53 protein-coding genes are annotated in these 57,671 nt (G+C 35.8%); 51 read left to right on the top strand and 2 right to left on the bottom strand.

Annotation, left to right across the window (positions count from 1 at the left end; all coding sequences use genetic code 11):
* Positions 1–110 precede the first annotated feature (110 nt).
* The 4 genes from pyrG to J2Z80_RS05575 all read left to right on the top strand — a co-directional run bounded on the left by pyrG (position 111) and on the right by J2Z80_RS05575 (position 3,708).
* Positions 111–1,709, top strand: a complete 1,599-nt coding sequence (gene pyrG / locus J2Z80_RS05590) for a CTP synthase (RefSeq protein WP_209453510.1) — start codon at positions 111–113, stop codon at positions 1,707–1,709.
* An 81-nt stretch (positions 1,710–1,790) separates the two neighbouring features.
* Entirely contained in the window at positions 1,791–2,213 is a 423-nt protein-coding gene (gene mntA / locus J2Z80_RS05585; RefSeq protein WP_209453509.1) for a type VII toxin-antitoxin system MntA family adenylyltransferase antitoxin, read from the top strand.
* Positions 2,203–2,634: a type VII toxin-antitoxin system HepT family RNase toxin gene (hepT, locus tag J2Z80_RS05580; protein WP_209453508.1), complete on the top strand. Its 432-nt coding sequence runs from the start codon at positions 2,203–2,205 to the stop codon at positions 2,632–2,634. Before mntA ends, hepT begins: the two co-directional genes overlap by 11 nt.
* A gap of 33 nt (positions 2,635–2,667) precedes the next feature.
* Positions 2,668–3,708, top strand: coding sequence for an acyltransferase (locus tag J2Z80_RS05575; RefSeq protein ID WP_209453507.1), 1,041 nt, complete (start codon positions 2,668–2,670; stop codon positions 3,706–3,708).
* 7 nt (positions 3,709–3,715) lie between these two features.
* Here the strand turns inward: J2Z80_RS05575 and J2Z80_RS05570 are convergent, their stop codons facing one another.
* Positions 3,716–4,576 carry a polysaccharide deacetylase family protein gene (locus J2Z80_RS05570; protein ID WP_209453506.1) on the bottom strand — a complete coding sequence of 287 codons (861 nt, stop codon included), beginning with the start codon at positions 4,574–4,576 and terminating at the stop codon, positions 3,716–3,718.
* 211 nt (positions 4,577–4,787) lie between these two features.
* On the opposite strand from J2Z80_RS05570, the gene J2Z80_RS05565 reads away from it, so the two are divergent.
* The 10 genes from J2Z80_RS05565 (at position 4,788) to J2Z80_RS05520 (ending at position 18,708) form a co-directional block, all read left to right on the top strand.
* Entirely contained in the window at positions 4,788–6,326 is a 1,539-nt protein-coding gene (locus J2Z80_RS05565) for a DUF4127 family protein (RefSeq protein ID WP_209453505.1), read from the top strand.
* Between the two features lie 341 nt (positions 6,327–6,667).
* Positions 6,668–9,073: an S-layer homology domain-containing protein gene (locus tag J2Z80_RS05560; RefSeq protein WP_209453504.1), complete on the top strand. Its 2,406-nt coding sequence runs from the start codon at positions 6,668–6,670 to the stop codon at positions 9,071–9,073.
* Between the two features lie 266 nt (positions 9,074–9,339).
* A complete protein-coding gene (locus J2Z80_RS05555) occupies positions 9,340–10,017 on the top strand; it encodes a response regulator transcription factor (protein WP_209453503.1) in 678 nt (225 codons plus the stop codon).
* A complete protein-coding gene (locus J2Z80_RS05550) occupies positions 10,014–11,387 on the top strand; it encodes a HAMP domain-containing sensor histidine kinase (protein WP_245301167.1) in 1,374 nt (457 codons plus the stop codon). Before J2Z80_RS05555 ends, J2Z80_RS05550 begins: the two co-directional genes overlap by 4 nt.
* An 85-nt stretch (positions 11,388–11,472) precedes the next feature.
* On the top strand, positions 11,473–12,372 hold the full coding sequence (locus J2Z80_RS05545) for an Rpn family recombination-promoting nuclease/putative transposase (RefSeq protein WP_209453502.1): 900 nt from the start codon (positions 11,473–11,475) through the stop codon (positions 12,370–12,372).
* Between the two features lie 141 nt (positions 12,373–12,513).
* Positions 12,514–13,089, top strand: coding sequence for a Uma2 family endonuclease (locus tag J2Z80_RS05540; protein ID WP_209453501.1), 576 nt, complete (start codon positions 12,514–12,516; stop codon positions 13,087–13,089).
* A gap of 152 nt (positions 13,090–13,241) precedes the next feature.
* A complete protein-coding gene (locus J2Z80_RS05535; RefSeq protein WP_209453500.1) occupies positions 13,242–14,849 on the top strand; it encodes a glycosyltransferase family 39 protein in 1,608 nt (535 codons plus the stop codon).
* A 268-nt stretch (positions 14,850–15,117) separates the two neighbouring features.
* The gene (locus tag J2Z80_RS05530; protein WP_209453499.1) at positions 15,118–17,310 is read left to right on the top strand and encodes a glycosyltransferase family 39 protein; all 2,193 of its coding nucleotides are present in this window, start codon (positions 15,118–15,120) and stop codon (positions 17,308–17,310) included.
* A 44-nt stretch (positions 17,311–17,354) separates the two neighbouring features.
* Positions 17,355–18,320: a glycosyltransferase family 2 protein gene (locus J2Z80_RS05525; protein WP_209453498.1), complete on the top strand. Its 966-nt coding sequence runs from the start codon at positions 17,355–17,357 to the stop codon at positions 18,318–18,320.
* Positions 18,298–18,708, top strand: coding sequence for a GtrA family protein (locus J2Z80_RS05520; RefSeq protein WP_245301166.1), 411 nt, complete (start codon positions 18,298–18,300; stop codon positions 18,706–18,708). The genes J2Z80_RS05525 and J2Z80_RS05520 overlap by 23 nt, the downstream gene beginning before the upstream one ends.
* Here J2Z80_RS05520 and J2Z80_RS05515 read toward each other — a convergent pair.
* A complete protein-coding gene (locus J2Z80_RS05515; RefSeq protein ID WP_209453496.1) occupies positions 18,695–19,630 on the bottom strand; it encodes a hypothetical protein in 936 nt (311 codons plus the stop codon). The genes J2Z80_RS05520 and J2Z80_RS05515 overlap by 14 nt on opposite strands.
* A gap of 380 nt (positions 19,631–20,010) precedes the next feature.
* Between J2Z80_RS05515 and J2Z80_RS05510 the strand changes: the two genes are divergently transcribed.
* The 37 genes from J2Z80_RS05510 to J2Z80_RS05330 all read left to right on the top strand — a co-directional run bounded on the left by J2Z80_RS05510 (position 20,011) and on the right by J2Z80_RS05330 (position 57,549).
* Positions 20,011–20,835 (top strand): DeoR/GlpR family DNA-binding transcription regulator, encoded by an 825-nt coding sequence (locus tag J2Z80_RS05510; RefSeq protein ID WP_209453495.1) that lies wholly within the window; start codon positions 20,011–20,013, stop codon positions 20,833–20,835.
* Entirely contained in the window at positions 20,783–21,715 is a 933-nt protein-coding gene (pfkB, locus tag J2Z80_RS05505) for a 1-phosphofructokinase (RefSeq protein WP_209453494.1), read from the top strand. The genes J2Z80_RS05510 and pfkB overlap by 53 nt, the downstream gene beginning before the upstream one ends.
* 6 nt (positions 21,716–21,721) lie before the next feature.
* Complete coding sequence (locus J2Z80_RS05500) at positions 21,722–22,171, top strand: PTS sugar transporter subunit IIA (RefSeq protein ID WP_209453493.1); 450 nt, start codon at positions 21,722–21,724, stop codon at positions 22,169–22,171.
* 12 nt (positions 22,172–22,183) lie between these two features.
* Positions 22,184–23,542 carry a PTS fructose transporter subunit IIC gene (locus tag J2Z80_RS05495; RefSeq protein ID WP_209453492.1) on the top strand — a complete coding sequence of 453 codons (1,359 nt, stop codon included), beginning with the start codon at positions 22,184–22,186 and terminating at the stop codon, positions 23,540–23,542.
* A 468-nt stretch (positions 23,543–24,010) separates the two neighbouring features.
* Positions 24,011–27,445 (top strand): S-layer homology domain-containing protein, encoded by a 3,435-nt coding sequence (locus tag J2Z80_RS05490; RefSeq protein WP_209453491.1) that lies wholly within the window; start codon positions 24,011–24,013, stop codon positions 27,443–27,445.
* Positions 27,446–27,562: 117 nt separating this feature from the next.
* On the top strand, positions 27,563–27,886 hold the full coding sequence (locus J2Z80_RS05485; RefSeq protein ID WP_209453490.1) for a DUF4258 domain-containing protein: 324 nt from the start codon (positions 27,563–27,565) through the stop codon (positions 27,884–27,886).
* The gene (locus J2Z80_RS05480; RefSeq protein WP_209453489.1) at positions 27,879–28,112 is read left to right on the top strand and encodes a YgiT-type zinc finger protein; all 234 of its coding nucleotides are present in this window, start codon (positions 27,879–27,881) and stop codon (positions 28,110–28,112) included. The genes J2Z80_RS05485 and J2Z80_RS05480 overlap by 8 nt, the downstream gene beginning before the upstream one ends.
* Positions 28,113–28,231: 119 nt before the next feature.
* Entirely contained in the window at positions 28,232–28,483 is a 252-nt protein-coding gene (locus J2Z80_RS05475; RefSeq protein ID WP_045413137.1) for a type II toxin-antitoxin system HicA family toxin, read from the top strand.
* A gap of 30 nt (positions 28,484–28,513) precedes the next feature.
* Positions 28,514–28,999, top strand: coding sequence for a type II toxin-antitoxin system HicB family antitoxin (locus tag J2Z80_RS05470; RefSeq protein ID WP_209453488.1), 486 nt, complete (start codon positions 28,514–28,516; stop codon positions 28,997–28,999).
* Between the two features lie 4 nt (positions 29,000–29,003).
* Entirely contained in the window at positions 29,004–29,420 is a 417-nt protein-coding gene (locus tag J2Z80_RS05465) for a hypothetical protein (protein WP_209453487.1), read from the top strand.
* 522 nt (positions 29,421–29,942) lie between these two features.
* Positions 29,943–31,691: an ABC transporter ATP-binding protein gene (locus J2Z80_RS05460; protein WP_209453486.1), complete on the top strand. Its 1,749-nt coding sequence runs from the start codon at positions 29,943–29,945 to the stop codon at positions 31,689–31,691.
* Between the two features lie 33 nt (positions 31,692–31,724).
* On the top strand, positions 31,725–33,509 hold the full coding sequence (locus J2Z80_RS05455) for an ABC transporter ATP-binding protein (RefSeq protein ID WP_209453485.1): 1,785 nt from the start codon (positions 31,725–31,727) through the stop codon (positions 33,507–33,509).
* Between the two features lie 149 nt (positions 33,510–33,658).
* Positions 33,659–35,572, top strand: coding sequence for an FAD-dependent oxidoreductase (locus tag J2Z80_RS05450; protein WP_209453484.1), 1,914 nt, complete (start codon positions 33,659–33,661; stop codon positions 35,570–35,572).
* Between the two features lie 302 nt (positions 35,573–35,874).
* Positions 35,875–37,347, top strand: coding sequence for an N-acetylmuramoyl-L-alanine amidase (locus J2Z80_RS05445; protein ID WP_432422707.1), 1,473 nt, complete (start codon positions 35,875–35,877; stop codon positions 37,345–37,347).
* 280 nt (positions 37,348–37,627) lie between these two features.
* Positions 37,628–37,987: a response regulator gene (locus tag J2Z80_RS05440; RefSeq protein WP_349292581.1), complete on the top strand. Its 360-nt coding sequence runs from the start codon at positions 37,628–37,630 to the stop codon at positions 37,985–37,987.
* Positions 37,988–38,060: 73 nt separating this feature from the next.
* Positions 38,061–38,912, top strand: a complete 852-nt coding sequence (locus tag J2Z80_RS05435) for a class II fructose-1,6-bisphosphate aldolase (protein ID WP_209453482.1) — start codon at positions 38,061–38,063, stop codon at positions 38,910–38,912.
* A gap of 67 nt (positions 38,913–38,979) precedes the next feature.
* Positions 38,980–39,627 (top strand): fructose-6-phosphate aldolase, encoded by a 648-nt coding sequence (fsa, locus tag J2Z80_RS05430; protein WP_013298953.1) that lies wholly within the window; start codon positions 38,980–38,982, stop codon positions 39,625–39,627.
* A 351-nt stretch (positions 39,628–39,978) separates the two neighbouring features.
* Positions 39,979–41,880, top strand: coding sequence for a transcription termination factor Rho (gene rho, locus J2Z80_RS05425; protein ID WP_209453481.1), 1,902 nt, complete (start codon positions 39,979–39,981; stop codon positions 41,878–41,880).
* Positions 41,881–41,943: 63 nt separating this feature from the next.
* A complete protein-coding gene (rpmE, locus tag J2Z80_RS05420; RefSeq protein WP_209453480.1) occupies positions 41,944–42,153 on the top strand; it encodes a 50S ribosomal protein L31 in 210 nt (69 codons plus the stop codon).
* Between the two features lie 87 nt (positions 42,154–42,240).
* Positions 42,241–42,822: a thymidine kinase gene (locus J2Z80_RS05415; RefSeq protein ID WP_209453535.1), complete on the top strand. Its 582-nt coding sequence runs from the start codon at positions 42,241–42,243 to the stop codon at positions 42,820–42,822.
* 24 nt (positions 42,823–42,846) lie between these two features.
* Positions 42,847–43,773: a DUF1385 domain-containing protein gene (locus tag J2Z80_RS05410; RefSeq protein ID WP_209453479.1), complete on the top strand. Its 927-nt coding sequence runs from the start codon at positions 42,847–42,849 to the stop codon at positions 43,771–43,773.
* Positions 43,760–44,593 (top strand): peptide chain release factor N(5)-glutamine methyltransferase, encoded by an 834-nt coding sequence (gene prmC / locus J2Z80_RS05405; RefSeq protein WP_209453478.1) that lies wholly within the window; start codon positions 43,760–43,762, stop codon positions 44,591–44,593. The genes J2Z80_RS05410 and prmC overlap by 14 nt, the downstream gene beginning before the upstream one ends.
* A 60-nt stretch (positions 44,594–44,653) precedes the next feature.
* Positions 44,654–45,715 carry a peptide chain release factor 1 gene (prfA, locus tag J2Z80_RS05400; RefSeq protein WP_209453477.1) on the top strand — a complete coding sequence of 354 codons (1,062 nt, stop codon included), beginning with the start codon at positions 44,654–44,656 and terminating at the stop codon, positions 45,713–45,715.
* A gap of 343 nt (positions 45,716–46,058) precedes the next feature.
* Positions 46,059–46,778: a ZIP family metal transporter gene (locus tag J2Z80_RS05395; protein ID WP_150201477.1), complete on the top strand. Its 720-nt coding sequence runs from the start codon at positions 46,059–46,061 to the stop codon at positions 46,776–46,778.
* Positions 46,779–46,801: 23 nt separating this feature from the next.
* Positions 46,802–47,851, top strand: coding sequence for an L-threonylcarbamoyladenylate synthase (locus J2Z80_RS05390; RefSeq protein WP_209453476.1), 1,050 nt, complete (start codon positions 46,802–46,804; stop codon positions 47,849–47,851).
* Positions 47,852–47,867: 16 nt separating this feature from the next.
* Positions 47,868–48,308, top strand: coding sequence for a low molecular weight protein arginine phosphatase (locus J2Z80_RS05385; protein WP_209453475.1), 441 nt, complete (start codon positions 47,868–47,870; stop codon positions 48,306–48,308).
* A 14-nt stretch (positions 48,309–48,322) separates the two neighbouring features.
* Positions 48,323–48,769, top strand: coding sequence for a ribose 5-phosphate isomerase B (gene rpiB, locus J2Z80_RS05380; RefSeq protein ID WP_245301164.1), 447 nt, complete (start codon positions 48,323–48,325; stop codon positions 48,767–48,769).
* 16 nt (positions 48,770–48,785) lie between these two features.
* A complete protein-coding gene (gene upp, locus J2Z80_RS05375; protein WP_209453474.1) occupies positions 48,786–49,418 on the top strand; it encodes a uracil phosphoribosyltransferase in 633 nt (210 codons plus the stop codon).
* A gap of 13 nt (positions 49,419–49,431) precedes the next feature.
* Positions 49,432–49,875 carry a deoxycytidylate deaminase gene (locus tag J2Z80_RS05370; protein WP_209453473.1) on the top strand — a complete coding sequence of 148 codons (444 nt, stop codon included), beginning with the start codon at positions 49,432–49,434 and terminating at the stop codon, positions 49,873–49,875.
* Positions 49,876–49,946: 71 nt separating this feature from the next.
* The gene (locus J2Z80_RS05365) at positions 49,947–50,981 is read left to right on the top strand and encodes an MraY family glycosyltransferase (RefSeq protein ID WP_209453472.1); all 1,035 of its coding nucleotides are present in this window, start codon (positions 49,947–49,949) and stop codon (positions 50,979–50,981) included.
* An 18-nt stretch (positions 50,982–50,999) separates the two neighbouring features.
* Entirely contained in the window at positions 51,000–52,163 is a 1,164-nt protein-coding gene (gene wecB / locus J2Z80_RS05360) for a non-hydrolyzing UDP-N-acetylglucosamine 2-epimerase (protein ID WP_209453471.1), read from the top strand.
* 146 nt (positions 52,164–52,309) lie between these two features.
* Entirely contained in the window at positions 52,310–53,062 is a 753-nt protein-coding gene (locus J2Z80_RS05355; protein WP_209453470.1) for a YwmB family TATA-box binding protein, read from the top strand.
* Between the two features lie 9 nt (positions 53,063–53,071).
* Positions 53,072–54,325, top strand: coding sequence for a UDP-N-acetylglucosamine 1-carboxyvinyltransferase (gene murA / locus J2Z80_RS05350; protein WP_209453469.1), 1,254 nt, complete (start codon positions 53,072–53,074; stop codon positions 54,323–54,325).
* A 256-nt stretch (positions 54,326–54,581) separates the two neighbouring features.
* On the top strand, positions 54,582–55,400 hold the full coding sequence (locus tag J2Z80_RS05345) for a 5'-methylthioadenosine/S-adenosylhomocysteine nucleosidase family protein (RefSeq protein WP_209453468.1): 819 nt from the start codon (positions 54,582–54,584) through the stop codon (positions 55,398–55,400).
* 154 nt (positions 55,401–55,554) lie between these two features.
* Positions 55,555–56,949 (top strand): dipeptidase PepV, encoded by a 1,395-nt coding sequence (gene pepV, locus J2Z80_RS05340; RefSeq protein ID WP_209453467.1) that lies wholly within the window; start codon positions 55,555–55,557, stop codon positions 56,947–56,949.
* Between the two features lie 119 nt (positions 56,950–57,068).
* Positions 57,069–57,293: a DUF1659 domain-containing protein gene (locus J2Z80_RS05335; protein WP_209453466.1), complete on the top strand. Its 225-nt coding sequence runs from the start codon at positions 57,069–57,071 to the stop codon at positions 57,291–57,293.
* A gap of 37 nt (positions 57,294–57,330) precedes the next feature.
* Positions 57,331–57,549, top strand: coding sequence for a DUF2922 domain-containing protein (locus J2Z80_RS05330; RefSeq protein ID WP_209453465.1), 219 nt, complete (start codon positions 57,331–57,333; stop codon positions 57,547–57,549).
* Positions 57,550–57,671: the final 122 nt, after the last annotated feature.

Below are 57,671 nucleotides of genomic sequence, written 5' to 3'. Positions count from 1 at the left end.
AAAGGGATAAGAGTCTCTATTTTTAAGAATAGAGATTTTTTTAATGCCTTTCACTTAATTAAATGCATTTTGTGTTCGATATAAGATAAAATAAAAAATGAGGTGAGACCATGTCGAAGTATATATTTGTGACGGGCGGTGTTGTGTCATCATTAGGCAAAGGAATTACAGCAGCGTCATTAGGGAGGCTATTAAAAAGCCGCGGTATTAGTGTAGCAGTGATAAAATGCGATCCGTATATAAACATAGATCCTGGGACGATGAGCCCATACCAGCATGGCGAAGTATTTGTCACAGAAGACGGTGCAGAGACGGACTTGGATCTTGGCCATTATGAAAGATTTATCGATATAAACCTTACAAAAAGCAGCAATATAACGACAGGTAAGGTGTACTGGTCTGTTATATCAAAGGAAAGAAAAGGCGATTATTTAGGTGCAACAGTTCAGGTAATCCCCCACATTACAAATGAGATAAAAGACAGGATAAGGCGAGTAGGGAAAGAGCAAAATGTGGACTGCGTCATCGTAGAGATAGGTGGCACTGTAGGTGACATAGAAAGTTTGCCGTTTTTAGAGGCTATAAGGCAGATAGGTGTTGAAGAAGGAAAAGACAATGTCATGTTCATACATGTCACACTTGTGCCGCACCTCGGAAAGACCGGTGAACTTAAGACAAAGCCTACACAGCACAGCGTAAAAGAATTAAGATCCATTGGCATACAGCCAGACATGATCGTCTGCAGGACAGAATTTCCTCTTACAGAAGATATAAAAGAAAAGATAGGCATGTTTTGCAATGTAAAACCAGATGCCGTCATTGAAAATATTGACGTAGACTCCATCTATGAAGTCCCATTGGAGCTTGATAGGCAAAAAGTAGATGAATACGTCATAAATAGGCTTAATCTGCCAGCAGGTGAGCCTGATCTTAAAGAATGGAGAGCATATGTTGAAAAAGAGAAAAATCTGAAAAAAGAAGTAGAGATAGCTTTAGTTGGCAAATACGTCGAACTGCACGACGCGTATATAAGCGTTGTAGAATCGTTAAGACATGCAGGAATATACAACGACGCCAATGTAAAGATAAGGTGGGTAAACTCTGAAAATGTAAATGACGATACGGTTGACGAGCTTTTAAGAGGTGCAAAAGGCATCCTGGTGCCTGGAGGATTTGGCGATAGAGGTGTAGAAGGAAAGATAAGAGCTGCCCAGTACGCCAGAGAAAACAAGATACCGTACTTAGGGCTGTGTTTAGGCATGCAGTGTGCGGTGATAGAATTTGCGAGAAATGTAGCAGGACTTAAAAACGCTCACTCTACAGAGTTTAACGGTGCTACGCCATACCCCGTCATAGACCTTATGCCTGAGCAGAAGGACATAGATGAAAAAGGTGGCACAATGAGGCTTGGCGTATACCCTTGCAAGCTAAAGGAAGGTACAAAGGCTTATGAAGCTTACAAAGACGAGCTTATATATGAGCGCCACAGGCACAGGTACGAGTTTAACAACGAATATAGAGAGCTTCTCACGTCAAAAGGACTTGTCTTATCAGGTTTGTCGCCAGATGATAGGCTTGTAGAGATAATAGAAGTAAAAGACCATCCATACTTTGTGGCATCACAATTCCATCCGGAATTTAAATCAAGGCCATTAAGACCACATCCATTATTCAGGGATTTTATAGCTGCAGCATTATCAATGAAATAAGGATCCACATTTGGGTCCTTTTTTGATTTGCACCTTTTTTGTGATATAATGACAATGAAAATTAGTAAATTGGTGATAATTATGAGAAATTTAACAAATATCAAAAAACAGATTGATTTGCTTGTAGATTATATAAAACAAAATCCTAATATATTAACTTTGTATATCTTTGGATCGTATGGGACGGAATATCAAAATGACAATAGTGACATTGATTTTGCCGTTTTATATGAACGTATGCCAAGCCTTAATGATGAGCTTTCATTAGAAGTAAAATTTTCAGAAATATTAGGTACAGATGATATAGATTTAATAAATCTAAACAAAGCATCTCTTGAGTTTAAACATAAGGTAATCTATACAGGCGATCTATTGTATTGCAGAGATTATTTAAAATTAGCCGATTTTAAAGAAAATGTTTTTAAATTTTACGGTGATTATGGAATAACAATGAAATTTTTTTACGACGATTATTTGAAAGGACTGAAAGAAAATGCCCTATGATATTGAAAAAATTCTAAAAAAAATAACTATTATAAAAAATTGCATAAAGAATCTTGAAGAACTTGCAAATTTAAAACCAAAGGAATTTGTATCAGATTTTATATATTATGACTCTGCTAAATATAATTTGCAAATAGCTATAGAGGCGATGATAGATATAGGAAATCATATCATATCAAGGAATGGATTAGATTCCCCAAAAACTTATGCTGATACTTTTGAAATTCTAGGGAAATACAATATTCTGCCTATTGATATGGTAAATACATATAAGCAAATGGCGAAGTTTCGCAATAGAATCGTACATTTTTATGATGATGTCAATGAGGAAGAAATTTATAGTATCCTACAAAATAATTTAATTGACTTTAAAAAATACATTAATTCTATAGGTGCGTTTTTAGGTCAGAAACTAATATGAGTTGCACATGATATTTTTCAAGGAGAGAGATTAATGACAAAATCACGGATAGACGAGATTGATGTATTGAAGGGCATATCTATAATAGCGGTTTTGATGATACACACGACGGGTAGTGCAGTATCTACATTGGATAAGTCATCTACATCATACTTAATTTTCGCATTTATAAATAGGTTTTCACAGTTTGCAGTTCCAGCATTTGTATTTGCTTCAGCCATGCTTCTTATGTACAATTACGGCAATGGGTGCGATTGGAAATTATTTTATAAAAAACGGCTTAAAAACGTATTGCTGCCATATATTGCTTGGACAATGATATACGGTGCATACCTGTACATAATACACCATGTGCCATTAAAATCAATATTGACTATTAAAAATATCCTGTTTGGTGGCATGTTCTACCATCTTTATTTTATAGTCATAATAGTACAACTGTATGTTTTGTTTCCTGTACTGCTTTATATATACAAGCTTATAAATAAAAACATATACACAATTTTAATATCTATTGTAATATTTCAGATAGCAGATATATTTTTATTTAAATACGTCATAAGCAGATATTACCGAAATTCTGGCGATCTTTTTATAACTTATATTTCATTTATAGTTGCAGGTATGTATGTTGGTGAAAACATACATGAGTCAGGGAAATATCACCATAAAAAATTACTTAATTCGTTTTTTGCTGTAATTTTATTTGGCTATCTTTTTGTTGACATATCACTTAAGGCATTTGCTAATAAACAGATAGATTCTAATCTGTACAATATTTATTATTATACATTTACGCTCGTAGCGTCATTGTTCTTTTTTGCTCTATCGGCAAAAATATTAAATTATCATAATTTAAGTTGGTTATTGGTAAGCACAGGCAAGTTTTCATTCGGGATATATTTGTCACATCCGCTCTTTTTAGATGTGCTAAATCACTTTTTAAATACAGGCAATCAATATCTATACGATATTTACATAATAATGACATTTATTATAATTTATGTAGTGTCATATGTTTTCGCGATGCTTATTAAAAAGTACAAATTTTCTGCGGTTGTCGTCGGCAAATGATGCTTCATCACTTTCCTTCATACATCTCTATCTTTTTTAATATATCTTCACCTGTATCGGTGTTTTTCACAGTTATACGCTTCACTGCATATGTGTCGCCTTTATATACATTGACGCCTTCCTCCATAGTAAATATCACTTTATATCCTAATGAAGCTGCTACGTCTTTTGATGTTTCACTACCGACACCATAAGGGTAAGCTAAAGCAATAACTTCTTTCCCTAAATTTTTTTCTATTTCCATTTTTGCTTTTGAAAGATCATTCTTTATCCTTTCTCTGTATTCATCCATCGTTTCAAGTTTCCCATTTACATCTATAGGACCTGACAGCATAGGTATATCATGATTTCCGCTTTTTGCATACCTGTGAGAATCGTATGTATGGCTTTCAATCTCCATCACACCATTTGAAGACATCTCTTTTGCCTCAATCCAGTCAAAATGCGGATATGGAGTGATTACTTTGTTGGTAGGCGATGGCACATTTTTTACTATTACGTTTATGACACCTTTATATCCTATTTTTTTAAATAGCGGATATGCGTAAGTGTAATTGCCTAGATAGCCGTCATCAAATGTTATAAGTATAGGCTTCTTTGGAAGCATTTTGCCGTACTTCATAAAATTATAAAGGTCTTCCACAGTGATAGTCTGATATCCGTGATTTTTAAGATACATAATCTGCTTCTCAAAGTTTTGCGGAGTGACAAGCACACCGTTTTTATTTGGAGGGATTTTGCCGTCGTATATATTGTGATACATAAGGACCGGGACGCACTTTTTTAAGTTTTCTGCCTTTTCATATCTATAAAAACCAAATGCGGCAATTATCATTATCAAAGATAAAATTATTGCAAATTTCTTCAATTATTTCACCTCGCAATAGCATTATATCATAACTTATTGTAAAATAATATAGAAAGCTATAACAGTGCATAGATGGTGACAACCGAACGTACGAAGCTAATTGATGATATATGTGATAAGCGGAATTTGTGAGGGTTGATAAATTTTTCAGGAATAATATTTCTTTAGCAAATGATAATTGATAAATTTCCAAGAGGAGAAATAAGCAATAATGAAGCGATTTTTTATAATTTTACTGATATTTTTAATAACGATGAATATAGCCATCGTTAAGACTTCATATAAAGATGATATAAAGTACGTATCAAAAGATAAAATAGTATTTGTTCCTCTTGATACAAGACCTGTATCGCTTCAAAATGTAGAGATATTGGCAAAGGCAGGAGGAAAAGAGCTTTTAGTGCCACCTATTGATGCACTTGACGATTACAAGAAAAAAAGCAATCAAGATATGATTTATGATTGGCTTAAAGGCTCTGTAACAAGGCCTGACGTAAGTGCTGTTATAATATCTACAAATCAATTTATATCAGGGGGGCTCATAGCATCACGAAATTATTTAAACGACATGTCATATAAAGAAGGCATTGAAAGATTAAAAGAGATTATGAGCTTGTCAAATGGTAAAAGACTTGTATTGATCTCTATAATGCCACAGGTAGCGCCTGTGCTTTATCAGCAGGATACAAAGTATGTTCAAAACAGCACTAATATAGAATATTATAATGAAGTAAAAAAAGCCATATCAGAAAATGATGCAGAAATGCTGAATAAGCTGAAATCCCGCATGCCATCCTATCTATTTAACTACATGTACGTAATTGCATCAGAAGTGCTTATAAATGAAGAAATCGCATCGAATTTAAAGCCAAATGTCACTTTGACAATCGGCCTTGACGATACTACAATGAAAAGCATGCTTAAATACTCGTATGACGATCTAAAAAGTACCATAAAAGGCTATAAGAATATTTATATGCTTCATGGTGCCGATGAGATAAGCATGATGACGGTGGCTAAGATATTAAACGAAGAAAAAAGCTTCAGGCCAACGTATAAAATAGTATATGAAGAAAATGGCGATGAAAATAGTTATCTGTCTTACGAAGGCGGGACAGTAAGAGAGATAACAGAGGAGAAAATAGACTATGTGGGAGGAACTGAGTCTGACAATGCAAAAAATATTATTTATATTCACATGCACAAAAATAATAAAACAGGAATAAAAAATGTAGTTAGTAAATATAAAATTAGTGGACAAAATTTTGGCGTAGCAGATGTAGCCAAGACAAATGGAGGTGATAAAGATCTTGTAGAACAGATATTTAAAGATAAACTTATAAAGCTTATTGATGCATATTCTGGCTGGAACACCCCCAGCAACTCTATAGGGACAGTAGTAGCAGAGTTAAGCATAAAATCATATATTGATGCGAAAAAGGATAAAAAAGACTTAGAAGAAAGACAGAAATACTACTATGCATTTACATTCATAAGATATGCTGATGACTACATATACCAGAGCATAGTGAGAGATGCGATGCAAAGCTGGGCAAATTCGAATGGCATAAACCAAGATAATATAGAAAATAAAGATGAAGCAGATGCAGCGCTAAAACAAAAGATGAAACCGTATCTTGATACGCTTATGTTCGTATACGCCGATTGCGGCATTAAAATAAAAGGTGCAGATGTAGAATATCCATGGAACAGGATGTTTGAAGTAAAAGTTGCACCAATTTTGGACTAAAAATTTAATAATTTGTTAATAATTTTATGTTAAATTTAAGAAGGATATTTTCAAAGTTTGTCGTATATATCTAATTATGCACTAATAAAATGAAAATTTGTCATAAGCGTAATTTGTGAGCGATGATAAATTTTTAGAATTTATTGGCTATAAAATTATTGTTAATCAATTATTACAGAATTATTACAAAATGGTAACATTTATTGACTTCATGATTGACACGATGATATAATAAATTCAGGTTGGCAAAGAGCCACCTTACATAGTCAAAAGCTTTTTGGAAGGTACCACCTTTCAAAAGAAAAATATAACATTATATATTAAGGAGGAGGATTTATTCCATGAAGAACCTTAAAAAGTTAATAGCAGTGGTTCTCACTTTCACACTGGTGTTCAGTGCAATGGCAGTAGGCTTTGCAGGAACATTCTCAGATGTGAGTGATAGTGCACCGTATGCGAGTGCAGTTGCACGCCTGCAATCGTTAGGTTTAGTATCAGGTATGCCAGATGGCACATATCAACCTGATGGTGCTGTAACAAGAGCACAAATGATTGCATTTGTAAATGCAGCAGAAGGCTTACAAGATGCTGCTAAGTTGGCAGTAGGTCCAACAAAGTTCAGCGATGTTCCAGCTAGCTATTGGGCATCAGGCGATATAAATATTGCTGATCCAAGTGGTTATCCAGATGGAACATTTAAGCCTAACAATACAGTAACATATCCAGAAGCTCTTGCATTAATATTAAGAGCATTGGGATATACAGCAGATTATTCATGGCCATATGGTGTAATAGCTAAAGCTACAAATGTTGGCATAACAAATGGCGTTACGCTTTCAGCAAATGCAACAATAACACGTGGCCAAATGGCTATGCTTGTTAACAATGCATTGGATCTCGACATCAATAAATATGTTGATGGTGCAGAAAGTGATACAGGGAAAAAATTAATAACAAAAGTTGCTACACCTACAGAATACATCGTTTTAGCTACAGCTGATCAGACAAGTGATGTAGCTGCAGGAAATGTAGAGCTATATGACGTTTCTGCAGGAAAAGAAGTTGTAAAGAGTGCTGGTAACATTGATTTTACACCATATGTTGGTGAAGATGTTAATGTATATTTCACAAGTACTGGTACTCCAGTATTAGTGGAAGAAAATACTAATAATACAAAGACATATACAGATGCTACTATAAAGAATGTAACAACAACAGGCGATGTATATGATAGCGATGGAAATGCAACAAATGTTTCGTTAAAGAATATTCAATATATTCTCTATAATGGATATTTGACAAACTGGAATGCGTTAAAGACAAAGACATTACCAGCGAGCTTTGATGTTAAATTTATAGATAACAATGGAGATAAGACATATGATTATGCAGTTGTAACTGGTTATGATTATGCTGCAAAATTTGTTACAGCTAATGTTGTAAGCGGTGCTAAGTATATTGCAACGGACAATGGTAACTATACATTAGTTGATAGTAGTGGAAATGCATATCATTATACTGTAACAGGTGACGTTTCGAAGTTAACAGATATCAAAGCTAATGATGTTGTTTACTATGGTAAGCAATATGATGCGGATGGCAATCAAGTTGGCGTATATCTATATGTTGTAAGACAGACTGTTTCAGGTACAGTTCAAGCAACATATAATGATGGCTCAACTAATTATATAACAATAAATGGAAAAGACTATGAGAATTTAACAGGTAAGACATTTAGCGCTGGTGATACTGTAACATTAGCACTTGATAAGGATGGTAATGCATTAAGATACTTAAGTGGTTCAATAACAACTACTTCTAACTATGCATTAGTTCTTGATAGTGTGTATGGTTCGGCATTAACAGCTAAGGTTAAGTTATTACTTCCAGATGGAACTACAACGACATATAATTGGGATGATACTCTCAATGGCAGCACAGCAAATAGGAATATAACAGCAAATGGTCTTGTCAGATATGAATTAAGCTCAGATAAAACAGTTGTAGAAAATGTTTATGATACTGATATACCATCCGATGGTATTAAAATTAACAACAGTGTAACAGGAGCAACTTCGATTAATACTACAGCAAAGACGATAGCTATTGGTAGTACAACATATTATCTAAATGATAATACAGTAATTTATAATTACAATTCAACTGATGATAGTTATTCAGTTGTTAAATTAGCTGATATTAACAGTATAAGTGGTGTTCTAAAGATTGCGTACGATCAATACAATAATGTAGAAGCTGTTGTTCTTAAAGATGCATCATATAGTTCAACAGATACGACTGATGTTGTAGGTTTTGTAACAAAAGCTTACAAAGTAACAACTTCAGATAGTTCATTTACAAGAATAACAGCATTTGTAAATGGACAGAGTGTAACATATGATGCAACAAAAGATCTAGGCTTGACAATAACAAGTACAAGTGGCAATGCTCCATATACTTTGACTGTAGATAATAATACAGGAAAAGTAACAAATGCAGTTCCAGTTTCTTCTGTTGTAACTGCAACAGTTTATACATCAAATATAAATACTGTTAACATGACATTAAAGGCTGAAAGTGCAAGCAATGGTCAGTTATATTATCAATTAGCGCCTGGATACGAAGTAGTACATCAGAATTCAGATAGCACATATTCTTTGAAATATGTATCTGATATAACAGGTAATCCTGCATCAGTAACATTATATCTTGATGCAAATGGCAGAGTTGCTGTTATAAAATACTAAACCCTAACCAAAAGTCCTCCTCCTTCGGAGGACTTTTTTCATGTTTAATAATATGTTAGGCCTTAAGTTTACTTATGTGATTTATATATTTCTATTTACATCGAAGCATGGCGATCTTCCTTTTAAGATTATTCGCCATGCTTTTTTATTTTCACACATCCTTCACATAATTTCTTTAAAAATTCTCGATAATTTTATGGTAGAATAATAATTAAAGTAGGATTATTGTGACTTTGAGTTGTGCCTACTATTACGAGGTGATAAGATTGCCTAGAAAGATATATCTTGTAGAGGATGAGAAGAGCCTGAACCTTCTCTTGCAGAAGTACCTTGAGAGGGAAGGTTACAGTGTTACTACATTTTTTGATGGAAGTACTGCTATGGATAGGATAAAAGATTTGCCAGATCTATGGATACTTGACATAATGCTTCCTGATGTAGATGGATATGAGCTTATAAAAGCTATAAAAGAGCACAACAAATCTACGCCTGTCATATTCATGTCTGCCAGAAATGAAGAGCTTGACAGGGTAGTAGGCTTAGAGCTTGGAAGCGATGATTACCTTTCTAAGCCATTTTTGCCTCGGGAGCTTGTCATTAGGACAAACAAGCTTATGGAGAGAATATATGGGAAAGAAGAAGAGAAAAACGATGACCCTGTATATGTAGGTGAATACAGGCTGAGCGAGAAGCAAAGAACTGTTTTTGAGGGAGATAATGAGATACAGCTTACAAATAAGGAGTTTGAGCTTTTTTGTTATCTTGTGAAAAATAAAAATATAGTGGTATCTAGGGACCAGATATTGAATAACGTGTGGGGCGAGGATTATTTTGGCTCTGACAGAGTTGTAGATGACACTATAAGAAGGCTTAGGAAAAAGGTTGCTAAGTTAAATATAGAGACCGTATATGGTTACGGTTATAAACTGGTGTGTAAATCATGAAGATATTTAGATTTCGTTCGCTTGCAATGAGAATATGGATGACATTTACTGCAGTTATCCTGATTATAATTTGCAGTATATCAGTTTTGTACCTCTTTGCTTTCAGGAAAGTAGAAGAAAATAATAAGATACAGGACTTGAAAGTTTCACATGAGATGCTTATAAAAAATGATAATTTCAGCGGAGGTTTTAATAATTTCAGTAGATTGAGAAATTTAAAGGGCGGGGACAATTTCATTGTAGATTTTGATACAGCTAATAGACCTTTAATCATAGACATAAACCATAGAGAGCCTCCACCTGATCCACATTCGCCTTCATTTAATACAATGAGCGTAAAGCTTTGGATGTCCAGCTTCATAAAAGGTGGCACTATTAAAGAGAAGCTGTATAAAGAAGTCTACAACAACATGCAATATTTCTTCATAATAAGCACTGTAAATTATGATTCATTCAATAAAGCTTATCTTGTATCATATGTACCAAACATTGTTGACAATACTATTCTTTATTTGGTTATAGCAATAGGAATCATATTTATAATCATTGGCTTTTTTGCTTCGATAATTGTGGCTGGATACATCGCAAAGCCGCTTAAGAAGCTGGAAGAGTACACTATGAGAATCGCCCACAAAGACTGGAAAGAGCCGATAAATTTAGAAAGGGAAGACGAGATAGGTATGCTGGCAAATTCCATGAATATGATGCAGAAAGAGCTTAAAAGGGCAGATGAAGAAGAAAAGATGTTTTTGCAAAGCATATCACACGATCTAAAGACACCTGTGATGGTGATAATGAGCCACGCAGATGCCATAATAGACGGTGTGTACATCGATTCATTGGAAAAGACCGCCGGCATAATAAAGGACGAAGCGATAAGGCTTCAAAAGAAAATAAACCAAATGCTTTATTTGAATACTCTTGATTATGTGCTGGAGAATGACAGCAAAATTGACTATATAAATCTAAAAGATCTCGTGAACAACATAATAAGCAGGTTTGAAATCATAAAAAGCGATATTGAGTGGGATTTAAGCTTAGACGAGGTGATAATAAAGGGCGATAGGGACAAGATAGAAGTCAGCATAGAAAACATCCTTGACAATGCTTTAAGGTATGCTAATGAAGTGATAAAAGTGACACTTAAAAAGGACGGACAGTATGCTTATCTAGACATATACAATGACGGTCCTAAGATAGATGAAAAGCACATGAAACATATATTTGACAGGATGTACAAGGACAAGACGGGAAATTTCGGTTTAGGACTTGCCATATCGAAGAAAATCGTAGACTTCTACAATGGTGAGATAAAAGCTGTAAATAGGGACAAAGGCGTAAGCTTCATAATAAAGTATCCTTTAAAATAAAAAATGGAGTTTGATGCAAATCTATTCTTCTTTAGTTTTATATGATATAATGATTATGAGAAATTAAAGAAATGGAAGGAAGAATATGAGCCAAAACTATGATATTACAATGAAAAATATTTTTTCAGATATGGCAGATGACATAATGAGCTATTTTTTGGGACTACAATACACGAAAATCGACGAATTAAATATAGAATTTGCAAGAATAGAACGCAGAGACAGCGACATGATATTCAAATGCACAACAGACAAAGGAAATGTGGCTGTGCACATAGAATTTCAATCAGAAAATGACGGAAAAATGCCTTACAGGATGCTGAGATATTCCTTGGAGATAATGGAAAAGCACAATCTCTTACCATATCAGATAGTTGTTTATATAGGAAAAGATAATGTGAAAATGGAAAATAGCTTAAGCTACGACTTTGGAGAACAAAACACACTGAACTATAAATACAAGATAATAAATGTTGGCGACATAAAATATACTGATGTTTTAAATACAGATTATTATGATTTATATTCCCTTCTTCCATTGATGGATCAAAATAGAAGGAAAGAAGAAGGGGAAAAATATTTAGAAAGATGTGTTGAAGCGATAAAAGATATTCCATTAGATATAAACAAAAAGAAAGACATAGCGTTTAAGGCAGAGATATTATCGGGTATAGTTTATAAAAAAGAAGTTATTGAGAAAGTTTTTTCGGAGGTGGTAAGAATGTTTAGGATTGAAGAATCAGAAACATACAAAATGATAATAGAAAAAGGCATAGAAAAGGGTATTAAAGAAGGTATTGAAAAAGGCATAGAAAAGGGTATTAAAGAAGGTATTGAAAAAGGTATAGAAGAAGGTATTAAAAAGGGTGCAAAAGAAGAGAAAATTGCAATAGCTAAAAAGTTATTAAAAAACAGCATGTCTATCGATAAGATAGCAGAGATTACAGAGTTATCAGAAGATGAAATAAAAAAATTGATGAATTAAAATATTTTAATATATTTTTAAAAAGCATGATGCGTAATAGGTAAGATATCATCGTGCTTTTTTTATTATGAATTTACAATTAGTGGTATAATTATTATAAAAGGATGTGGATAGTTTTGTTATTAAAAGAGGTGAAAAAATATGGCAGTTGCAGATAAAGATGAACATATAAAATACACATATAAAGATTATTTGAGCTGGGCTAATGATGAGAGATGGGAGCTTATAGAGGGAGTTCCGTATAATATGAGTCCATCACCGACGCGGAAACATCAGAAAGTTGTAGGAGAATTATTTGCCTCTATCCATAATTATCTAAAAGGAAAAACTTGTGAAGTTTACAGCGCACCATTTGATGTAAGATTGTTTGCTGAAAATGTTAGTGATGATAATGTGACAAATGTAGTTCAGCCTGACATAGTGATAGTGTGTGATCCAAGTAAGCTGGATGATAAAGGCTGTAAAGGAAGCCCAGATATGATTATAGAAGTAGTTTCTCCTTCAACGTTAAAGAGAGACTTAAAGGAAAAGTTCTATTTGTACGAAAAGGCAGGAGTAAAAGAGTATTGGATCGTATTTCCTGATGAAAAAACTGTACTTTCTTACTATTTAGGCGAAGATGGTAAATACCAAAGACCTGAAGTATATTCAGAAGAAGACAATATAAAGGTTAGGATTTTTGAATCTTTGGAAATCCAATTGAAGGATATCTTTTAGAATTAAAAAAATGTGTGGTTTTTGTGAAGAAAAGCAACCAGCGTATGCTGGTTGCTTTTTTCACACAGAAATCACACATTTTTTTAATTTTTTTGCAACATTTAAGTTTTATAATTTCTTATAGGCAGAATAAAAGAAAAGGAGAAGTGGCGATGGGCAAAAACGTGGTAAAGTACAGCTTGGCGTTTGTCTTGATTTTTTCAGTAATTTTAAGCGTATACGCTCTTTACAATTACAGTGTAAGCACAGAGGGGTTTAGGGGAAATTTTCAGCATAATTTTACACAAGGCAGCACGAATAGAAATTGGGGCAGTGGAAACACAAATCAAGGTGTTTGGCAGAGGAGCAATCCGCCTCAAGGAAATGCACAAAGTGGGCAGTCCCAATGGCAGATGCCTCGCAGTAGAGGAGATTTTGGGGGATTTAGGGGAACATCATCCAAGTACGGCGTGTATATAATGGTATATTCGGCAATTGTGTTTTTGCTGTTTATTTTAAGCTACTACGCTTTGAAGAATAAAAAATTGAAGTTGGACTTTCAAAACGATAAATTTATCATACTGGCACTATTTTTGATAGGGTTTTTCATGCGACTTTACATAGCTGCAACCATTGAAGGTTATTCAGGTGATATAGGGCTTTTTAGAAGCTGGGCACAGTCTGCATCACAGGACATCTTAAACTTTTATAAAAATACTCCAAGCTGTGATTATCCACCGCTTTACATCTATGTGCTTTATTTAATAGGCAAGATAGCTTCAATTGGAAATCTATCGCATTACTACAACGTGCTATTGAAGCTTCCATCGATTTTAGCTGATGTTGCGTCATCTTACATCATATACAAGATTGCTAAAAAGCATTTTACAAAAAACGTAAGTGCATTTATATCAGCTTTGTACATCTTTAATCCAGCTGTATTTATAAATTCATCTGCGTGGGGACAGGTAGACTCTTTCTTTACGCTTCTTATAATAGCAGCGGTATATTTTCTGTCGGAGAAAAAGATTGGGCTGTCATCGGCGTTTTTTACTGCAGCGGTACTGATGAAACCGCAGGGAATCATATTTGCACCTGTCTTGTTTTTTGAAATCGTCAATGAGAGGAGTTTAAAAAATTTTTTAAAGGCTTTTGTGGTATCACTGGTTACGGCAATTATCGTCTTAGCACCGTTTGCCATAGGTCAAGATCCTTTGTGGATATTTAAACTGTATGAAAAGACTATTTCAGAGTATCCATACGCATCAGTAAATGGCTTCAATTTCTACGGATTGATTGGAGCAAACTATGTGAATTCCAGCACAAAATTGTTTGCATTTAGCTACAGCACATGGGGCTTTATCTTCATAGTTTTGGCAACTTTATTTTCTTGGTTTATATACATTAAAGGGAAAAACAGCAATCTAGCATATCTTTCTGCCATTTTACAGATTGCTTTAGTATTTACATTTTCTACTGGGATGCATGAAAGATACCTATTTCCTGCTGTAGCGTTAGCAATATTAGCATTTTTGTATGTAAAAGACATAAGGCTATTTGGACTGTATGTTTTATTTAGCATAACAAGCTTTTTAAATATGTACTACGTCCTGTTTGGAAACTTAAGAAATTCTTTTGGTTTTATACCTATGTTAGTTTCATTAGTAAATGTAGTAATTACCGTCTATCTTGCAAAAGTATCTTATGATGTGGCCGTATCAAATAAGATATGCGCTGTTGATTTGGGTTTAGAATCACACGAAATTCACACAACTATTTGAAACTTATTCGATATTTTAAGGGTATATTTATAAGCGATAAATTTCATGCAAGTATGACGTAATTTGTAATTATTTTATAAGTGAATATATTGCGGAGTGTTCGTTAATGTATCCGAAGTTTTGCGTGTGAGCGAAAGCTAATCCTAACAACGCATAGACGGCGTTAGCAAAACGAGCGAAGTGAATCGAAGATACATAAAGCACGAAGCTTATATGAGCGATAAAATTATTACAATTAGTTACAGCAAAAAAGGATTGGAGGATGACTATGAAAAAATTGAAGTTTAATAAAGATTCTATAGGTTTATATTTAATCTTGCTATTATCAGCAATATTGAATTTTACCAATTTAAGTATTGAAGGATATGCAAATCAGTATTATGCAGCAGGCGTAAAAAGCATGACCATGAGCTTAAAGAATTTCTTTTTTGTATCATTTGACCCCGCAGGGTTTGTATCAATCGACAAGCCGCCACTGGGATTTTGGATACAGGCAATTTTTGCAAAGATTTTTGGATTTAGCGGATGGAGCATTATACTGCCGCAGGCTATAGCAGGCGTCATATCAGTAGCGCTTATATACATCCTCGTAAAAAGGTATTTCGGCAAGACAGCGGGGCTTATATCAGCATTAGTTTTAGCAGTTACACCGGTCTTTGTTGTAGACAGCAGAAACAATACGATAGATAATCTGCTGGTCATGACATTACTTTTTGCGGTTTTAGCACTTCTAAAAGCTTTAGATAGCGGGAAATTAAGATACCTTATATTAAGCCTAGGTTTGGTTGGAATAGGATTTAACATTAAGATGCTTCAGGCATATATGGTAATACCTGCAATTTATCTAACATACCTTTTAGCATCAAAAATTCCTCTAAAGAAAAGGATTGGGCACTTAGCTTTGGCAACTGTTGTTTTGCTTGTTGTATCACTTTCTTGGGCAGTGATAGTTGACATGACTCCTGAAAGCATGAGGCCTTATGTAGGCAGCAGTACAAACAATTCAGAATTAGAACTCATAATAGGTCATAATGGGCTTGAAAGGCTTGGGCTTGGCAAAAACACTGGGTTTGGTGGCGGCCACATAGGAAATTTCAATGGCGGAGAATTTAGAAGAAACTTTAGCGGTTACAGTGATCAATTTAATGGCCAGTTTAATCAAGATACAGTGGAGAGAAGCCAGAGTAACAATTCTCAGGGAATTTCAGTAGATGCTGTATCAAGTGCTACTAAGAATAGCAACAGTTCAAATGGTAATCAAAATAACACTCCACCTATAAACCAAGGCAACTTCCCAGGATTTAACGGACAAAATGTACCAAATCCAAACTTTGCAGGTGGCAATTTTGAAAGACCAAATGGCAATAAAGGTGGAAGGGGCGGTCTTTTTGGAGGACAGGAAAAAGCTAGCATATTGAGGCTTTTTTCAAATAACAGCTTGTCTGACCAGATAATATGGCTTTTCCCATTGGCCATCTTCGGATTTTTAGCAGAACTTTTAAGAAAAAGGCTTAAAAGGCCATTTGATGACGGTAGGAAATTATCCTTGATACTGTGGATTTCATGGCTTGTGCCTGTATTTATATATTTCAGCTTTACAACAGGTTTATTCCATCCGTACTATTTGACGATGATGGCACCACCTATAGCAGCTTTGACAGGTATAGGTATTGTTTCAATGTGGGAGATGTACGAAGAAGGTGGTGTAAAATCATGGCTTTTGCCTCTGTCGCTTATAGCTGATGGCTCAATTGAGCTTCTCATATTGTATTACCACTACAATATATCTAACCTTACAAAATACATCATGTTGGTTGTGGCAGTGCTTTCTATTGGTTCATCGATAGTTCTGTCATTGATGATTTTTGCAAAAAATAGCAGACTTAAAGTCAAGAAGGCAATGCTTATAGCTGGTATAATAGGTCTTCTAATAGCACCTACTGTCTGGTCAGCTACAACGCTATTTTATCCAATGAACAGTACTATTCCAACAGCAGGATTGGAGCTTGCATCAGATGGAAATAGAATGGACTTTGGCGGTGGTAATGTGGACAGTACCACAAATTCAAAGCTTATAAGCTTCCTTGAAAAAAACAAAGGAAATGCAAAATATCTATTAGTTGTGTCATCATCACAAAGCGCCGATAGCATAATTATAAAGACAGGAGAACCTGTGATGGCACTGGGAGGCTTCTCGGGCTCTGACAATATCTTGACACTTGCTCAGTTTAAAGAGCTTGTCAAAAAAGGTGAAGTAAGGTATGTAATGACAGGCGGAATGGACAGAGGTTCCAACAGCGAGATAATGAACTGGGTAAGAGAAAATGGTAAACTTGTGCCAACTAGTGAATGGAGCGGTACAAATACAACACAGAGTGATAATGGCTTTGGAGGATTTGGAGGATTTGGAGGAAGAGATTTTGGTGAGCTTTACGATCTTAAAGGTGTCGATGTCAACTGACATTGACACCGGCTTTATAAATTTCAGAGAAGGAAGGAGTATATATGTCGGATAATATAAAGTATTCCATAGTTGTACCGGTATACAACGAAGAACTGCTTATTGAAGAATCTTACAGACGTCTTAAAAAAGTCATGGATACAACAGGTGAATCATATGAATTAATATTTGTAAATGACGGCAGCCATGATAAGTCGGCAGAGATACTTGCCAATATATGTGAGAATGACAATAATGTGAAGCTTATAAGCTTCTCTAGGAATTTCGGCCATCAGACGGCTATAACTGCCGGCATGGACAATGCAAAAGGGGATGCTGTCGTCGTAATCGACGCAGACCTGCAGGATCCACCTGAGGTAATACTAAAGATGATTGAGAAGTGGAAAGAAGGATACGATGTTGTATACGGCAAAAGAGCTGAGAGAAAAGGGGAGTCTTTCTTTAAGCTTTTTACAGCAAGGGTATTCTACAGATTGCTAAAAAGCCTTACAAATGTAGATATACCTGTTGATACAGGTGATTTTCGCTTGATAGATAGAAAAGTATGTGATGTAATGAATTCTATGACATCAATAAAAGAAAAAAACAGGTATATAAGAGGACTTGTAAGCTGGGTAGGCTTTAAGCAGATAGGAGTAGAATACGTAAGAGATCCGAGGCTTGCAGGTGAAACCAAGTATACATTGAAGAAAATGCTGAAGCTTGCCATGGATGGCATAACTTCATTTTCGTATGCGCCGCTTAAGCTTCCACTAAATATAGGGATTTTTTTAACAGCAGCAAGCGTTATCTATTTTATAGTTGAGCTTATACTTAAAATTGCCGGAATAAAAATATCTATCTTAAACACAGCTATGGCAGTAAGTATCCTATTAAGTGGCATAAACTTTGTAGTCTTAGGCGCATTTGGAGAGTACATCGGCAGAATATATGACGAGGTAAGGGATAGACCGTTGTACATTATTGCGAAGAAAGTAGGGTTTGATGATGAAGATGGAAAAACAAGATAAAAGGTACAATAGAAAAAATGATTTATTGCAGTTTGTAAAGTTTAATTTAGTCGGCATTGTAAATACTTTAGTTGACTTTGCAGTCTTTACAGTCCTTACATTTTTTGGGGTGTACTATATGTTATCTCAAGTTATATCATATAGCTGCGGTGTTGTAAACAGTTTTATCATGAATAAATATTGGACGTTTGGTGCAAAGTCGACTCCGCATGGAGATGAGATATTGAAGTTTATCGCAGTCAATGTAGTGTCACTGGGGGTATCCCTTACTGTCCTTTATCCATTAAAGCCACAGTTAGGTGTATTTTCTGCTAAAATAATTGCTACATTGTTTTCGATGATGGTAAATTTCTTAGGTAGTAAGCTTTGGGTCTTTAAAAAGGCTTAGTCCTTCTTCGAGATACTTCTAAAAGCTTTCTCTCCAGCTCATCTACATCATACTTTCTCTGCGGATATGAATTGAAGTAGTTTCTAGGTGCCGTATTTGACGATGCGGCATCTTTTAGTATTGATTTGTCTTTTAAGTAGTTTTGAATGACTTTTTCTAGGAATTTTGCAGGATATTTTATGTCTTTCCCTTTCATGCGGGCTATACACAAATTCATCTCGTCATCTGTAAGATGATACTTGTCTTTAAGCATATCTTTGTCTATGTACTTAGGCGTATTTTCACTTTTTAGATGCATTATATCATTGATATGATTGATGGATTTACTTTTAATATTAATATCTATCATATCATTCATATCTGATATGATCATATTGTCTTCACTTTTTGAAAATGGAATATTCTCAATGCTTTGTATCTCTTTTACATTTTCAATATCTGAAATACGGCTTTCAGTTTTTTTATCTGTATATTCATTTTTGTCGATGTAAGGAATATCATTAAAATCACTACATGTCATATTTTGCCAATCACAAAATTCTGTTATTCTACCGTTTTCGTCATATTTGTACGTGACGCCATCAATGGATGTATTTTGTCTTAATGTGTAGTATTTCTTCTGACGCAATTTGTCTTCATTATCGACGTAGCATACCAAAAATCCGTCTTTTATGGCATTTTTCAAGCTTTTACTTATGATGCCTGTAGATAGACCTGTGCCACTGTCTATTCTTTTGCCTTTTTCGTATTTTCCTTTCTGTATTTCATCTATAGTAAGTTTTACTGGAATGCACTTTCCATTCTTTATTGTATGCTTTGCGATGTACATTATGATTTTTAACTGTGAACCGGATATTGAAGATAGACTTTCAAAAAAATTCTTTGGCACTATTCCGTATTCTTCCTTAAAACCATTTATCATTTTTTAAACCCCCATTTTCATTTTTAAATAGATATTAAATAGATGTTGCTTGAAAAATATTATTATAAGCGAACGATTAATGGAGTTTTCGTGATATATCACGATGAATGTAGCGCAGTTTGGCGTATGAGCGAAAGCGAAAGCCGTCACAACGCATAGACGGCGTTAGCCAAACAAGCGAAATGAATCGCTGATATATAGAAAACGAAATTTGTGAGCGTTAATAATATTTTTCGAATTTTTCCAAGGTACATTTATAATATAGTAAAAAAGTGAAAATCTTATATATAGGCAATTGACAAAAAAACATTTTCAATGTATAATCATAATTAAGCAAAATCAATCAAAAATTATCATCTATTTTGAATGGATGTGATTGGATGTTTGGGGAAGAGCGCAGGATGAAAATAGCCGAGATACTAAGCAAGGATAAAAGCATTACGGTGTCTGAGCTTAGTGAGATCTTAGGCGTGTCAGAATCAACCATAAGAAGAGATCTAAAGATGTTGGAGATAGACGGGTTTATACAGAGGACACATGGCGGTGCCATATTGAATACGCATACACATTATGAGCCATCTTTCGTGGAAAAAGAAGATTATGAGCTTCCGTCGAAGATGAAAATCGGAAAAATTGCTGCGTCTCTAATCGAAGAAGGCGACTCGATAATACTGGACGCTGGCACTACTACGCTGATGATTGCAAAATCCCTTCAAGACATACATCTTACGGTTGTTACGAATTCGCCGTTAATTGCGATAGAATTATCAAGTTATCACAATATTGAACTTATTGTAACAGGTGGTATAGAGAGGCTTAATACAAAGGCGCTTGTAGGACCTATAGCTGAAATGGTAATTAGAAATTTCAAAGTAGATAAGGCTTTTATTGGTGCAAATGCAGTATCTTATGAAAACGGCCTTATGACACCAGACATCATAGAAGCAAATACAAAAAAGGCCATGATTGATGTTTCGAATGAGGTTTACGCTGTTGTTGACCATACGAAATTTGGTAAGAAATCTTTCGTGAAATTTGCCGATATCGGTGATATAACGGCCATTATTACTGACGATGAACTGGACTATGAGATAGTGAAGAAGTATGAGCAGGTAAATGTGGATGTATTAAATTTTGGAAAGGATGTAGCAGATGATAACGACAGTAACCATAAACCCGGCGATAGACAGAACATTGATAATTGATGATTTTAAGGTTGGTGCAGTAAACAGGGTATCAAGGTCTATTATAGATGCTGGAGGAAAAGGGATAAATGTAGCTAAGAATTTAAAAAATCTAGGCAATGACGTAGTGTGCCTTGGCTTCATGGGGCCAAATGGGAAATACATTGAAGATGTGTTGAATAAATTAGGAATTGAGTCTCATTTCGTGCCAATCAAAAGCGATATAAGGATAAACATAAAGATAGTTGATGAGATAAACCATTCATATACTGACATAAATGAAGCTGGGCCAGATGTCTCCCGTGGCGAAGTGGAGAAGTTAATTTCGAGCATAAATGAGCATGCCGATTTCTCAAATGTGATTGTTTTATCTGGTAGTTTACCACCAAGCGTTGACAAAAGGTTTTACGGATATGTTATTGAAAAAATCAAGAAAAAAGGCATAAAAGTTATACTGGATGCCGATGGAGATGCTTTGAAATACGGCATTGAGGCAAAACCCTACATGATAAAGCCTAACATACATGAACTTTCACAAATTGCAGGGAAAAAACTTGAAAGCAAAGATGAAATAATTGAAGAAGGAATGAAGATTATTGAAAATGGTGTTTCAATAGTTGCTGTGTCGATGGGCGGCAAAGGCAGTCTCGTTTTGACAGACGAGAAGACATATTTTGTAAAACCTATAAAAGTCGATGTAAAAGGTACAGTAGGTGCAGGTGATGCATATGTTGCTGGATTCACTCATGGCATCTATAATAATCTGGCTATAGAAGAAGCTATAAAGATGGCATCATCTGCATCTACATCAGTTATCATGAGGGAAGGCACTAAAGCTTGTTCTTTAAAAGATGTGGAAAAACTTAAAGAAAAAGTTGAAATTGAAGTAATAGAAAGGTGATAAACGATGATTGAAGAAATACTTGATAAAGACATGATGATATTTGATTTGAAATCAAAAGACAAATTATCTGTATTGAAAGAGCTTATAAAGCCATTGGCAGCAAAAGGAGCCATTGAGGACGAAGAAAAGTTTTTGGAGGTGGTGCTAAAAAGAGAAGAGGAGTACTCTACAGGCATTGGAATGGGTGTTGCAATACCGCATGGGAAAAGCAGCTTAGTGAAAAAGGCGTCATTAGTTTTTGGGAAGTCGAAAGATGGCATAGACTATAATTCCATGGATGGAAAACCAGCATATCTGTTTTTTCTCATTGCAGCACCTGAGGATTCTGACAATTTGCATCTTAAGATTTTAGCTAAGCTTTCAAGGTCATTAATGCATGAGGAGGTGAGAGATGAACTAAATAAGGCTGAGACTTACGAGGATGTCATAAATGCTTTCAAAAAATATGAGTAAGGGGGATTTTTGATGAAAAAGATTGTCGCCATTACTGCATGCCCTACAGGTATAGCCCATACCTATATGGCTGCAGAAAACTTAGAAATGGCAGGTAAAGAGCTTAATGTGGCTATAAAAGTGGAGACACAAGGGTCTATAGGGGCAGAAAATCAATTGACAGAAAACGACATAAATGAAGCGGATGCGGTCATAATTGCTGCTGCGACAAAAGTTGACAAGTCCCGCTTCGAAGGTAAACCTATACTGGAAGTTCCAGTTGAGGAAGCTATAAAAAATCCAAAAGAATTGATTGAAAAAGCATTGAAGATGGAAAAACCGAAAAATTACGTAGAAAAAGTGGAAAAGATTCATGAAGAAAGGGCCAGCCAAAGGACAGGTGCTTATAAGCATTTGATGACAGGCGTATCATATATGATTCCGTTTGTCGTTGCTGGTGGTATATCCATAGCACTTTCATTCCTATGGGGATACAAGGCATTTCAGGTGCCAGGGACATTGCCTGCTGCATTGATGCAAATTGGCAGCGGCTCTGCATTCGCACTTATGGTTCCAATACTTTCGGGATTTTTGGCTTATTCTATAGCAGATAGACCTGGACTTGTACCAGGTATGGTAGGTGGTATGTTAGCAGTATCAACTGGTGCAGGATTTTTAGGCGGTATCATATCTGGTTTTCTCGCTGGTTATACAGTCTACTACCTGAAAAAGACCATAAAGTTGCCTAAGACTATGGAGGGCTTAATGCCAGTTCTTATACTACCTGTATTATCGACGCTTATCGTAGGTCTTCTTATGATATACGTTGTTGGAACGCCTATGAAGACCATAATGACAGGACTTACAAATTGGCTTAAAGGCATGGGTTCAACAAATGCAGTCATATTTGGTGCACTACTAGGACTTATGATGGCATTTGATATGGGTGGACCTGTTAATAAGACAGCATATACATTCGCAACAGGTCTTTTGGCATCAAATGTATTTATGCCGATGGCAGCAGTAATGGCTGCAGGCATGACGCCACCTTTAGGATTAGCACTTGCTACAGTCCTTTTTAGAAATAGATTTACGCAAGAAGAAAGAGAGGCAGGCAAGGCTGCTTGGGTTTTAGGTGCTTCATTTATAACGGAAGGCGCTATCCCATTTGCAGCAGCAGATCCATTTAGAGTAATACCATCCATCATGGTAGGATCTGCAGTAACAGGCGCACTTTCCATGTTGTTCCATATAGAACTTAGAGCGCCACACGGCGGAATATTCGTAATACCTATCGCTGTATCAAACCCGCTTTTGTACATTCTTGCTATACTTGTCGGCATGGTCGTGACAGCCTTCATGATAGGGCTTTTGAAAAAGAAAGTATCGTGATTTATATAAAACATCGCTCCAGAATATGGGGCGATTTTTTTGTTGTTATTGACATTTATTGTGATAAGATATATAATAAATTACGAAGAAAGTGTTCACGTTAACAATTGTTTAGATATACTTACATAAGAAGCTAAATTGAAACGAATTAACCCAAAATATGTAAATCTAATGATTTTAACCTTATATTATTGATTATTCGTGGTATTATTTGTTGTTGTTTTTATGTTGATTTTTAAAACTTCTAAATCTTTGCATTTTTCACAAGAAATTTTGGCAACCAAAATTGTTAACGTGTGCATAAATTTAGCAGTCTTGTAATAGGCTTTACAAGCGTGTCTAAAAAACTTCTTTCGCACAAATTTGTTAACTGATGTAAATTTTAAAGATGGGAGGTGTAAAGGTTTATAAGTCTATTTGCAAGTTTAAAATGATTGAAGAACAAATAATGTTTTAGGAGGGAAAACAATGGGTATAGGAAAGAAACTTAATAGTTTTGTTTCGTTCTTATTGGCATTTTTGATGGTGTTTACAATGCCAATGAGTAAAGCATTTGCAGATACTACTTCTGCACCGGCAGCACCTTTGAATCTGCAAGTCTTATCAGGTTCTGTAACAGATACGGGTTTTACTCTTGTTTGGCATAAACCGGATAATTACAGTGATATTACCGATTACAAGATTACTGTAAGCGATAGTGTATATGAACAAGTGTACTATGCAAGTGAGAATCAAACAGTGGCAAGTTCATATATTAAGCAATTTTACGATAATAATGTTGGAGATTTAAAGGATGACAGTGGAAATATTGTGATGAGTGCATATAAGATTTCGATGCATTCATTTGTGCTTACGGGGCTTAAACCTGATACGCTGTATACGATTCAAGTACAATCTGTCGATGCTAATGGCAATGTATCAACACCAGTCATAATCACTCAAAGCACTGCGCCTTCAACACCGAGTGAAAACATCATAAATATAGAGTCAACAGGAGCTGTAGGTGATGGCGTGCTTGCGGACGATGTAAACGGAATACCGTCATCAGGTACTTTAAATACTGCAGCAATACAAAAGGCAATTGACGAATGTCCAGACGGTGGCGTTGTATTGGTGCCTGCAGGAAAGATATTTGTCACAGGACCTATACATCTTAAAAGCAATATGACACTTGATGTAGAAGGTACGCTTTTAGGTACCACAGATCCAGACCAATATCCAAATCCATACGATACTGATCCGAGTCAAGTAGGACAGAAGTCAGCGCCTCTTATTTCGACAGTCAGTACGGATGTATACGGCAATACGATACAATACCAAAATATCAGGGTTGTAGGACATGGTGTGATAAATGGCAATGGATGGGCACAAGTTTCTAGCAAAGATACCAGCGTGCCAATTGATGATCAGTTTGACCAATATCAAAAAGGAAATAGCAGCAATATATCGACTACTGCGAAAAACCACCTTGCCCTAAATCAGTTTAATAAATATTCATCGCAAGGTACCAAAAATGCTTATGCTACAAGGTCTAACTTGGTGGTATTTAACAATGTCAATGGACTTTACATCGGCGACGGGCTTACAGTGACTAATCCGTCTTTCCATACAATATCTGTCACGAATTCACAAAATGTAGTATTAAATCAATTGATAGCTTCAACTTATGACTGTAACAATGGCGATGGTATAGATTTTGGCAACAGTACAGGTCTAACAGTTGTAAATTCTGTATTCAATACAGGTGATGATGATGTCAACTTCGATGCAGGTGTTGGACTTTCTGGTGAACAAAATCCTCCGACGGGAGATGCATGGGTATTTGACAACTACTTTGGAAGAGGACATGGCGTAATAGCAATGGGCAGCCATACTGCAGCGTGGATCCAGAATATTTTAGCTGAGGACAATGTCATAAATGGAACTGCTATAGGGTTAAGAGGCAAATCACAAAGCGGCAATGGCGGCGGTGCAAGAAATATTACATTTAGAGATAGTGCTCTTGCAAACATAACAGATAATGACGGATCGCCATTTTTGCTAACAGATGGCTATTCAAGCGCATTGCCTACGGATACAAGCAATTGGGCTCCAGATGAACCGACATTCCATGACATTACGGTGGAAAATTGTACGGTAAATGGCTCTAAAAAGTACGCCATAATGTTCCAGGGTGCGCCGGATGGATTTGATTACAACATTACTTTCAACAATGTATTTTTTGGCGCTGGAACATATCAGACGAAGATCTACTATTTGAAAGACAGCACATTTAATAATGTAGTTTTCTATGGTTCTACTCCTAATTATGACGGCGATAAGACGACTCCTGTAAATCCATGGCATTTTGTTCATTCAACTAATATACAGTTTACGGGAAATACTACACAGCCGGAGATTCCGGAGTGGCCGTCAAATAGTACAGCTACGGTGTCGAATGTGACGTACGACAGTGCATCGATAACTTGGACAAGTGCAGTTTCCGGCACTTATACAGGATATCAGCTTGTAGGTGCAGACGGCACCATATTGGGAAAGGCTGATGGAAACACTACGACTTACGACCTTACGGGACTTAATCCAGATACTCAGTATACAATAACTGTTGAAGCAACGGATGATCAAAACAATACTATCTTTGGACCAATAGTTACATTTACTACTGCTAAGGCAAGTAATATCAGTGGAAACACTGGCGGCAGTACCGGCAATAGCGGCAGTAGCACAGGCAGTACAAATAATAACAGTGGAAGCAGCACAAATAATATAAGCAACAATAGTGGTGCTGTAAGCAATACAATAGGTGTAATAACAAAGAACGGTAACATTATTACATTGACGCTTGATGGGGGAAAAGCTAAAGACTTGATAGTAAATTCAAAAGACAAAAAAGTCGTATTTGACATAACCACAATAGGTGAAGGACAACAGAAAGTCGTACAGATATCAAAAGATATTTTAGATACAAGTGCTGCTAACGGCAAAGACATCGTCATAAAATCAGACAACGCATCTATAGTACTTGCGAAAGACGCACTTAACCAAGACCAGATACAAAACGGTGTCAATGTATCAATAAAAGACAATGGAAAGCCTAATGTTACAAATTATGTGCCGCTTTCTAATGTAGTAGACATAACGATAGGCAGTAGCAGTGGCAATGCAACATTGGCAAAACCAGTAGAAGTAACACTGAACATATCAAAAGCCAACGATCCAAGGAAAGTAGCAGTTTACTACTACAACCCAACGACAAATCGATGGGAATATGTAGGTGGTAAAGTAGACGCATCATCTGGAACAATAACATTTAATGCGACGCACTTCTCGCAATATGCGGCATTTGAGTACGACAAGACATTTAATGACATAAAAGATAATTGGGCGAAAGACGTAATAGAAGTATTAGCGTCAAGGCACATAGCAGAAGGGATGACAGACACCCAGTATGAACCAAACAAGACAGTGACGAGAGCAGAATTCACAGCAATGATATTGAGGCTTCTAAACATAAAAGAAGAAGCATACAGTGGAGAATTTAGCGATGTAAAGAGTGGAGACTGGTATGCAAACGCAATAGAGGCAGCATACAAAGCAGGCATAATAGAAGGTGACGGAAAATACATGAGGCCAAATGACAGCATAACAAGAGAAGAGATGACAGCAATAGCCATGAGGGCATACGAGATGCTGGCACAGTACAAAGAGGAAAACTTAGGTGCCACATCGTTTAGAGATGACAAATCCATAAGCGACTGGGCAAGAAACGTAGTAGCAAATGCAGCGAAATTAGGAATAGTAAATGGAGAGCCCAACAACGTATTTGCTCCTAAAGGCATAGCCACGAGAGCGGAAGCAGCAGCTATCATATACGGATTACTTGAAAAAAGCGGAAACATATAATCATTTCAACTGCCAACACTTCGCAAGAAGCTGTTGGCAGTTGGCTTTGTTAGTGGATAAATTAAAGCATAATTTAGTTGCTTGATATGATATAATTAAATTAAAGGTGATTTATATATGAATGATTTTGATATAAAAATGATCAAGAAGTTGATATTAAAAGGTCAATGGTTATTGAGTGAACATGCTTTAGATAAATTACTTGAGCGAAACTTAAGGATTGTTGACGTTTTAACTTCTATATTAAATGGAGAAATCTTAGAGGATTATCCTGATGATCCAAGGGGCCATAGCTGTCTTATATTAGGAAAGAAAGATGATAGATATGTACATACGGTTTGCGGTTTTCAAAATAAGAGTTTGGTTATAATAACTTCGTATATTCCAGAACCACCAAGATGGATTGATGAAAGAACAAGAGGAGGTAAATATCATGAATGACAGGTGTTTTAAGTGTGGTGGGAAATTAGAAAAGAAAGAGACGAGAATGGAAAAATGGGTAAATGATAAGCTTATTGTTATTGAGCATGTACCAGTATTGGAATGTGTAGAATGTGGTGAAAGGTATTTTGATGCAGATACATCACTAAAGCTTGATGAGTACTTTTATGAGAAAAAACCTGTAAAGACAATTGAAGTTCCAGTCTTTGAATATAAAGAGAACTGATCATTTTAAGAATTTTTTTATAAAAATGTTGAATTACTTAATCAAAAATGATATTATATATAGTATCAAGATGTATAAGATAATTTCGTTTTGGGAATGCTTATATATGGAGAATTTCAATGAGTCAAATAGAAAAACTCTTTGAAAAGATAGAGAATAATCCTAAGAATGTCAGGTATGAACAACTTGATAAAATTTTGAGGCATTTTGGTTTTGGTGTGCGAGAACCAAAAAGTGGTTCTAGTCATGTAACATATTTTCATCCTAAATTAGTGGATATATTGACAGTGCCTAAAGATAGACCTTTTGTCAAAGAGATCTATGTTAAAAAAGCTTTAAAGATGATTCAGGATATTAGATGTTATGATTAAATTGGTGTTGATTGGAGAGGTGTTAGAATAATGGCAAACGAATTAAATTATAAAATTGAACTTGTTAAACTTTCTGAAAAAGATGGTGGTGGCTATTTAGCCTATGTACCTAAATTGCCAGGTTGTATGAGTGATGGTGAGACTCCAGAAGAAGCTTTAAAAAACGTTCAAGACGCTATAAAATGCTGGGTAGAAACTGCAAAAGAATTAAACAGAGCAATTCCTGAATTTGATGAATATAAGGATGAAAATGATTATAGTGGGAAAATTCTTTTAAGAATGCCAAAAACTATGCATAAAATACTTTCTGAAATGGCCGAAAAAGAAGAAATAAGTTTAAATAATTTAATTCAGAATTTACTTTCGTTTGCTATTGGATATAAAAAAGGAGAAAAAAACGTGAATATAAATTATAATGTAGTAGTTACAAGTAAAATAAACAAAAAATCTAAAGATAAATGGCATGAGAGAATAAATTCAAATATTGATATAATAGAAAAATTAGCAATGAGGTGAAATTATGTCTAAGAAAAAAAAAGAAAGTATTATTGAAAAAATTGAAAACAACGAGATTATACTTAATAAAGTTGCTGGTGAAATAGTATCTAATACTATCCTTGAAAATGATGAGGATATTAAACCTGTAGAAGAATTTGAATATGAAATATTACATGTTGATGATAATTATGCTGAAATAAAATTAATAAGTCAAATAGGATTTGAACCAAAGACAATATTTAATATTGAAATTGAATTAATAGGAAAATTTAATTTCAAACAAACTATAACAATAAAAAAAATTGAAGAAAATATAATAGATATTTTGAATTTTATGGCGGATAAAATAAGTTTTATTGTTAGCTTTATTACTAATGAAATGTTAAAACAACCATATGTTTTACCGCCAATTGTTAAATTAAAAAATAATAAAAACTAAAAAATTAAAAAAGCAGGCTTGATGTCTGCTTTTTTAATGCTTGTTAAGCTTTAGTACATCTATATCTTTTTGGACTCTTGTAAGACAATTATCGCAACATTATTAGTACTTTCAAATAGCCTCATACCATCTATATAAAGAAAGCTGATCATTTTAAGAATTTTTTACTAAAATCTGTTGCAATTGTTTTACCCTAAATGTTATAATATCTGTAGTTTCTCTTTGAAAGGAAAGATTGTGATGATTAAGGGTGTTCTTAAATAAGCCATAAATTTAAAATGGCAATTAAATCTGAAGCGTGACAGTTCTTGTTGATTTTTGCAGCCATAAATTTTTATGCCCATTTATAGGCTTTTTATTGTCATGCTTTATGATAGGTTTAAGAACACGGTCAATTATACTTTTTTTACTTTATATGCGAAAGGCGTTTTTGCCTAAATTATTGCATATAGATTAGTTTGCGCAAAAGACTGTATAAGACTATGTTCTTGTACAGTCTTTATTTTCTTAGGGGGGATATTTTTGAGGAGAGTTTTAAAATACGTCTTAAGGTACAAGTGGTACGTTATAATACCAACTATTGCCATGATACTTGCAATTGCTCTTGATATGTTTAATCCATATCTTCAGGAACTTATTACCGATAAGGTATTTATAGGCGGCGATAAAAGCTTATTATGGCCTATACTGTGGGGATTTATTGCAATTACGGTTTTAAGGGCTATATTTGGATATGTGAAGGAGTATATATTTGATGTACTTTCAGCAAAGATAAGTATAGATATAAAGAAAGATCTTTTCGATCACATACAAAGTCTTCCTTTCAGCTACTTTGACAGTATGAATACAGGGGAGCTTATGTCAAGGATAGGGGAAGACGTTGACAACGTGTGGAGAAGTGTTTCTTTTGGCATAAGGATGTTTATTGAAAACATGATATATTTTATAACAGCATCAGTGATACTTTTCCTTATAAACTGGAAGCTTACAATAGTAAGCCTTCTGGGAATGCCTATCATTGGCTATCTTGCACTGCAGTTTGAAAAGAAGATCGGCATATCTTACGGAAAGTTAAGCGACCAAGGAGTGCTTATGAATACGGCAGCACAGGAAAATATAGCAGGTGTAAGGCTTGTGAAGGCATTTGCGAGAGAAAAGTATGAGATCATGAAATTTTTAAACCTCAATAATGAGAATTTTGAGCTTAGTATGGAGCAAAACAGGATAGTTGCTAAGTATTTTCCGCCTATAGATTTTTTGACGAATTTTTCTATAGTCATACTGGTGGTTTTTGGCGGCATACTCGTTGTAAAAAATTCATTGTCTATTGGTGAATTAGTGGCTTTTAGTGGATACATCTACATGCTTATATGGCCCATGAGGATGCTAGGATTTTTGACAAACTTAATAGCTCAAGCTGATGCATCAGCAAAGAAGATAATGAAGATAATGGATGTGGTGCCGTCTATAAGGGACAGCGATGAATCAATAAGGATAAAAAACTTAAAAGGTGATGTGGAGTTTAGAAACGTATCATTTAAATATAATGATGAATTGGTTTTAAAGAATATTAATTTTAAAGTTGATGCAGGAAAGACAGTTGCTATAATGGGTACAACTGGCTCTGGCAAGTCATCGCTGGTAAATCTCATCGGCAGGTATTATGATGTATCGGAAGGTGCTGTCTATATCGATGGATATGATGTAAGACACATAAACCTTCATGATTTGAGAAGCCAGATGGCTGTAGTGCAGCAGGATACATTTTTGTTTTCTGAAAGCATTGAAGAAAACGTAAGGTTTGGAAAGGAAAATGCGACATTTGAAGAAGTGAAAGAAGCTTTGAGACTTGCCTGTGCGGATGATTTTGTAGAAGATTTTGACGACAAGTACGATACGATAGTAGGTGAAAGGGGCATAGGACTGTCAGGTGGCCAAAAGCAAAGGATATCAATTGCGAGAGCCCTTATAAGGGATGCAAAGATATTGATACTTGATGATGCCACATCTGCACTGGATATGGATACAGAATTTAGACTTTTAAAGAATTTAAGCGAAAGGCGGAAAAATGCTACGACGTTTATCATTGCCCATAGAATATCGGCGGTTAAAAATGCAGATATGATACTTTACATGGAGGATGGCCGAATCGTTGAAAGAGGTACACATGAGGAACTTCTTCAAAAAAGAGGAAGATATTACGAGATTTACTTAGAACAGTTTAAAGATTTCAGTGATGAAGAGTACAGTATTCCAGATGTTTGCAGCTAAAATATTTGTCGTACGATGAAGGGAGGCACGAAGATGGCTAAAAATATGGTAAAGCAGGATGAAGATTTGAGGCGCATGTCAAATTTCGTCATATTAAGAAGGCTTTTTAGTTACCTTACGAAACATAAATTTAGAGTATTTCTTGTAATAATGCTTTTGATTTTTGAGATGATTGTAAGTCTTATAAATCCAGTTCTTATGAAAACGGCCATCGACAAAAATATAAAGAATGGCGATATTAATGGACTTCTTATAATCGGGCTTTTGATGGTATCGCTAAATTTCCTGGCTATGATGGCATCAAGGACAAGGATAGTTAAAATGGCTTCTGTCACAAATGACATACTTGTCAATATAAGGCATGAACTTTATAGCCACATACAAAAACTTTCGTTTTCGTTTTTTGACTCAAGGCCAGTTGGTAAAATCTTGGCAAGGGTTATAGGTGATGTTAATTCACTGCAGGATCTTTTTAACAACAGTGTTACAAACTTTATTCCACAGATTTTGACTGTAATATGTGTTGGTGCCATGATGTTTTATTTAAACAGCAAATTGGCGCTGGCATCTATGACACTGCTTCCATTGCTTGTGATTGGGCTTTTTTCAATAGAGACTTTATCAAGAAGAAGATGGCAAGAATTTAGAAGGAAGAGGTCTACGTTTAATGCTTACACTCACGAAGATTTTTCAGGGATAAAAGTTGTACAGGAGTTTGCTAATGAAGAAAAGACGTCATCTATATTTTTCAAGCTTGTAAAAGACATGATGGGAAGTTTTGTCCATGCTGTAAAATTAAACGATCTGTTTTGGCCTATGGTTGATGCATCTTACGGTCTTGGTGCGGTTATATTGTATTATTTCAGTGCAAAACTTATTGGAAGTGGACTTACGATAGGAACAATAATAGCATTTACGATGTATATAGGTATGTTTTGGAGGCCTATACTTGATATAAGCAATTTTTACAATAGCTTAGTTATGTCTTTTGCGTCTGCAGAGAGAATATTTGAGATAATGGACATTAAGCCAGATATTGTAGACATGAAAAATGCTATTAAAATGCCTAGGATAAAGGGAACAGTGGAATTTAAAAATGTTACATTCAGCTATGACGATGGAAACGTGGTTTTAGACAATGTTAGCTTCAAGGTAAACCCGGGTGAAACTGTAGCACTTGTAGGTCCTACAGGTGCAGGCAAGACGACAATTGTCAATTTAATCAGTCGTTTTTACGATCCGTCTAAAGGAGCTGTCTTGATAGATGGCAAAGACATAAAACATGTGGAGCTGGAGTCTTTGAGAAGCCAGATGGGCATAATGTTGCAGGATACGTTTCTGTTTTCAGCTACAATAAAGGAAAACATAAAGTACGGAAAGCTGGATGCAACAGACGAGGAAATCATAGCAGCTGCAAAAGCGGTAAATGCCCATGAATTCATAATGAGGATGGAAAAAGGCTATGATACAGAGGTAAACGAGAGAGGGTCAAGGCTTTCTGTGGGACAGAGGCAGCTAATATCATTTGCAAGAGCACTTTTGGCAAATCCCCGCATATTGATTCTGGATGAAGCTACATCTAACATAGACACTCAGACGGAAAGGCTTGTGCAAAAAGGCATAAAGAGGCTTCTTTCAGGTAGGACGTCCTTTGTCATAGCTCACAGGCTGTCAACTATAAGGGATGCTGATAGGATAATGGTGGTAGATGGGGGCAGAATCGTAGAGGTAGGGACGCATGATGAGCTTATGAATCTTAGAGGCCTTTATTATGACCTCTACATGTCCCAGTACAGATTTTTGAGCGAAGGAGCTTAAATAAAAATATATATTCGGCAATGGATATAAATTTCATCCATTGTCTTTTTTTAGATGTATTTGAATACAGACTTTTATAAAAATTTATATTCAAAAACAACATAATCATGATATAATCAACATATGAGGAATATGTTGAGGTGATTTTTTTGCCTAAGAAGTATTTTATAATTATTATTTTGCTTTTTATTGTATCTGTATCAATAATTACAGCAGTAGGCGGCTACTTTTATGTAGAGAAGTATAAAAAAGCACCCCAAAAGACAACATCAAAGGTCATAGAAGAAAAGCAGAATCTTCCTAAGCCAATTAAGCTTAATCTACCTGATGATGGCAACCAATATGATGTTATCGTTGTGGGAGCGGAACCAGAAGGTGTTGCTGCTGCAAGGTCTGCCGCAAAAAACGATGCTAAAGTCTTAATCATTGACAAGCACGATGGCCCTGGAGGCCTTATGACGTACGGCATGTTAAACACAATTGATATGAGCAAAGGCCCCGATGGCACATTGCTTACACAAGGTACATTCAAAGAGTTTTTTAAAGGCATAGGCTCCAAAAACTCCTTTGATGTAAAAAAGGCAAAAGAAGTATTCTCGAAGCTTTTAAACATTCCAAACATCACACAGTCGTACAACACTGTATTTGAAAAGCCTATAATGGATGGCAACAAGATAATAGGTATAACAGCATTAAAGGACGGAAAAGAAGTAAACTACTACGGCAAAAGGATAATCGACGCAACGCAGGATGCTTTAGTCGCAGCATCTGCAGGTGTGCCTTACACAATCGGTGCAGAAGACATGGGCGTAAAAGGCAAAGTACAAGCATCAACACTTATTTTCAGATTAAAAGGATTAGATTGGGACAACCTTATAAAAATAATAAAATACGAAAAGAAGATACCAGCAACGTATATAAATGACACATCAGCAAGTGGATTTTTATCAATCACGAAAAAGTACAAACCGTCGACGCCTATGATTAGGCTGAGAGGGCTTAATCTTGGCAGGCAAGACGATGGCACAGTATTAGTAAACGCTCTTTTGATATACGGCGTAGACGGACTTAACCAATCATCAATAGAAAAAGGAATGGAACTAGCAAAGAAAGAGCTTCCAAGGATAGTACAGTTCTTTAGAGAAAACATCCCTGGCTTTGAGAAAGCACAGCTTGACGGCACAGCAGATGAACTGTATATAAGAGAGACGAGGCACATAAAAGGATACTACACACTTGACATAAACGATGTCGTATTTAATAGGGACTTTTACGACAGGATAGCTATAGGCTCATATCCAGTAGATGTACAAGCAACATCACCGGAAGATGTTGGCTTTGTATACGGAAAACCTGTAGAGTATGCAGTGCCATTTAGGTGCATAGTGCCTGAGAAAGTAGAGAACCTGCTTGTAGTAGGGCGGTCAGCATCCTACAGCCACTTAGCAGCAGGCTCAGCCAGAACGATACCCATAGGCATGGCAGAAGGAGATGCGGCAGGTGTAGCGTCAGCCTACTCCATAGCCAAAGACAAATCATTTGAAGACATCGCAAAAAGCGAAGAAGATATAAAAAGCATACAGTCTATATTGGTAAGCCAGGGAGCATACCTTACACCGTTTAAAGCTGAAAACAGTGTAGAGAAAAGCTGGGCTTTTGACGGACTTAAATTTGTCCTTCACTGGGGGCTTATAGTACCTGGATACAACAATGATTACAAGCTTAATGAAAAATTAGCCAGTATGTCATTTTACTACATGACGTCTAAAATGATTGAAAGAGCTATTCCTAACAAAGTACAGCTTCTAAGTGGTAATTATCAGTATCTACAAAAATATATTATAGACAAACCATTAACAAAAGAAGAAGCAGCAGATATACTTTTGACATACGCAGGATTTAGAGATGAAATAAGTGGAAACAGTGGAAAGCTATTTAAATTGGCACATGAAAAAGGATTGATATCTGATGAATCATATAATGATATAGAGAAAAGTGGCACTGTAAAATGGCAGGATGCCTACGACATGACATTTTCTCTATACAAATTTTTAAGCAAGTGAAAATAATTGTTCAATCATGATACCTGGAAACAGGTATTTTTTTATACCCCATAAAAAATCATATTAATTTTTATAATTTTTTATGATGCTAAAAAATTTATCAACGCTTTATATCATAAATTTATTCTGCTTGTTAGACAAGACATCATGTGCTGTTAGGCTTTTGCTTTTGTTCATAGTAGCGAAAAATGTCGATAAATTACTATATATAAAAAGCTTATAAATTTAAATCTAATCAATAAGTTAATAAATTGTAATGTTTTTGTAACTTATATGTAATAAAACTAAACTATTATATATGTATGTTTAAAAATAGTAAAATTTTGTTGAAAGGGGGTAGAGCATTGAAAAAAGTCGCAACGTTTTTTGTTCTTCTGATTCTATTGTCTGTATTTTATGTATCTGCATATGCGTATAAGGAAAATATTATCGTTGATGGCAAAGTAGTAAATTACAATGTACCTGATATCACTATAACTGTAGATGGGAATAAATTTGATACAGGCAACAATCCACCCCTTATATTGGATGGAAATACAATTGTGCCATTAAGATCAATTGGGCAGGGATTAGGTGCCAGCGTTAACTGGGATGGTTTGACCCAGACTATAACTGTTACGAAAGGGAAAGTTTTCAAATTTTTTATAGGGAAAAATTATGCGACTGTAGATGGCAATAAGGTTCAACTTCCAGCACCTGCAAGGCTTATAAACAATAATACATCTTATGTTCCTATGCGATTTTTGTTTGAAAGCTTAGGCTATGATGTAAAGTGGATAGGAGATAAATACTTGATACAAGTCACATCGAAGGTGTCAGTTCCGTCTACATCCAGTAATGTAAATATTACGGATTTCAGTTCTTCTTATGCAAATGGAATTTACACAATAACTGTAAAAGCAGATGGACCATTGACGTACAAGCAGGGTACGATAAATGATAGCTCTGGTGTAAGAGTCTATTTTGACTTTAGCAATGCTATAAATGCTGTTACAAATAAGCAAATATCTATAAGTCAAGGTGGCCTTAATATGGCCTATATAGGGCAAAATCAGCTTCAACCTGCCATCACAAGGCTTGTTATAAGCATGACTACCAGTCTGCCATATACGATTACGCAATCACAAGATAAAAAAGAATTTGATATATCATTTAACATTGGAAATAATAGTTCCAGCTCTAATAACGGACCTTTAATCTATATTGATCCCGGTCATGGAGGCTCTGATCCAGGAGCTATTGGCGTTGGTGGAATACATGAAGCAAACATAGCTCTTGCAATTGGATTAAAGTTAAAGACGCTTCTTGACAATGGTGGATTTCGGACTATGATATCTAGGACTACTGATACGTACGTAGGACTTTATGATAGGCCAGATCAAGCGAATAATGCAGGTGCAGATGCATTTGTAAGTATTCACTGCGATGCCTTTGATTCATCCTCTGCAAACGGAACGACAGTCCTCTACTACCCGAATGGATATAATGGCGATACGCGAGATGACAAGACATTTGCGCAAATCATACACGATAATTTGATGAAAGAAATAAATACAACAGATAGAGGTTTATCTGAAAGACCTAATTTGGTAGTTTTAAATCAGACTAAGATGGTAGCAGTTTTGGTAGAAACAGGATTTGTCACAAGCCCTACAGACGCTCAGCTTTTAACAGATGATAATTTTCAATGGAAAATTGCACAGGGCATTTACAATGGCTTAGTTCAATATTTTACGGAGCTTAAGAATGGAACAATAAAGTCAACTATTTCATAATGACACATATTGACAAATAAAATAAAAATGATATTTAAGCGCATTTATAAAACAAGGACAAATTAATATGGGATAATAATATCGCCCTTGTTTTATTTTTAAACCTTTTTCAAGAAGATGTTATGTTTTACTATGCACTATTGTGTAATTTTTTTCAAATAAAAAAAGGAATATTTAGATTTATGTAGAATATATATATTTGTGTGTGTAAAAGGGAAAAGCGTTTGAACAAATTGCTAGTTTTATTGCCCTTAGAAGTTAGTAATGAGGAAGGGCGTGTGTGAAATTGGGGAGGATTTTGATTGTTGATGACAACAAAGGTGTGTGCTCACTGCTAAAAGAAATTTTTACAATGGAAGGTCATTATGCCAAGACATGCAATGAAATTGAAAAAGTTCATGAGAAACTGGAAAATTTCCAGCCGGATTTAAGCATTTTTGACATACATATTGGTAAATGCGATGTTTTGGAATTTTCAAAAAGCCTAAAGAGGTTGTACCCACAGATGGAAATCATTTTCATGTCAGCAGATGACCCTGATGAATGTTTTAAAGGGCAAAAGTTTATAAAAAAACCTTTTGACATTTTTAAAGTCATGAAATACATAAATAAAATTTTAAATGATAGATTGGCAGTGTAAAGGTACTTTATAGTACCTTTTTTTCTTGATTTATATACGTTATTTGGTTAAAATATATTAAGGAGGTGTTATGATGTTAGTAACAGGTATAGAATTATTAAAAAAGGCCAATGAAGAAGGCTATGCAGTAGGTGCTTTTAATACTAGTAATCTTGAAATAACCCAAGCCATTGTAGAGGCTGCAGAAGAGATGAAATCTCCTGCCATAATTCAGGTTAGTGAAGGCGGTTTAAAATATGCTGGCATAGAGACAATTTCTGCAATCGTAAGAACACTGGCAACTAAAGCATCAGTTCCCATCGCATTACATTTAGATCATGGTACAGATTTTAACAACGTCATGAAGTGCTTGAGAAATGGCTGGACTTCAGTCATGATGGATGCATCTAAGTTACCCCTTGAGAAAAATATAGAAGTGACAAAAAACGTTGTAACGATAGCTCATGGCATGGGTGTTTCTGTAGAGGCTGAGATAGGTAAGATTGGCGGTACAGAAGACAACGTAACTGTTGATGAAAGGGAAGCATCTATGACGGATCCAGATGAAGCGTACAGATTTGCGAAAGAGACGGGTGTTGACTACCTGGCAATATCTATCGGTACAGCTCATGGCCCATACAAAGGGGAGCCTAAGCTTGACTTTGACAGGCTTAAAAAGATAAAAGAGATGTTAAAGATGCCTATTGTACTTCATGGTGCATCAGGAGTTCCAGAAGCTGACATAAGGAAGGCTGTAAGTTTAGGCGTAAATAAAATCAACATAGATACTGATTTGAGACAAGCTTTTGCTGCAAGGTTGAGAGAACTTTTAAAAGAAGATGGAGAAGTCTACGATCCAAGAAAGATTTTAGGTCCATGTAAAGAAGCGATGAAAGAAGTTGTTAAGAATAAGATGAGGATGTTTGGCTCAGAAGGAAGAGCTTAAGTTTTAGATGCATAAGGGACGGTTTTCGCCCCTATGGGATGAATATGTGATGGAGGAGATGTGCAATATGAAGTTTTTTATTGACACTGCCAATGTCGATGAGATAAGAGAGGCAAATGAGCTTGGGGTTATATGTGGCGTTACAACTAATCCTTCCCTCATAGCAAAGGAAGGCAGAGACTTCATAGAAGTTGTGAAAGAAATCACGACAATTGTAGATGGTCCTATAAGCGCAGAGGTTGTGTCGGAAGATCATGACGGAATGGTAAAGGAAGCATTAGAGCTTGCCAAAATACACAAGAATATCGTAATAAAGATACCTATGACAGCAGAAGGACTAAAAGCTGTTAAGATACTTACAGAAAAAGGCGTAAAGACAAATGTGACACTTATATTCTCGGCAACTCAGGCACTTTTAGCAGCAAGAGCCGGAGCTACATACGTCAGCCCGTTTGTTGGAAGACTTGACGACATCTCAACTGATGGCTTGCAACTTGTATCAGATATAGTACAAATTTTTGATATATATGGAATTGAAACAGAGGTAATCGCTGCAAGCATAAGACACCCAATGCATGTCTTAGAAGCGGCAAAAGTAGGAGCACATATTGCAACAGTTCCATATAAGGTAATCATGCAGATGATAAAACATCCATTGACAGATATAGGCATTGAGAGATTCTTAAAGGATTGGGAGACAGTTCCAAAGAAATAAAGGTGAGTCAGGGGATTTTTCCTCTGACTTTTTTTTATATAATTTAAGAAAAAAATCACAAATGCTGAATATTTTTATTAAATGTGTCGATAATATTAACAGGATGTTAAAAAATTATTAAAATTACACTATGTTACTTGACTTTTTTAAAAGGTATAATAAAATATAAATAGTGTATAACGTTTCATGGGCTCAGGAATACATCATTGATTATTTACAAATATTAAAAAACCGTGTATTCTAAGACCAATCTTAAACAAATTCTTTTTATTAAAAATATTGGTTTATAAATTTTTTAATAAAATCCCATTTTAAAAATAAATAATTATTACGTTCAGGAGGTGCCTTTTTTTGGATTTTAATGATTTAGAAGGGAAATCCCTTGCGGAGCTTAGGGAGATTGCAAAAAGATACGGGATAAAAAGTATTACTAAGTACAGAAAGCAACAGTTAAAGGAGCTTATTGTAGAAAAGTCAAAACAGATTGAGCTTGTTGAAAAAATTGATAAAGAAAATGAAGCCGAAGAGTTGCACTTAGATGAAGTGGCTGATGAAAAACTTAAAGATGAAAAAGGTGAATCATCAAGTTTAAGAGTTGCTGAAAAAGCGATTGAATCCGAAGTATCAGATAATGAAAGCGATGAAAATGGTGAAGAAAATCTGATAAGTGTTACTGAGGCAAAAAGTGACAATACCTTAGAAGAAGAAAGCAAAGGCGCTTCAGAAGATACAAATGAAGCGAATGAAAAAAGTGATTTAGAAGAAAAAAAGAAAGAGAAAAAGACCATTGGAAAGATAAGCATACCTGTTGAAGAACTGGAAAAGTCGGATGCAGATTATGAAGAGCTTAGAAGAAAACTAAAGATGCGATTGAGAAGTAAAGAAAATATTACAGAAACTGTTCAGGAAGCGAAAGAGGACATTGATGAGGCGATAAAGGTTAAGCATGAAAATGAAGCCGTTGAAGATGAAGAAAATGTGGCTGAAGATTTAGTAGAAGAAGACGTACAAGAGGAAAAAGAGGTTGAAGATAAAGAAAAAGAGACAAAAAAAGGCCACAGCATATTTATAAAAGAAGGCCTCCCTCTTATAAGCGATGTATCTGAGCCTTTAAAAGAACTTATAGAGACGCAGGGAGACGTGGTGGCTGAAGGCGTCCTTGATATAATGCCTGATGGATATGGATTTTTAAGAGTTGAGAATTTTATACAGGGCAATAAAGATATTTATATATCACAATCACAGATTAGGCGTTTTGGGCTTAAAGTCGGTGATAAAGTAAAAGGAATTACAAGGATTCCAAGAGAAGGGGAAAAGTATTCTGCAATTCTATATGTGGAGTCGATAAATGGTGAGAGTCCAGATCTTGCAAAGAAGAGAATCCCATTCGACGAGCTTACACCTATTTTCCCGGATGAAAAATTAAGACTTGAAACGATTCCAACAGAACTTGCCATGAGGCTTGTGGATATTATTGCGCCTATTGGGAAAGGTCAAAGGGGAATGATAGTTGCTCCGCCAAAGGCCGGAAAGACAACTCTATTGAAGAAAATAGCCAATAGCATATCTATAAATCATCCTGAAGTTCATTTGATTGTACTTCTAATTGATGAAAGACCAGAAGAAGTTACAGACATGAAAAGATCTATAAAAGGTGAAGTTGTTTACTCTACTTTTGATGAACTTCCAGAGCATCATACAAAAGTGGCAGAGATGGTGTTGGAATATGCAAAAAGACTGGTAGAATACGGCAAAGATGTTGTCATTCTCATGGACAGCATAACAAGGCTTGCAAGGGCATACAATCTTGTTACACCACCATCTGGAAGGACTCTGTCTGGTGGTCTTGATCCGTCAGCACTTCACCCACCTAAGAGATTTTTTGGTGCCGCCAGAAATATTGAGGAGGGTGGAAGTTTGACTATTCTTGCAACTGCACTTATTGAGACAGGAAGCCGCATGGATGATGTCATATTTGAAGAGTTTAAAGGGACAGGCAATATGGAGCTTCATCTTGATAGAAAATTACAGGAAAGGCGTATATTCCCTGCAATTGATATATACAAATCAGGCACAAGAAAAGAAGAGCTGCTACTTTCACAGAAAGAGCTGGAAGCAATGTGGATGATAAGGAAAGCCATGAGCAGTATAGCACCTAATGAAGTGACTGAGGTATTGATAGATAGGCTTATGAGGACAAGGACAAATGCAGAGTTTATAGAGGCCATAAGATCCCAACTTTATAAATCTTGATATTATATATTATGTATGTTATAATCATTTAAGTGCAATTTCGGTTTGAAAGAGGTGAAGGCGATGAAAGAAGGAATACATCCAACTTATTATCATGATGCAGTTGTAAGGTGTGCATGTGGAAATACATTTGTGACAGGTTCTACAAAGAAAGAACTTAGAGTTGAAATATGCTCAAAGTGCCATCCACTTTTTACTGGACAGCAAAAGTTAGTTGATACAGGTGGCAGAGTGGAAAGATTTAAGAAAAAATACAATCTGGATGCAAAATAACAAACTGGTTAGAGTTGTTGCTCTAACCTTTTATTGTATGGAACGCACTTTTTTGTTGTTTTAAACTATTTATCTAAGAGGTGGATTATAATGTACGGTCCTAAAGACCATGGATATATAGAGGTTGTTACAGGTCCGATGTTCAGTGGAAAAAGTGAAGAACTGATTCGAAGGATAAAAAGAGCTAAGATTGCTAAACAAAAAGTCCAAGTCTTTAAACCTGCCATAGATGACAGATATTCCATAGATAAAGTTGTTTCGCATAATGGCGATAATATGCATGCTATATCCATTGTAAAAGCATCTGAGATATTGACTTATGCTGAAGAAGATACGGATGTATTTGCGATAGATGAAGTTCAATTTTTAGATTACGAGATAGTTGACATTGTAAAGGAAATAGCAGACAGCGGCAAAAGGGTAATCTGTGCGGGGCTTGACATGGATTTTAGAGGTGAGCCTTTTGGACCAACACCGGAATTGATGGCTATTGCAGAATTCGTTGACAAGCTTACCGCAATATGCATGAAGTGTGGCAATCCAGCTACCCGTACACAAAGGCTTATAAATGGTAAGCCTGCCAATTACGATGATCCCATAATAATGGTTGGAGCAAAGGAATCATACGAAGCAAGGTGCAGAAAGTGCCATGAAGTTCCTCGAACTTAAGCAGATTTTTAAGGAGGTGTAGGGATGAAAAAAACTGATATAGGCGGTCAAGCAGTAATAGAAGGCGTGATGATGAGAGGACATAATAGTATTGCGACGGCCGTAAGATGTGGAAATGACATAATTGTAAAAAAAGACATGACAAAGCCTTTGACAAAGAGGTACAAGATTTTATCTGTACCGTTTATAAGAGGTACTGTAGCACTTATAGATTCTTTAATTATAGGAATTAAAACATTAACTTATTCTGCAGAACTAGTAGAAGGTGAAAGTGAAGAAGAGCCATCTAAGTTTGAACTTTTTTTAAAAAGGGTTTTTGGCGATAAACTTGATGACGTAATCATGTATTTTTCTGTGGCTTTGTCGCTGGCCATATCTGTAATCATATTTTTTATTGGTCCAACATATGTGGCAGGTTTTTTAAAACGGTATACTGAAAATACGTTTTTGATAAATTTATTAGAAGGTGTATTGAGAGTTGCCATATTTATTGCATATCTCGTGCTGATATCTCGTATGGAAGACATAAGAAGGGTTTTTGAATACCATGGCGCAGAGCACAAGACGATACATTGTTTTGAGCACGAAGAGGAACTTACTGTTGAAAATGCTAGAAAGTATACGACACTTCATCCCAGATGTGGCACTAATTTTTTGTTTATAGTTATGATAGTTTCAATTATCGTATTTTCATTTTTGAGATGGCCTACACTTTATATAAGGATAATATCTAGAATACTATTACTACCTGTCGTTGCTGGCATATCATATGAAGTTATAAAAATAGCAGGACGCAGCGACAATAAAATTATTGCAGCATTAGTATATCCAGGCTTGCTTCTCCAGAAACTTACGACGAAAGAGCCTGATGACAGCCAGTTGGAGGTTGCAATTGCATCTTTAAAAAGCGTCCTTGAAGATGAGGGAGGAAAAGCTTTTGAAGATATTTGATGCAGTAAATTTTGGCACAAAATATTTAAAGGTCCATGTGTCAGAGCCGCGGTTGGAGGCGGAAGGACTTTTATCGTTTACATTAGAAGTTAGTAAGGAATATTTACTGATAAACAGGGATAAGGAAATAACAGATGATAGTTTTAATAAGTACATGGAATTTTTAGATTTGAGAAAAAGTGGCATGCCTTATCAGTATATAGTGGGAGAAAAGCACTTTATGGGGCTTATATTTAATGTAAGCCCTTCAGTTTTGATACCGCGCAATGACACGGAAATTCTTGTTGAGGAAGTCTTAAAGAGACTTAAAAGTGGAGATGTTGTTTTAGATATAGGGACAGGAAGTGGTGCCATTGCAGTAAGCATAGCAAAGTACAAAGATGTAAAAGTCTATGCTGTGGATATTAGCGATGAGGCTTTAGAAGTTGCAAAAGAAAATGCTTGCGAAAATGGCGTTTCTGATAAAGTTATATTTATAAAAAGCGATTTATTTTCTTCAATACCAAAAGATATAAAATTTGATTTAATTGTATCCAATCCCCCTTATATAAGAAGTAATGAAATAAATGAATTGCAGGAGGAAGTAAAAAGGGAGCCTAAAATTGCCCTTGATGGAGGCGAAGATGGGCTTGCCTTTTACAGAAAGATTGTGAAAGATTCAGTAAATTATATAAAATTTGGTGGCATTATAGCATTTGAAGTGGGATTTGATCAAGCATGGGATGTTAAAGATATTCTTGTTGATGGTGGTTATTCCGATATTGAAGTGGTGAAGGACTTGCAGGGAATCGATAGGGTAATTTTGGGAAAACGGTTGTAACTGCTTTGATACTTTTAAAAATTAAATTAATATGGTATAATCAGCATTTGAGGTGAGATGATGATAGATAAACTTAAGACAATTGAAAATAGATACGTAGAGCTTAGCCAGAAATTAAGCGACCCGGAAGCCATGAAGGATATGGACGAATGGAAAAAGATGGCAAAAGAGCATGCCAGTATTGAGGAGATTGTGCAAAAATACCGTGAGTATAAAAAAGTATTAGATGATATAAAATCTACAAAAGAGATAATTGAGATGGATGATGATCTTAAAGATATGGCTCAGGAAGAGCTTAAGAGCCTTGAAGAGAAAGAGAACAAGTTGTTAAATGAGATAAAGCTTTTGCTGCTTCCTAAAGATCCAAATGATGAAAAAGATGTCATAATGGAAATAAGGGCAGGGGCTGGTGGCGAAGAAGCTGCGCTTTTTGCCTACGATCTTTTTAGAATGTACACAATGTACGCTGAGAAAAAGCATTGGAAGTACGAGATAATGAGCTCCAATGCGACAGAGCTTGGTGGATTTAAGGAAGTCATATTTAGCATAGCTGGTAAAGGTGCATATAGCAGACTTAAATTTGAAAGTGGTGTTCATCGCGTACAGAGGATTCCTACTACAGAAGCAGGTGGAAGGATTCACACATCAACGGCCACTGTTGCAGTGTTGCCGGAAGTAGAAGATGTAGATGTAGAGATAAACCCAAATGACATAAAGATAGATGTATTTAGGTCAGGAGGTCATGGCGGGCAAAGTGTCAATACGACTGACTCAGCAGTGAGGCTTACGCATATTCCAACAGGTATTGTTATATCATGTCAAGATGAAAGATCTCAGCTTCAAAACAGGGAAAGGGCTATGAAGATATTGAGGGCTAAGCTTTATGAGATGGCGCGGGAAGAAAAAGAAAGAGAAATCTCTATGACTAGAAAGCTGCAGGTAGGTACAGGAGATAGAAGCGAAAGAATCAGAACGTATAATTTTCCACAAGGCAGAGTTACAGACCACAGGATTGGGCTTACTCTTTATAAATTACAGATGGTGTTGGATGGCGATTTGGATGAGATAATTGATGCACTTTTGGCAGAAGATCAGGCAGAAAGGCTTGAAAGCATGCAGTAAGGCTTTAAACAAGCCTTTTTTTATTATGCTGATTTTCCACTTTAAATTGAAATATTTTTATGTAGAATGAATAAAAAATAGTACAATCCTGCTATTTAGATAACTTATATATTTTTTTAAATTATTAAACTTTTTTAACTTGACCCATTTTGGTTTCTCATTTATAATGATAAAAACACTTTAATGATTTACATTATGAAATTATAAATATTGCCCCCCAGCTGTCCTCATTGAGGACGCTTTTCTACCCGGATGGACCTCCTACCATCCGGGTAGATTTTATTTTGCCTCATATCATATTATTCTTATTTGCAGAATAAATTTTAAAAGATGAGGTGATATTGTGAATAATTTTTATATTGTGTTGATGGGATTTTTTATCGGCATAATAGGTACAGGCACTGGGGGTGCAATTACATATCTTTACAGGAAACCTACAAATAGATTTTTAAGCACGATACTGGGCTTTGCAGGTGGAATTATGCTATCTGTGGTAACTTTTGATTTGCTTCCACATGCATTTGAAATCGGTGGGCTAAATGTGGGTATGCTGGGACTTATAGCTGGAGTGTTGATTGTTGTATTTTTCGAAGATATCCTGCCGGAGAAGGGCAAGAGAAATAACTATTTAAAAGAAGGAATAATCATGGGTTTTGCCATTGCAATACACAATTTTCCAGAAGGGCTAGCTGTTGGTTCAGGATTCATGTCATCCAGCTCATTTGGATTAAGTATTGCACTTGTTATTGCCTTACATGACATACCTGAAGGGATTGCCATGTCTACACCTTTATCTATTGGAGGTGTCACGCCTTTTAAAAATATGCTTTATGCTATTTTAGCTGGTATACCGACAGGCTTAGGTACTATTGCAGGTGTTTACATGGGAGAAGTGTCTCCTTTTTTCATAGCCCTTAATTTAGGGATTGCAGGAGGGGCTATGCTTTATGTAACATGTGGCGAAATGATACCTGAATCGCGAGATTTATATAGAGGAAGGATTTCTGTTTTTGGAATGATTGCAGGAATTATTAGTGGTATAATAATTACTAGAGTTTTATGAAATGATTGAAAGGGTTGTGATAAATGACAAAGGTAGTTAAGCTTGATAGGGAAAATCCTGATATAGGATTGATAGACGAAGCTGCAAATATACTTATAAGTGGAGGCCTTGTGGCTTTTCCTACAGAGACGGTTTACGGCATTGGAGCAAATTCGCTAAATCCAGATGCAGTTGCAAAAATTTTTATCGCCAAGGGAAGACCGCAAGACAATCCACTTATTTTGCATATTGCAGAGTTTCAGGATCTTTTTAAATACGCAAAAAATGTACCTGACAATGCTTTAAAGATGATGGAGATGTTTTGGCCAGGGCCCCTTACTATGATATTTAAGAAATCTGATATAGTTCCGCCAATAAATACTGCTGGGATGGATACTGTAGCAATAAGAATGCCGTCAAATACCATAGCACATACGCTAATAAAAAGGGCTGGCATACCAGTATCGGCTCCAAGTGCCAATCTGTCTGGAAAACCAAGCCCAACTGATGCTTCACATGTTATAAATGACCTTTATGGTAGAGTTGATATGATAATAGATGGTGGAAGCTGCGATGTTGGTGTGGAGTCTACTGTTGTAGATATGACGGCAGAGATTCCAATCATATTAAGGCCAGGTGGAATAACGAAAGAGATGATAATGAATGCTATAGGTCATGTTGAGGTAGACCCCATAGTATATAAAAAACCTGCAAAAGATCTAAGGCCAAAAGCTCCTGGCATGAAGTATAAACACTATTCGCCTGATGCGGAGGTTTATATAGTCAAGGGAAAACTAGGGGATGTTATAAAAAAAATACAAGAGTTGACAGAATTTCAATTGAATAATGGTAAAAAAGTTGGTATAATGGCAACAGAGCAAACATACGAAAAATATCGAAATGGGGTAGTTTTGTTAGTTGGAGACAGAGAAAGACCTGAGACGATAGCTAAAAATCTGTTTGGGTGCCTTAGAGAATTCGACAAAAAAGGTGTTGACGTAGTTTATGCGGAAGGATTTGGCTACGATGAAATTGGACTGGCTATTATGAATAGGCTTGAAAAAGCTGCAGGATATAAGGAAATCATTGCATAAGGAGCAAATAGTTAATATGAAGGTATTATTTGTCTGTACTGGAAATACATGCAGAAGCAGCATGGCGGAAGGGATATTTAACCACATCGCTAAAGAAAAAGGCATAGAACATGTAGCGGAGTCTGCAGGAATTATGACTTATGATGGATTGCCTGCTACAGATGAAGCAATCCAGGTTTTAAAAGAGGAATACAATATAGACATATCAAATCACAGATCTCGCAGTATCAAAAGAGAATATTTGGAAAATGCTGATTTTGTGTTTTCTATGACTGACATGCAGAGAGAATCTCTTATTACAAAATATCCAGAATTTGCAGACAAGATTTTTACGTTAAATGAATTTGCAGATCTTAAAGGTGACATAGATGACCCATTTGGCCGAGGAAAAGATGTATACAAGAAAACGGCTGAAGATATATATGAAGCTATCATGCGCATAATTGAAAAATTGTAGAAAGGAGCATTTTAATGATTGCAATAGGTTCTGATCACGGTGGATATGAGCTTAAAGAAGCTATTAAGAAGCACTTAGATGAGAAAGGAATTGAATACAAAGATTTTGGTACATTTAGCGAGGAATCAGTAGATTATCCTGATTACGCATTAAAAGTAGCGGAGGCAGTAGCCAGTGGCCAGTTTGAAAAAGGTATACTTTTGTGTGGAACTGGTGTGGGCATTTCAATTGCTGCCAATAAGGTGCCTGGAATCAGAGCAGCTCACGTATCTGATGCATTTTCAGCAAGGTACTCAAAAGAGCACAATAATGCAAATGTGCTTTGCATGGGGGGAAGAGTTGTAGGACCAGGTCTTGCAGCTATTTTAGTTGATGAATGGCTTAATGCGGAATTTCAAGGTGGAAGACATCAAAAAAGACTTGATAAGATTACAGAAATTGAAAAGAAGTATTCAAGATAACATAGGAGGTAAGTAAATGTATAAAAATGTTTATGTTCTAGATCACCCACTTATACAGCACAAAATCAGCTTGATAAGAGATGAGAATACTGGTTCAAAAGAGTTCAGAGAGCTTGTGGAAGAGATATCTATGCTTATGGCATATGAAGTAACAAGAGATCTTCCGCTTGAAGAGATAGAAGTAAAGACTCCTATTGCTGTGGCGAAGACTAAAGTCATCGCTGGTAAAAAGCTAGGTATAGTGCCTATCTTAAGGGCTGGACTTGGAATGGTAGATGGTATGCTGAAGCTTATACCAGCAGCAAAGGTAGGGCATATAGGTTTATACAGGGATCCTGAGACATTGAAACCTGTAGAATACTATTGTAAACTGCCATCAGACATAAATGAGAGAGATTTAATAGTTGTTGATCCTATGCTGGCAACAGGTGGTTCTGCATGTGCTGCTATACACTTTTTGAAAGAGAGAGGCGCACAAAGCATAAAACTTGTTAATCTGATTGCAGCACCAGAAGGAATAGAAGCAGTTCACAAAGATCATCCCGATATACCTATTTATGTTGCTTGCATCGACGAAAGGTTAAATGAGCACGGCTATATAGTACCGGGCCTTGGAGATGCAGGGGACAGGCTTTTCGGGACGAAGTAAGAGGAATGTAATGATGAGGCCTTCATGGGATGAGTACTTTATGATGGTGGTGGATGTCGTAAAGACCCGTTCTACCTGCTTGAGAAGACAGGTAGGTGCCGTCATCGTCAAGGACAAGCATATCATATCGACGGGATACAATGGTGCACCAACAAGGCTTAAACACTGTGAAGAAGTTGGCTGCATGAGAGAAAATCTAAATATACCATCAGGTGAAAGACATGAGCTGTGCAGGGGAACCCACGCTGAGCAGAATGCCATAATACAGGCAGCATTAAATGGTGTCAGCACTAAAGATGCTACAATTTATGTAAGTGCAAGTCCTTGCTCTATGTGTGCTAAGATGATTATAAATGCAGGAATAAAAAGGGTTGTTTATGAAGGGGACTACCCTGATAAGCTATCTTTTGAGTATTTTAAAGAAGCCTCTATTGAAGTGGTAAAAATAGATAGATAAGATGTAGTTGACAATAAGGTCAATTGTGGCATATTATATAAATATGTATAAACATTCAGGGGAGTGTTAAAATGGGAATATACATCTTGTCGTTTGTGGTGGCTTTTGTGGTTGCACTTATGGCTACACCGGCGGCAAAGAAATTGGCTTACAAGATTGGAGCCATTGATATACCAAAGGATAAAAGGCGTGTTCATAAGAAGCCAGTACCACTTATCGGCGGATTAGCCATTTACCTTGGCACAATTCTTAGCATACTTTTATTTCTGCCAAAATCCCAGACTAATCTTGGAATAATTGTAGGAAGTACAATTATAGTTGTACTTGGAATATTTGACGATAAATATGAATTAAAGGCGAGAGTGAAACTTTTAGGACAGCTTGTAGCATCATTGGTAGTTGTCCTAAGTGGTGTTAGAATTGATTGGTTAACGAATCCATTTGGAGATGGCATGATAAACATAGGAGTTTTTGCAATACCACTCAGTGTATTTTGGATAGTAGGCATTACGAATGCTATGAATCTAATTGACGGGCTTGATGGACTTGCTGCAGGAATAGCATCCATATCATCTGGATCCCTATTTGTAGTATCTCTTTTAAACGGACGATATGCTACAGCACTTATTACTGTTGCTGTAACAGGTGCTGCACTTGGATTCTTACCGTACAATTTTAATCCTGCGAAGATATTTATGGGCGATACAGGTGCCATGTTTTTAGGCTTTATTTTATCGGCAGTATCTATTCAAGGTGCTGTAAAATCTGCTGCGGCTATAGCAATTGCTGTGCCGATTTTGGCTTTAGGAGTTCCTGTGTTTGATACAGCATTTGCGATAATAAGACGTATAGCAAATAAAAAGCCTATTATGGAGGCAGATAAAGGACATCTGCACCACAGGCTTTTAGCATTGGGTCTTTCGCAGAGACAGGCAGTTTTTGTCATGTATGGTGTAAGTTTGTTCTTAGGTTTAAGCGCGATACTTATATCCTCCACAAATGGTGCAAAAGGCTATATAATATTGATTATCGCAATTTTAGCAATTTTATGGGGAGCAGATAAAATGGGATTGTATGGACATAAGGCGAAAAATATGAATGTGTAAATATAAGGAGCTGAAGACATGCTAAAAGTTATGCCGATTTTTGGTACAAGACCAGAAGCAATAAAAATGGCACCACTTGTAAAAGAGTTGGAAAGTGCCAGCGATATAGAAACGGTAGTTTGTGTTACAGCTCAGCACCGGGACATGCTGGATCAGGTGCTGAGGCTTTTTAATATTAAATCTAAGTACGATCTTGATGTAATGAAGAAAAATCAATCACTGTCTGCTATAACGTCATCTGTCTTAAAAGGACTTGACGAAGTTTTAGAAAAGGAAAAACCTGATTTAATTCTCGTACATGGTGATACAACTACAACTTTTGTTTCTGCCTTGTCGGCTTTTTACAAGAGGATAAAGGTAGGCCATGTAGAGGCCGGATTAAGGTCTCACGATAAATGGTTTCCATATCCTGAGGAGATGAATAGAAAGCTTACAGGAGTTCTTACGGATATACATTTTGCACCCACACAGACGGCAAAGGACAATTTATTAAGAGAAGGTGTATGTGAAAAAGACATTTTCGTAACTGGAAATACAGTCATAGATGCAATGAAATATACTGTTAAAGATAATTATGTATTTCGGGATGACAGATTAAACAATATAGACTATGAAAATAAAAGAGTAGTTGTTGTAACGGCTCATAGGAGAGAGAACTGGGGTGAACCTATAGAGAGTATATGCAATGCATTAAGAAAGATTGCGGTGGATTTTAAAGATACGTATATAATATATCCAGTCCACAAAAATCCTATCGTAAGAGATGCTGTTTTTAGTATTCTTGATGATATTGAAAATGTATTGCTGCTTAATCCAATTGACACAGATGAAATGCACAATCTCTTAAAAAGGTGTTACATGGTTATGACAGATTCAGGAGGGCTTCAGGAAGAAGTGCCATCATTAGGTAAGCCTGTCTTGGTTCTAAGGGATGTGACAGAAAGGCCTGAAGCAGTTGAAGCAGGTACCGTAAAGATAATAGGGACGGATTTTGATAGAGTGTACAGTGAAGCAAAACTTCTACTTACAGATAAAAATGAATACGACAGGATGGCAAATGCAGTAAACCCATATGGTGATGGCAATGCATCAAAGCGCATTGTAAGCGCTATAAAATATGTATTTGGCATGATGGATGAAAAGCCGGATGAATTTAAAGGCAGCAGGACGATCCTAAATTAAGGATAGTCCTATTTTTTATGTATAAATACATTAAAATTGTCAATAATTATATTAGGTTGGGCGGAACATATGGTGAATTTATTATCCCCCTTGTGAATTTACCGTATGATACCGCCCACTTTTATTTCGATTATGGAGGAATGAATATGTTTAATAAGTTATCATTGATTGTTGTAACAACATTAATCGTGTTTGTCATGCTAAATTCTCAAATGGATGCTTTTTCAGCAAAAAGCAATGATATTGTTGTTTTGGAAAATAGCTTTGAAAAAAGTGGAGCATCTTATGAATATTCCAACATTAATGCATGGTCAAAGTTGAATTCAAAATTTACGTCTATAAGTGAAATGAATATGATTGTAGAAAAAATTATAAAATCAATGGAAATTGACGATAAAAAAGTAAAAGTGTCAAAATTAGATCAAGCTAATTTTAGACAATGTGATGCAGAATATGATGAAGGCAATAAAAAAATATCAATTGTGGTACAAAGCGTCAAAAATGATGTGGCAGATGAAACATATATTTTGATAGATGAATATTTGCTGAAAGGCAATAAGGACGTGATTGGTGAAAACGAAAAAATAAAAAAAGCCTATTCCAAATTAAGCCTTACCCCAGAAATTGCTACATGCCTTGTAGGTGCATACAAAGGACAGTTGAATAAGGACAAAATAAGTAGTATATTAGAAGAAGTGATGAAAGACACGAACGCTGTCAAAGTGGAAGGTTTAAACGATGAAAATTTAGTCAGTATTTCTGCTCACACAAATAAAATTAAGGAATATATTGAGATGGGAAGTGAAAAAATAAATTTAAACGTAGCATTAAGATACAGCAGTTTCGATGACAAAACTTATATCTGGATTGCGACACCAATAATAGCAATAGAATATTAACATTAGAGGGTGGTATACACGAAAATCATTGTTGAGAATAGTCCTGCATTAAGAGGTACAGTAAAGATAAGTGGCGCGAAAAATTCTGTTTTGCCAATCATTGCAGCATCACTATTGTCATATGGAGAAGTGCTTATAGACGATGTACCAGAGCTTAAAGATGTAAATGTCATGATAGAACTTATAAAATTTCTTGGTGCCAATTGTACCTTTAAGGACGGAAAATTAAAGATAAATGTTAATTTAAAAGATGTGGAGGCACCTTATGATCTAGTAAAAAAGATGAGAGCATCTTTTCTTGTGATGGGGCCCATCCTAGCAAGACTAGGCCGCGCAAAGATATCACTGCCTGGTGGATGTGCAATAGGGACAAGGCCGATTGATTTACATTTGAAAGGGTTTCAGACTCTTGGGGCGGAGATAGATATAGGGCATGGATATGTAGAGGCAAGGGCCAAAAAGCTTGTAGGTAAAAAGGTATATTTAGATTTTCCCAGCGTTGGCGCCACTGAAAATATCATGATGGCTGCTGTATTTGCTGATGGTATTACGACGATAGAAAATGCAGCAGAAGAGCCTGAGGTAGTAGACCTTGCCAATTTCTTAAATAAGATGGGAGCAAATATAAAAGGTGCTGGTACAGATACAATAAGGATTGAAGGTGTAAAAGAACTAAAAGGAACAGAACATACGGTTATACCTGACAGGATCGAAGCTGGTACGTATATGGTTGCATCTGCCATGACTGGTGGTGATGTACTTATAGAAAATGTCATAGTAGATCATATAAAACCTATTATTGCTAAACTAACTGAATGCGGTATTGATGTATTTGAGGAAGGTACAGGTGTGAGAGTTAAAGGAAATAGGAATTATAAGGCTGTTGATGTGAAGACGCTTCCATATCCAGGATTTCCAACAGATATGCAAGCGCAGATGATGGCAATGATGGCTGGAGCGAAAGGGACTAGTGTAATTATAGAGACAGTCTTTGAAAATAGATTTATGCATGTGGACGAATTAAAGAGGATGGGTGCAGACATAAAGATTGAAGGAAGAACTGCAGTAGTAACAGGAATCGATCATTTGTCAGGGGCGGAGGTTAAAGCTACAGATCTAAGAGCTGGAGCTGCACTGATTTTGGCAGGACTCATAGCAGAAGGAAAGACGATTATTAATGATGTGCATCATATAGATAGAGGTTATGTAAATATAGAGGAAAAGCTAAAAAATCTAGGTGCAATTATATATAGAGTTGATTAAAGCGTAGTGTACTTATGTACGCTTTCTTTTTTTAAGGGAGGCATTGTATTTGGAAACAATACAAACTTTACATTTGCAGAAAAAGAAAAAGACGGGAATGCACCTCCCGCCTTTTTCATTACCATTGACACCTGACTTTTATTGCTTCTATATTTAATAGTATGAAATAAAAATTTATTTGTGTAGGCTTGGTAAAAGAATTATAATATTATAAGCATTTTTCCATGAATCTGACAAAAAAAGGAGATTAGAAATCATGGTTTACATATCTGTATCTATGTATGTGGAGGCAAAGCCTATTATAGAATATTATGGCTTAAAAAAAGACATGTATGATAGATTTTATCAAATTTTTAAAAGCGATAATACGACATTAATAATAACCGGTGTTGGAAAAATCGCCTGTGCTGCAGCTACGTCTCATATTTTATCCAAAAATCTTCTTTTTGATGAGGATATTGTAATAAACATAGGTATATGTGGTGCAAAAGATGATGTAGAAATTGGCACTCCATATCTTATAAATAAGATAAAGGACGCTTCTACAGGAAAAGATTACTATACAGATGTACTGCTGAAACACGAATTTTATGAGAATTCTATTGAAACTTTTGATAAACCAGTAGAAGATGTGAGTGAGTTAGAAGAAGCTTTGTGTGATATGGAATCCAGCGGTTTTTACCTTTCAGCATCGAAGTACGTAGAACAGCACAGGATATTTTTGATTAAGTTAGTTTCTGACAGGATAGGTGTTGATATTGTTGATAAAAATGTGGTTTCATCCATTATTGAGAAAAATTTAGATAAAATCGATGTGTTCATAAAAAGGGCTCAAGACTTTATGAAAAACGAAAATGAGATATTTAAAAGAGATGAATTGGGCTTGATAGACGAAATATCTTATAATTTGAAGCTTACAAAAAGCCAGAGAGAAATGCTGTATAAAGCCTGCCTTCATTATAAAGTTAGGACTGGCAAAGATATTTTATTTTTAAAGGATAGTGTTGTGGGTACTGTTAATAATAAAAAAGAAAGAGGAAAATACTTTGAACAAATTATTGCATATTTACATTAACATATTATAAAAATGAACTTTTTTGAGGTAGTAAATTGTCATTACAATAGGAAGCTCATTCCTCTTTAGAAGGGCGAATGCTGTCTTTATTGCTTTATTTCACTATAAAAAGAGACTATAATGGTATTATAATATTGTGGTAGGAGGGCTTTTTATGATATTAGATCAGTATGTAGATATTTTAAAGGATGAGTTGGTGAAGTCTACACAGGAGATTATTAAAATAAAGAGCACTGAAGGGGAGCCGAAGCCTGGTATGCCGTATGGGGAAGGACCAGGAAAAGCTTTAGAAAAAGCTCTCATGATTGCCGATAGCCTTGGATTTAAGACAAAAAATGTCGATGGATATGTGGGCTATGCTGAGCACGGCGAAGGAGATGATATGGTAGGTGTTCTTGGACATTTAGATGTTGTTCCGGAAGGTGATGGATGGGATTATCCTCCATATGGTGCTGAAATACACGATGGGAAAATATACGGCAGGGGTGCGATAGATGATAAAGGCCCAATTATGGCTTCTCTTTATGCTTTAAAGGCGATTAAAGATTCAGGTCTTAAATTAAGTAAGAGAGTAAGGATATTGTTTGGCACAAATGAAGAAACGGGTTCAAAAGAGATAGAATACTATCTAAAGCATGATGAAGCACCTACAATAGGTTTTACTCCAGATGCAAATTATCCAGTTATATACGCAGAAAAGGGTATAACTATGTTTGAGGTCGTAAAAGATTTTCTAAAAAAGAATGATGATATTGTTATAAAGTACATAAAAGGCGGCAACAGGCCAAACATGGTCCCTGATTATTGTGAATGTGCAATAATTGTCAAAGATGAAAAACGAAGAGTAAGTATCCCAGATGAAGTAAAAAGATTTAGAGATGTGACAGGCTTTGATTTAGATTGCGGTATTGAAAATGACATGCTTGTCATCAAATCTCGCGGAGTGTCTGCACATGGAAGTCTTCCTCATCTTGGCAAGAATGCCATAATGCAGCTTATATTGTTTTTAAATGTTATCTATCAGCAAAAGGATGATGTGAAGAAATTCATAGATTTTTTTGCGAAAAATGTGGGGCTTGAAACAAATGGCAAGACATTTGGAGTAAATTTGAAAGATGATACAGGAGAGATTTCGTTTAATGTCGGCACAATTAATTTAAATGAGGAGAAAGGCGCCATCGGACTAAATATAAGGTATCCGGTTACATTTAAATATGAAGACTTGATGAATCCATTTAATGAGAAAATAGGAGAATATGGTATTAAAGTCGAGAATATGATGCATCAGCCGCCACTTTATTTTCCAAAGGACCATTTTCTCATAAAAACTCTTATGAAGGTTTATGAAGATGTGACAGGAAGGAAAGATGAGCCTCTTTCAATAGGTGGTGGAACGTATGCGAAAGAAATGAAAAATATGGTGGCTTTTGGACCGATTTTCCCAGGGAAACCTGATCTTGATCATCAAGCAAATGAGTACATTGAAATAGATGATCTCATTTTAAATGCAAAGATATATGCCCGTGCCATATATGAGCTGGCGAAATAGGGGATATCACTTAAAAAGCAGGATTTTATCTTTTAAGATAATTTCCTGCTTTTTTTATGGGTAAGATTTTTGATTTTTTTCTATATTATAAGTGTAAAAATTAAAAAGGAGGTGTCAAGATGGCTGTTATATCAACTCCGCAGGGCTCAAGGCTTTCAATATCATACATTACTGGGAAAGACGAAAGAGGTGTTGACATCGTAAGAAGCAGGACTTACAACAATATCAAAAGTTCTGCTTTGGATCAGGATGTCATGGACGTAGCTGTAATTTTAAGTGGACTTCAAACATATCCTGTAAAATCTGTGACACGCATAAATCAAGTTGATCTAGCACAGGAGTAATAATCTAAACTAATTGGCAAAGAAAGGAGGTTTTAGTGTGGCAGTTCAACTTCAGATGAATTTTAAAAATAAGCTTGGCAGCAATTTTAGAATCAATGTAGATAATGCCCTTGAAACATTGACAGATGATCAAGTAAAAACAGCGATGGATACTATAATCTCAAAAAACATATTTGACACAAACGGCGGTGAGCTGGTAGAAGCAGTTAGTGCCAGCCTTATATCCACAACAGAAAAAGAATTTACAGTCAAGTAAGATGGCGGGGGCATCCCCGCTTTCAGTATTGTGCGCCCGGCATGGGCGATAACTAGGCGGTGAAAGTCCGCTGTGGGCTTGGTAGTGGGAACCACTAGCTGAACCGCAAGGGTGTCCATCGC

The organism is Thermoanaerobacterium butyriciformans (assembly GCF_017874545.1).
Lineage (GTDB): Bacteria > Bacillota > Thermoanaerobacteria > Thermoanaerobacterales > Thermoanaerobacteraceae > Thermoanaerobacterium > Thermoanaerobacterium butyriciformans.
Note: the sequence above shows the minus strand (reverse complement) of the source record. Positions and strands in the feature narration are given on the sequence as shown.

What these genes read in the sequence shown, in the direction of transcription:
- J2Z80_RS05485 (WP_209453490.1), top strand. Translation starts at nt 27,563, where the DNA reads ATGAATGATTTTGATATAAAAATGATCAAGAAGTTGATATTAAAAGGT.
- J2Z80_RS05480 (WP_209453489.1), top strand. Translation starts at nt 27,879, where the DNA reads ATGAATGACAGGTGTTTTAAGTGTGGTGGGAAATTAGAAAAGAAAGAG.
- J2Z80_RS05335 (WP_209453466.1), top strand. Translation starts at nt 57,069, where the DNA reads ATGGCTGTTATATCAACTCCGCAGGGCTCAAGGCTTTCAATATCATAC.
- J2Z80_RS05560 (WP_209453504.1), top strand. Translation starts at nt 6,668, where the DNA reads ATGAAGAACCTTAAAAAGTTAATAGCAGTGGTTCTCACTTTCACACTG.
- J2Z80_RS05390 (WP_209453476.1), top strand. Translation starts at nt 46,802, where the DNA reads ATGACAAAGGTAGTTAAGCTTGATAGGGAAAATCCTGATATAGGATTG.
- pyrG (WP_209453510.1), top strand. Translation starts at nt 111, where the DNA reads ATGTCGAAGTATATATTTGTGACGGGCGGTGTTGTGTCATCATTAGGC.
- J2Z80_RS05355 (WP_209453470.1), top strand. Translation starts at nt 52,310, where the DNA reads ATGTTTAATAAGTTATCATTGATTGTTGTAACAACATTAATCGTGTTT.
- J2Z80_RS05470 (WP_209453488.1), top strand. Translation starts at nt 28,514, where the DNA reads ATGGCAAACGAATTAAATTATAAAATTGAACTTGTTAAACTTTCTGAA.
- rpmE (WP_209453480.1), top strand. Translation starts at nt 41,944, where the DNA reads ATGAAAGAAGGAATACATCCAACTTATTATCATGATGCAGTTGTAAGG.
- J2Z80_RS05575 (WP_209453507.1), top strand. Translation starts at nt 2,668, where the DNA reads ATGACAAAATCACGGATAGACGAGATTGATGTATTGAAGGGCATATCT.
- pepV (WP_209453467.1), top strand. Translation starts at nt 55,555, where the DNA reads ATGATATTAGATCAGTATGTAGATATTTTAAAGGATGAGTTGGTGAAG.
- hepT (WP_209453508.1), top strand. Translation starts at nt 2,203, where the DNA reads ATGCCCTATGATATTGAAAAAATTCTAAAAAAAATAACTATTATAAAA.
- pfkB (WP_209453494.1), top strand. Translation starts at nt 20,783, where the DNA reads ATGATAACGACAGTAACCATAAACCCGGCGATAGACAGAACATTGATA.
- J2Z80_RS05455 (WP_209453485.1), top strand. Translation starts at nt 31,725, where the DNA reads ATGGCTAAAAATATGGTAAAGCAGGATGAAGATTTGAGGCGCATGTCA.
- J2Z80_RS05490 (WP_209453491.1), top strand. Translation starts at nt 24,011, where the DNA reads ATGGGTATAGGAAAGAAACTTAATAGTTTTGTTTCGTTCTTATTGGCA.
- J2Z80_RS05520 (WP_245301166.1), top strand. Translation starts at nt 18,298, where the DNA reads ATGAAGATGGAAAAACAAGATAAAAGGTACAATAGAAAAAATGATTTA.
- J2Z80_RS05445 (WP_432422707.1), top strand. Translation starts at nt 35,875, where the DNA reads ATGTTTAAAAATAGTAAAATTTTGTTGAAAGGGGGTAGAGCATTGAAA.
- J2Z80_RS05510 (WP_209453495.1), top strand. Translation starts at nt 20,011, where the DNA reads ATGTTTGGGGAAGAGCGCAGGATGAAAATAGCCGAGATACTAAGCAAG.
- J2Z80_RS05370 (WP_209453473.1), top strand. Translation starts at nt 49,432, where the DNA reads ATGAGGCCTTCATGGGATGAGTACTTTATGATGGTGGTGGATGTCGTA.
- J2Z80_RS05475 (WP_045413137.1), top strand. Translation starts at nt 28,232, where the DNA reads ATGAGTCAAATAGAAAAACTCTTTGAAAAGATAGAGAATAATCCTAAG.
- J2Z80_RS05530 (WP_209453499.1), top strand. Translation starts at nt 15,118, where the DNA reads ATGAAAAAATTGAAGTTTAATAAAGATTCTATAGGTTTATATTTAATC.
- mntA (WP_209453509.1), top strand. Translation starts at nt 1,791, where the DNA reads ATGAGAAATTTAACAAATATCAAAAAACAGATTGATTTGCTTGTAGAT.
- upp (WP_209453474.1), top strand. Translation starts at nt 48,786, where the DNA reads ATGTATAAAAATGTTTATGTTCTAGATCACCCACTTATACAGCACAAA.
- J2Z80_RS05365 (WP_209453472.1), top strand. Translation starts at nt 49,947, where the DNA reads ATGGGAATATACATCTTGTCGTTTGTGGTGGCTTTTGTGGTTGCACTT.
- J2Z80_RS05385 (WP_209453475.1), top strand. Translation starts at nt 47,868, where the DNA reads ATGAAGGTATTATTTGTCTGTACTGGAAATACATGCAGAAGCAGCATG.
- J2Z80_RS05410 (WP_209453479.1), top strand. Translation starts at nt 42,847, where the DNA reads ATGAAAAAAACTGATATAGGCGGTCAAGCAGTAATAGAAGGCGTGATG.
- J2Z80_RS05515 (WP_209453496.1), bottom strand. Translation starts at nt 19,630, where the DNA reads ATGATAAATGGTTTTAAGGAAGAATACGGAATAGTGCCAAAGAATTTT.
- J2Z80_RS05545 (WP_209453502.1), top strand. Translation starts at nt 11,473, where the DNA reads ATGAGCCAAAACTATGATATTACAATGAAAAATATTTTTTCAGATATG.
- wecB (WP_209453471.1), top strand. Translation starts at nt 51,000, where the DNA reads ATGCTAAAAGTTATGCCGATTTTTGGTACAAGACCAGAAGCAATAAAA.
- fsa (WP_013298953.1), top strand. Translation starts at nt 38,980, where the DNA reads ATGAAGTTTTTTATTGACACTGCCAATGTCGATGAGATAAGAGAGGCA.
- J2Z80_RS05345 (WP_209453468.1), top strand. Translation starts at nt 54,582, where the DNA reads ATGGTTTACATATCTGTATCTATGTATGTGGAGGCAAAGCCTATTATA.
- rpiB (WP_245301164.1), top strand. Translation starts at nt 48,323, where the DNA reads ATGATTGCAATAGGTTCTGATCACGGTGGATATGAGCTTAAAGAAGCT.
- J2Z80_RS05435 (WP_209453482.1), top strand. Translation starts at nt 38,061, where the DNA reads ATGTTAGTAACAGGTATAGAATTATTAAAAAAGGCCAATGAAGAAGGC.
- prfA (WP_209453477.1), top strand. Translation starts at nt 44,654, where the DNA reads ATGATAGATAAACTTAAGACAATTGAAAATAGATACGTAGAGCTTAGC.
- J2Z80_RS05565 (WP_209453505.1), top strand. Translation starts at nt 4,788, where the DNA reads ATGAAGCGATTTTTTATAATTTTACTGATATTTTTAATAACGATGAAT.
- J2Z80_RS05525 (WP_209453498.1), top strand. Translation starts at nt 17,355, where the DNA reads ATGTCGGATAATATAAAGTATTCCATAGTTGTACCGGTATACAACGAA.
- J2Z80_RS05535 (WP_209453500.1), top strand. Translation starts at nt 13,242, where the DNA reads ATGGGCAAAAACGTGGTAAAGTACAGCTTGGCGTTTGTCTTGATTTTT.
- J2Z80_RS05540 (WP_209453501.1), top strand. Translation starts at nt 12,514, where the DNA reads ATGGCAGTTGCAGATAAAGATGAACATATAAAATACACATATAAAGAT.
- J2Z80_RS05500 (WP_209453493.1), top strand. Translation starts at nt 21,722, where the DNA reads ATGATTGAAGAAATACTTGATAAAGACATGATGATATTTGATTTGAAA.
- J2Z80_RS05495 (WP_209453492.1), top strand. Translation starts at nt 22,184, where the DNA reads ATGAAAAAGATTGTCGCCATTACTGCATGCCCTACAGGTATAGCCCAT.
- J2Z80_RS05465 (WP_209453487.1), top strand. Translation starts at nt 29,004, where the DNA reads ATGTCTAAGAAAAAAAAAGAAAGTATTATTGAAAAAATTGAAAACAAC.
- J2Z80_RS05550 (WP_245301167.1), top strand. Translation starts at nt 10,014, where the DNA reads ATGAAGATATTTAGATTTCGTTCGCTTGCAATGAGAATATGGATGACA.